General features: G+C 44.8%; 46 protein-coding genes and 1 pseudogene (1 of these 47 running past the window's edge). 18 read left to right on the top strand and 29 right to left on the bottom strand.

Annotation, left to right across the window (positions count from 1 at the left end; genetic code table 11):
* A protein-coding gene (gene malQ / locus OQJ75_RS10140) for a 4-alpha-glucanotransferase (protein ID WP_265973113.1) crosses the window boundary here: on the top strand, window positions 1-548 show its final stretch. Its footprint begins 1,633 nt before the window's first position; only the last 548 of its 2,181 coding nucleotides appear in the window; its start codon lies off the left edge, out of view; its stop codon occupies window positions 546-548.
* A gap of 174 nt (window positions 549-722) precedes the next feature.
* The gene (gene glgB / locus OQJ75_RS10135) at window positions 723-2,903 is read left to right on the top strand and encodes a 1,4-alpha-glucan branching protein GlgB (RefSeq protein WP_265973115.1); all 2,181 of its coding nucleotides are present in this window, start codon (window positions 723-725) and stop codon (window positions 2,901-2,903) included.
* Window positions 2,904-2,972: 69 nt separating this feature from the next.
* Here glgB and OQJ75_RS10130 read toward each other — a convergent pair whose 3' ends face one another.
* The 6 genes from OQJ75_RS10130 to OQJ75_RS10105 all read right to left on the bottom strand — a co-directional run bounded on the left by OQJ75_RS10130 (window position 2,973) and on the right by OQJ75_RS10105 (window position 8,574).
* Window positions 2,973-3,443 (bottom strand): TetR/AcrR family transcriptional regulator, encoded by a 471-nt coding sequence (locus OQJ75_RS10130; RefSeq protein WP_248398749.1) that lies wholly within the window; start codon window positions 3,441-3,443, stop codon window positions 2,973-2,975.
* A gap of 217 nt (window positions 3,444-3,660) precedes the next feature.
* A complete protein-coding gene (locus OQJ75_RS10125) occupies window positions 3,661-4,500 on the bottom strand; it encodes an energy-coupling factor transporter transmembrane component T family protein (RefSeq protein ID WP_265973117.1) in 840 nt (279 codons plus the stop codon).
* Entirely contained in the window at window positions 4,497-6,191 is a 1,695-nt protein-coding gene (locus tag OQJ75_RS10120) for an ABC transporter ATP-binding protein (protein WP_265973118.1), read from the bottom strand. Before OQJ75_RS10120 ends, OQJ75_RS10125 begins: the two co-directional genes overlap by 4 nt.
* A gap of 6 nt (window positions 6,192-6,197) precedes the next feature.
* Window positions 6,198-6,746, bottom strand: a complete 549-nt coding sequence (locus OQJ75_RS10115) for an ECF-type riboflavin transporter substrate-binding protein (RefSeq protein ID WP_248375055.1) — start codon at window positions 6,744-6,746, stop codon at window positions 6,198-6,200.
* Between the two features lie 302 nt (window positions 6,747-7,048).
* Entirely contained in the window at window positions 7,049-8,179 is a 1,131-nt protein-coding gene (locus OQJ75_RS10110) for an HlyD family secretion protein (RefSeq protein ID WP_248375054.1), read from the bottom strand.
* A complete protein-coding gene (locus OQJ75_RS10105) occupies window positions 8,179-8,574 on the bottom strand; it encodes a DUF3302 domain-containing protein (RefSeq protein ID WP_248391977.1) in 396 nt (131 codons plus the stop codon). Before OQJ75_RS10105 ends, OQJ75_RS10110 begins: the two co-directional genes overlap by 1 nt.
* 250 nt (window positions 8,575-8,824) lie before the next feature.
* On the opposite strand from OQJ75_RS10105, the gene OQJ75_RS10100 reads away from it, so the two are divergent.
* Complete coding sequence (locus OQJ75_RS10100) at window positions 8,825-9,733, top strand: DMT family transporter (RefSeq protein ID WP_265973122.1); 909 nt, start codon at window positions 8,825-8,827, stop codon at window positions 9,731-9,733.
* Window positions 9,734-9,744: 11 nt separating this feature from the next.
* Here OQJ75_RS10100 and OQJ75_RS10095 read toward each other — a convergent pair whose 3' ends face one another.
* From OQJ75_RS10095 to deoD, 4 genes are all read right to left on the bottom strand, one after another.
* A complete protein-coding gene (locus OQJ75_RS10095; RefSeq protein WP_017630212.1) occupies window positions 9,745-11,325 on the bottom strand; it encodes a GGDEF domain-containing protein in 1,581 nt (526 codons plus the stop codon).
* Entirely contained in the window at window positions 11,325-12,794 is a 1,470-nt protein-coding gene (locus OQJ75_RS10090; protein ID WP_265973124.1) for a hypothetical protein, read from the bottom strand. Before OQJ75_RS10090 ends, OQJ75_RS10095 begins: the two co-directional genes overlap by 1 nt.
* A 186-nt stretch (window positions 12,795-12,980) precedes the next feature.
* Entirely contained in the window at window positions 12,981-14,450 is a 1,470-nt protein-coding gene (locus OQJ75_RS10085) for a lactate dehydrogenase (RefSeq protein ID WP_265973125.1), read from the bottom strand.
* A gap of 82 nt (window positions 14,451-14,532) precedes the next feature.
* The gene (gene deoD, locus OQJ75_RS10080) at window positions 14,533-15,243 is read right to left on the bottom strand and encodes a purine-nucleoside phosphorylase (RefSeq protein ID WP_017061880.1); all 711 of its coding nucleotides are present in this window, start codon (window positions 15,241-15,243) and stop codon (window positions 14,533-14,535) included.
* Window positions 15,244-15,589: 346 nt separating this feature from the next.
* Here deoD and OQJ75_RS10075 point away from each other — a divergent pair, with 346 nt between their 5' ends.
* Window positions 15,590-16,564, top strand: coding sequence for a L,D-transpeptidase family protein (locus tag OQJ75_RS10075; protein WP_265973128.1), 975 nt, complete (start codon window positions 15,590-15,592; stop codon window positions 16,562-16,564).
* Window positions 16,565-16,720: 156 nt separating this feature from the next.
* Here OQJ75_RS10075 and OQJ75_RS10070 read toward each other — a convergent pair whose 3' ends face one another.
* Window positions 16,721-16,987, bottom strand: a complete 267-nt coding sequence (locus tag OQJ75_RS10070) for an Lpp/OprI family alanine-zipper lipoprotein (protein ID WP_017632965.1) — start codon at window positions 16,985-16,987, stop codon at window positions 16,721-16,723.
* A 360-nt stretch (window positions 16,988-17,347) separates the two neighbouring features.
* Here OQJ75_RS10070 and OQJ75_RS10065 point away from each other — a divergent pair, with 360 nt between their 5' ends.
* Window positions 17,348-18,679, top strand: a complete 1,332-nt coding sequence (locus tag OQJ75_RS10065) for a DEAD/DEAH box helicase (protein ID WP_017061883.1) — start codon at window positions 17,348-17,350, stop codon at window positions 18,677-18,679.
* 153 nt (window positions 18,680-18,832) lie between these two features.
* Here the strand turns inward: OQJ75_RS10065 and OQJ75_RS10060 are convergent, their stop codons facing one another.
* Window positions 18,833-20,080 carry an SGNH/GDSL hydrolase family protein gene (locus OQJ75_RS10060; protein WP_323054479.1) on the bottom strand — a complete coding sequence of 416 codons (1,248 nt, stop codon included), beginning with the start codon at window positions 20,078-20,080 and terminating at the stop codon, window positions 18,833-18,835.
* Between the two features lie 477 nt (window positions 20,081-20,557).
* On the opposite strand from OQJ75_RS10060, the gene OQJ75_RS10055 reads away from it, so the two are divergent.
* Both OQJ75_RS10055 and OQJ75_RS10050 read left to right on the top strand, forming a co-directional pair.
* Window positions 20,558-21,499, top strand: a complete 942-nt coding sequence (locus OQJ75_RS10055; RefSeq protein WP_265973131.1) for a lipase family alpha/beta hydrolase — start codon at window positions 20,558-20,560, stop codon at window positions 21,497-21,499.
* A 38-nt stretch (window positions 21,500-21,537) separates the two neighbouring features.
* Window positions 21,538-22,446 (top strand): lipase secretion chaperone, encoded by a 909-nt coding sequence (locus OQJ75_RS10050; RefSeq protein WP_265973133.1) that lies wholly within the window; start codon window positions 21,538-21,540, stop codon window positions 22,444-22,446.
* A gap of 133 nt (window positions 22,447-22,579) precedes the next feature.
* Here the strand turns inward: OQJ75_RS10050 and OQJ75_RS10045 are convergent, their stop codons facing one another.
* Complete coding sequence (locus OQJ75_RS10045) at window positions 22,580-24,223, bottom strand: methyl-accepting chemotaxis protein (protein ID WP_265973135.1); 1,644 nt, start codon at window positions 24,221-24,223, stop codon at window positions 22,580-22,582.
* Between the two features lie 468 nt (window positions 24,224-24,691).
* Here OQJ75_RS10045 and OQJ75_RS10040 point away from each other — a divergent pair, with 468 nt between their 5' ends.
* The 5 genes from OQJ75_RS10040 to OQJ75_RS10020 all read left to right on the top strand — a co-directional run bounded on the left by OQJ75_RS10040 (window position 24,692) and on the right by OQJ75_RS10020 (window position 30,754).
* Window positions 24,692-25,513 (top strand): phosphate ABC transporter substrate-binding protein, encoded by an 822-nt coding sequence (locus OQJ75_RS10040; protein ID WP_050652528.1) that lies wholly within the window; start codon window positions 24,692-24,694, stop codon window positions 25,511-25,513.
* 112 nt (window positions 25,514-25,625) lie between these two features.
* A complete protein-coding gene (gene pstC / locus OQJ75_RS10035; RefSeq protein WP_176679274.1) occupies window positions 25,626-26,555 on the top strand; it encodes a phosphate ABC transporter permease subunit PstC in 930 nt (309 codons plus the stop codon).
* 15 nt (window positions 26,556-26,570) lie between these two features.
* Window positions 26,571-27,434, top strand: a complete 864-nt coding sequence (gene pstA, locus OQJ75_RS10030) for a phosphate ABC transporter permease PstA (protein WP_017632259.1) — start codon at window positions 26,571-26,573, stop codon at window positions 27,432-27,434.
* A gap of 90 nt (window positions 27,435-27,524) precedes the next feature.
* Complete coding sequence (gene pstB / locus OQJ75_RS10025) at window positions 27,525-28,274, top strand: phosphate ABC transporter ATP-binding protein PstB (RefSeq protein WP_004732036.1); 750 nt, start codon at window positions 27,525-27,527, stop codon at window positions 28,272-28,274.
* A gap of 335 nt (window positions 28,275-28,609) precedes the next feature.
* Entirely contained in the window at window positions 28,610-30,754 is a 2,145-nt protein-coding gene (locus tag OQJ75_RS10020; RefSeq protein ID WP_265973145.1) for a GGDEF domain-containing protein, read from the top strand.
* A 105-nt stretch (window positions 30,755-30,859) separates the two neighbouring features.
* On the opposite strand, the gene OQJ75_RS10015 is transcribed toward OQJ75_RS10020, so the two are convergent.
* From OQJ75_RS10015 to OQJ75_RS09990, 6 genes are read right to left on the bottom strand one after another with little or no spacing between them, the layout of a single operon-like run.
* Window positions 30,860-32,539: a BatD family protein gene (locus tag OQJ75_RS10015; protein ID WP_265973147.1), complete on the bottom strand. Its 1,680-nt coding sequence runs from the start codon at window positions 32,537-32,539 to the stop codon at window positions 30,860-30,862.
* A gap of 2 nt (window positions 32,540-32,541) precedes the next feature.
* Entirely contained in the window at window positions 32,542-34,503 is a 1,962-nt protein-coding gene (locus tag OQJ75_RS10010) for a VWA domain-containing protein (protein WP_265973149.1), read from the bottom strand.
* Window positions 34,496-35,488 (bottom strand): vWA domain-containing protein, encoded by a 993-nt coding sequence (locus OQJ75_RS10005; RefSeq protein ID WP_416340677.1) that lies wholly within the window; start codon window positions 35,486-35,488, stop codon window positions 34,496-34,498. Before OQJ75_RS10005 ends, OQJ75_RS10010 begins: the two co-directional genes overlap by 8 nt.
* Window positions 35,481-35,966, bottom strand: a complete 486-nt coding sequence (locus tag OQJ75_RS10000; RefSeq protein ID WP_265973151.1) for a DUF4381 domain-containing protein — start codon at window positions 35,964-35,966, stop codon at window positions 35,481-35,483. The genes OQJ75_RS10005 and OQJ75_RS10000 overlap by 8 nt, the downstream gene beginning before the upstream one ends.
* Window positions 35,963-36,889 (bottom strand): DUF58 domain-containing protein, encoded by a 927-nt coding sequence (locus OQJ75_RS09995; protein ID WP_265973152.1) that lies wholly within the window; start codon window positions 36,887-36,889, stop codon window positions 35,963-35,965. Before OQJ75_RS09995 ends, OQJ75_RS10000 begins: the two co-directional genes overlap by 4 nt.
* A gap of 10 nt (window positions 36,890-36,899) precedes the next feature.
* Window positions 36,900-37,856 carry an AAA family ATPase gene (locus OQJ75_RS09990; RefSeq protein ID WP_265973153.1) on the bottom strand — a complete coding sequence of 319 codons (957 nt, stop codon included), beginning with the start codon at window positions 37,854-37,856 and terminating at the stop codon, window positions 36,900-36,902.
* Window positions 37,857-38,310: 454 nt separating this feature from the next.
* Here OQJ75_RS09990 and OQJ75_RS09985 point away from each other — a divergent pair, with 454 nt between their 5' ends.
* Window positions 38,311-40,227 (top strand): methyl-accepting chemotaxis protein, encoded by a 1,917-nt coding sequence (locus OQJ75_RS09985; RefSeq protein WP_265973155.1) that lies wholly within the window; start codon window positions 38,311-38,313, stop codon window positions 40,225-40,227.
* Between the two features lie 224 nt (window positions 40,228-40,451).
* Window positions 40,452-40,652: a hypothetical protein gene (locus tag OQJ75_RS09980; RefSeq protein ID WP_010431457.1), complete on the top strand. Its 201-nt coding sequence runs from the start codon at window positions 40,452-40,454 to the stop codon at window positions 40,650-40,652.
* A gap of 241 nt (window positions 40,653-40,893) precedes the next feature.
* Here the strand turns inward: OQJ75_RS09980 and malK are convergent, their stop codons facing one another.
* Window positions 40,894-42,006, bottom strand: coding sequence for a maltose/maltodextrin ABC transporter ATP-binding protein MalK (gene malK / locus OQJ75_RS09975; protein ID WP_010431455.1), 1,113 nt, complete (start codon window positions 42,004-42,006; stop codon window positions 40,894-40,896).
* 665 nt (window positions 42,007-42,671) lie between these two features.
* Here malK and malE point away from each other — a divergent pair.
* The 3 genes from malE to malG all read left to right on the top strand — a co-directional run bounded on the left by malE (window position 42,672) and on the right by malG (window position 46,411).
* The gene (malE, locus tag OQJ75_RS09970; RefSeq protein WP_248375032.1) at window positions 42,672-43,856 is read left to right on the top strand and encodes a maltose/maltodextrin ABC transporter substrate-binding protein MalE; all 1,185 of its coding nucleotides are present in this window, start codon (window positions 42,672-42,674) and stop codon (window positions 43,854-43,856) included.
* Between the two features lie 81 nt (window positions 43,857-43,937).
* Window positions 43,938-45,509 carry a maltose ABC transporter permease MalF gene (malF, locus tag OQJ75_RS09965; protein WP_260811981.1) on the top strand — a complete coding sequence of 524 codons (1,572 nt, stop codon included), beginning with the start codon at window positions 43,938-43,940 and terminating at the stop codon, window positions 45,507-45,509.
* 11 nt (window positions 45,510-45,520) lie between these two features.
* A complete protein-coding gene (gene malG / locus OQJ75_RS09960; RefSeq protein ID WP_050632832.1) occupies window positions 45,521-46,411 on the top strand; it encodes a maltose ABC transporter permease MalG in 891 nt (296 codons plus the stop codon).
* Between the two features lie 573 nt (window positions 46,412-46,984).
* Here the strand turns inward: malG and OQJ75_RS09955 are convergent.
* The 4 genes from OQJ75_RS09955 to OQJ75_RS09940 all read right to left on the bottom strand — a co-directional run bounded on the left by OQJ75_RS09955 (window position 46,985) and on the right by OQJ75_RS09940 (window position 51,108).
* On the bottom strand, window positions 46,985-47,257 hold the full coding sequence (locus OQJ75_RS09955; protein WP_409574901.1) for a hypothetical protein: 273 nt from the start codon (window positions 47,255-47,257) through the stop codon (window positions 46,985-46,987).
* A gap of 236 nt (window positions 47,258-47,493) precedes the next feature.
* Window positions 47,494-47,997 (bottom strand): acyl-CoA thioesterase, encoded by a 504-nt coding sequence (locus tag OQJ75_RS09950; RefSeq protein ID WP_019822926.1) that lies wholly within the window; start codon window positions 47,995-47,997, stop codon window positions 47,494-47,496.
* Between the two features lie 408 nt (window positions 47,998-48,405).
* A complete protein-coding gene (locus OQJ75_RS09945) occupies window positions 48,406-50,028 on the bottom strand; it encodes a peptide ABC transporter substrate-binding protein (protein WP_265973164.1) in 1,623 nt (540 codons plus the stop codon).
* A gap of 186 nt (window positions 50,029-50,214) precedes the next feature.
* Complete coding sequence (locus tag OQJ75_RS09940) at window positions 50,215-51,108, bottom strand: DMT family transporter (protein WP_248391944.1); 894 nt, start codon at window positions 51,106-51,108, stop codon at window positions 50,215-50,217.
* A 98-nt stretch (window positions 51,109-51,206) separates the two neighbouring features.
* Here OQJ75_RS09940 and OQJ75_RS09935 point away from each other — a divergent pair, with 98 nt between their 5' ends.
* Window positions 51,207-51,995: an AraC family transcriptional regulator gene (locus OQJ75_RS09935; RefSeq protein ID WP_017101015.1), complete on the top strand. Its 789-nt coding sequence runs from the start codon at window positions 51,207-51,209 to the stop codon at window positions 51,993-51,995.
* A gap of 81 nt (window positions 51,996-52,076) precedes the next feature.
* Here OQJ75_RS09935 and OQJ75_RS09930 read toward each other — a convergent pair whose 3' ends face one another.
* The 5 genes and pseudogenes from OQJ75_RS09930 to OQJ75_RS09910 all read right to left on the bottom strand — a co-directional run.
* Window positions 52,077-52,259 (bottom strand): hypothetical protein, encoded by a 183-nt coding sequence (locus OQJ75_RS09930; protein WP_265973168.1) that lies wholly within the window; start codon window positions 52,257-52,259, stop codon window positions 52,077-52,079.
* A 397-nt stretch (window positions 52,260-52,656) separates the two neighbouring features.
* On the bottom strand, window positions 52,657-53,790 hold the full coding sequence (locus OQJ75_RS09925; RefSeq protein ID WP_265973169.1) for a lipocalin-like domain-containing protein: 1,134 nt from the start codon (window positions 53,788-53,790) through the stop codon (window positions 52,657-52,659).
* Window positions 53,790-56,324 (bottom strand): annotated as a pseudogene (locus OQJ75_RS09920) (ABC transporter permease). Before OQJ75_RS09920 ends, OQJ75_RS09925 begins: the two are co-directional and overlap by 1 nt.
* A 4-nt stretch (window positions 56,325-56,328) precedes the next feature.
* Entirely contained in the window at window positions 56,329-57,030 is a 702-nt protein-coding gene (locus OQJ75_RS09915; RefSeq protein WP_265973170.1) for an ABC transporter ATP-binding protein, read from the bottom strand.
* Between the two features lie 349 nt (window positions 57,031-57,379).
* Window positions 57,380-57,671 (bottom strand): integrase core domain-containing protein (locus OQJ75_RS09910; protein ID WP_266067171.1); only part of this gene is annotated, 292 nt, incomplete at its 5' end.

Genomic DNA, 57,671 nt, shown 5'->3' with positions numbered 1-57,671 from the left:
CGGGCGTACATTCTTACAAAGTATTCTTCTTCGAAACATCGGAAGACGATGGTGGTTTCATTTCACCGAAACACTACGCCCCACAATCGATGGCAGCTTTGTGTACTCACGATATGCCAACGCTTCGCGGCTTCTGGCACTGTGATGACTTGAAAATGGGTCAAGAGATTGGCTTATACCCAGATGCAGAACAGCTAGAAACCTTATTCGATGACCGTCTGGAGTGCAAACAAGGTATCTTAGATTCAGTGGCATGGCATGGCTTCTTACCTGAGGGTGTTGGCCGCGATGCAAGCCAAGTACCGATGGACTCTTATCTTGCTGAAGCACTTCAACTGCACGTTGCGGCTGGTGGTTCAACATTATTGAGTGTTCAGTTGGAAGATTGGTTAGAGATGGACAAGCCAGTAAACATCCCTGGCACTGTAGATGAATACCCTAACTGGCGTCGTAAACTATCCATGAACTTGGACGAAATTTTCGCTCATGAAGGCGTCAATCGTATCGCTTCTAAGCTGACTGACGTTCGAGAAAAAGCAGGTAAGTAATGACGTGAGTGACTTGAAAATAAGTGGTTTTTTGCTTACGGCGTACGAAACTACAACCTCGGTCACTCAATAATGAATGCTCATCTGGTAGAATAAATTGTTGTTATATTGCCCGCACTAATAGCGGGCATTTTTGTATTATATTTTTTGGATGTTTGGTTAGGGAGAAACGTTTTGGAACTAAGTTCGATTTCAAAGCAAAAACAAATATATACCCAACTATCACAGGCTTGTTTCACTGACCCGTTTGCGTTTTTAGGGCCGTACTTACCTTCAGATCAAGGTGCATTAAGAGTATGGATTCCAGGGGCAGATAAAGTAGAGTTGATCGTTGGAAAGGAACCTCGTATTGAGTTAGCGCGAGAGGGTGAAAGTGGCTTCATCCTAAAGCAAAAAAGAGACTTACGTTTCACTCACTATAAGCTTGCGGTTGATTGGGCTGGGGTAGAGCAGATCATCGATGATCCATACCAGTACCACGATCTGTACGCGAGTTATGAAGATCTTCATACACCTAAAGATATGTATCATCACATGGGGGCTCAGTTTATTACTCTAGAGCGTGATGGACAGACGATCTCAGGTACGCGTTTCTTGGTGTACGCACCGCATGCAACTGCGGCGAGCTTGGTGGGTAACTTCAATGCTTGGGATGGTCGTCGTCACCCAATGCAACGCCTAGATTACGGTATGTGGGGTCTATTCATTCCTGAACTGGAAGAAGGTGCTCAATACAAGTTTGAATTAAAAGGACCAAATGGCGAAGGCTTACCACACAAAGCTGACCCATGGGGTTTCTACTCTGAGCAATACCCTTCGTTCTCATCTGTGACTTACGATCACGCTCGTTACGAGTGGCAAGATGCTAAGTGGCAGAATCGCCCTGTAACGCAAAAGCGTAAAGAAGCGCTTTCGTTCTACGAGCTGCACGCCGGTTCTTGGAAGCGTAACGCTGAAGGTGAATTCTTAAATTATCGTGAGCTTGCGGCTGAGCTGATCCCATACCTAACTGATCTTGGTTACACGCACGTTGAGCTAATGCCAGTTTCAGAGCACCCATTCTACGGTTCGTGGGGCTATCAACCTGTTGGTCTATTTGCACCGACTAGTCGTTTTGGTTCTCCAGATGATTTCAAATACTTTATAGACCAATGTCACCAAGCGGGTCTTGGTGTAGTACTTGATTGGGTTCCTGCTCACTTCCCAAGTGATGATCATGGCCTAGCAAACTTCGATGGTACGCCATTGTTCCATGATCCAGATCCACGTCGTGGTTGGCATCAAGATTGGAACTCGTACATTTACGATTTAGGTAAAGAGCATGTTCGTCGTTTCTTAGTTTCTAATGCACTTTACTGGTTCGAACAATTCCATATCGATGGCATCCGTGTTGATGCGGTTGCTTCGATGTTGTACCTCGATTATTCGCGTAGCCATGACCAATGGATCCCGAACGTAGACGGCGGCAACGAAAACTACGACGCTATCGCAACTCTTAAATGGATGAACGAAGAAGTGTACAAGCACTTCCCGAATGCGATGACGATTGCTGAAGAATCAACGGCTTTCCCAGGTGTTTCAGCACCGACTTTTATGGGCGGCTTAGGCTTTGGCTTTAAGTGGAACATGGGTTGGATGCACGACAGCTTGTCTTACATTCAAGAAGACCCAATCAATCGTAAATATCACCACGATACAATTACTTTCCCACTGGTTTACGCACACAGTGAGAACTACGTCTTGTCTCTCTCTCACGATGAAGTAGTTTACGGTAAGGGCTCTATCCACGACAAGATGCCTGGTGATGAATGGCAACAAACGGCCAACTTACGTGCTTATATGGGTTACATGTATGCGCAACCAGGTAAGAAGCTGAACTTCATGGGCGCTGAGTTTGGCCAGACGGCTGAATGGAATCACGATGATCAACTACAATGGTTCTTGCTGGATTACAAACGTCATCAAGGCGTTCAGTGCTTAACCAGAGATCTGAACAATCTATACCGCTCTGAAGCTGCAATGCATGATCTCGATTTTGACCCGAAAGGTTTTGAATGGCGTTTACAGGATTCTGCAGAAGCGAGCATCTTAGCGCACGAACGTATTAGTGAGTCTGGTGAGCGTGTATTAATTGTCTCTAACTTTACGCCTGTTCCTCACGAGCATTTCCGCTTAGGTGTTCCATCAAAAGGTGAGTACTCACTGCTGTTGAATACAGACTCTGTGGATTATGCAGGTAGTGGTTTTGAAGTGAAGCAGACAGCAGAGATTGAATCAGTAGAAAGCGAAGGGCTAGATACATCGATTGAGCTGCGTTTACCGCCGTTATCGACCGTTTTTTACAAGCTAAATTAGGTCGATAAACAAACTGAGAATATGAAAAAGGGAGCCTGAAGGCTCCCTTTTTGTTTCTATCTGTTTTGCTTAATGCTTGTTGAAATTCGTTAGGTAGAACATTGAACGTCCAATTACCGTTTCAAGGATTCGAACCGAGTCGGTCCCGAAGCTATTCAGCATTTTTTCACGAAACAGACCATCTGAACTGACATTGAATGCTTCTGGACTTTTGACCTGTGAGGCATGAAAAAACATCAGTTTGATAACGTATCGGAATTGTTCATTGTCTAAAGCATTTTGCCATGATTGAAGAAATACCTCTTCCGAAGCGAAATCTAGGTTCTCTATAACAATCGATAACATGTGCTTGTGAAGCACTGTTCGGATAGCACGTGTCGATGGATAATAGCCCTGAAGCGTTGTTAAACTAATGCCAATTTCTTGGGCAATCCTTGCATAAGTTAGAGCTTCATGTCCTTCAGCCAGAAAAAGGTTCAATACGATTTCATCGTAGTTTTTTTGGTTTTCTAGTTTCTGTACTTGAGTTATTCGAGCCATTATAAATCCCACATTAGGTGTGACATTCTGTATAGAAATTACGGATTGAGGATGTTAACAAAATATTCCGTAATAGACCTTAAAAAACAAAAAATCACGCATAAAAAGATATAATTAATCGATAATTTATACATAAACTACTGTTTAGTGTGAAAAAAGGCCACTTAACTAAGTGGCCTTTGATTCTTTAACAGTGTTGTCTTATGACTTTGCAAGGCTAGAAAGGGTACCAGAACAGCTGGTCTTCAAGTACTCGCTTTGTGATGGCGAGTATCACGACTAATGCGATAACGGCTAAACAAACAAAGTCGACACGTTTCAAAGGTGCATAACTGTACCAAGTACGCGCTTTGTGTCGTCCAAAACCTCGCAACGTCATTGCATTAGATATCTCGTCTGCGCGGTCCAAGCTAGAGAAAATAAGAGGGCCTAGAACCTTAGCCACATTTTTGATACGAGTAATTAAGGGCGCTTTCTTTGAGAGTTCTACACCACGAGCCTGCTGAGCATGCATGATATTGATGAAGTCTTTCTTAACTTCTGGCAAGTAACGCAGTGTTAAGCTGACCGCGTAGGCGATCTTGTAAGGAACACCTATACGGTTGAGGCTCGCTGCGAACTCAGTCGGATGCGTTGTGAAGACAAAAATCAACGCTATCGGGAACATGCTCATGTACTTGAGCGTGACAGTGATTAAGTAAAACAGAGTCTCTTGGCTCAACGAGTAGTTACCCGGCAATGTAAGCAATAAGGTTTCGCTGCCGATGAGCTCAGTACCTTGCTGTGGAGCAAGCAAATACATGAACAAAGCATTTAGGCTTAATACACTCGCCGTACCCAATAACAAAGGCTTATACACGCGTACAGGCACATTGGTAAGCTTCAGCAGGTATAAACCAGTCACAATAAGCAGCGTTATCAACCTTAGGTCAAACGTAGTCAACACCACGGTTACCCAAGCTAAGAAGAGTGCAAATTTGGTGATGCCGTTGAGTGCATGAAGCGGTGATTTTGTATCAATGTAATTGATGCCGAATTTTACTTTTGATGAGTTCATTGAGCACTTCTCTCGTAGTCGATGAAGTACTGCATGAACGCATTAGTATCGTCGATTTTCATCATAGTCGCGAGTTCATAAATGCTGGTGGTACAAAGGTTTGCACGTTCTAGAAGTGATGGCTGACTAAATACTTCCGTCATCGGGGCATTGGCAATCAGCTTGCTATCGGCAATCACGATTGAGCGTGTGGTGTACTCAAGAACGAGATGCATGTCGTGTGAAATGATCACAACGGTAATACCCAAATCACGGTTTAGTTTTTGGATGAAGGCCAGCATGGATGTGTAGTTGCGGTAATCTTGACCCGCCGTTGGTTCATCCAAGATGAGGAGTTCAGGTTCCAACACTAAGATAGAAGCGATGGTTACACGTTTTTTCTGGCCGTAGCTTAGTGCTTCGATCGGCCAGTGGCGGAACTTACTCAGCCCACACAGCTCGAGAACATGCTCTACTTTTTCTGTGATCAGTTCTTCTGCAATGTTGCGGTTACGAAGACCAAAAGCAATCTCGTCGAAAATCATATGATGCGAGATCATATGATTTGGGTTCTGCATCACGACACCGACTTTCTGACTTCTTTCAAAGATAGAAAGCTCAGATAGGTCTTCACCATTTAGATAGGAAGAGCCTGAATCGGCATCGATCACACCCATGATGAGTTTAGTGATGGTAGATTTACCCGAACCGTTTTTGCCTAGAATCGAAACGAACTCACCTTTACCAATCTTGAAGCTGACATCTTCGAGTGCGTTTTTCTCGCCGTCGTAAGAATAAGTCAGACCATGAACTTCAAGTAAAGGTGGATATTGCTTATCTGCTACTGGGGCAGAGCGCTCTGCAAACCAAGCTTGAACAGCAGGGCGGAACCTTTTGTAGTCTAAAGCTTTGAGGTTTGACAGCTTGTCTTCGCTGGTTAGTGGGGCTTTCGCCGCCTTAAGCGCCGACAAGTAAAGCGGTTCACGAATACCGTGAGTCTCAAGCAGTTCAGACGCTAAGATTTCATCGGGTGTCATGTCTGCAACGATTTCGCCACGTTCCATTAAGATCACACGATCAATATCGCGATGCAGAACATCCTCAAGGCGGTGCTCGATAATCACGATGGTCTTGTTGGTTTCTTTATGCAGTTGGTCGATGATCTCAATCGTTGCCTTACCTGTTTTAGGGTCAAGGCTTGCTAGAGGCTCATCGAACAGCAAGATATCAACGTCGTCAACTAAGATACCCGCTAACGAAACTCGTTGTTTTTGACCACCTGAAAGGTCATGAGGTGAACGTTCAAGCATGTCCGCTAGATCGACCATTTTTGCAGTCGACTTAACTAACGGGTACATGTCAATGTTCGACATCAACTGGTTTTCGAGTGCGAAAGCGATGTCTTCACCGATACTCAAACCCACAAACTGGCTGTCAGTATCTTGTAATACTGTGCCTACTTGCTCGGTGTAGTTGTGCATCGAAAACTCAGAGATATCCTTGCCGTTTATCTCTAAAGAGCCCGTTACTTCACCTTTGATTGCATGAGGTATCAGACCGTTAAGACACTGACCTAGGGTGGATTTACCACTACCACTTGGTCCAATAATGACGATTTTCTCTCCTTTCTCTATCCTTAGATTGATATTTTTTAGCGTCGGTTTATCCAGCGACTCATATCTAAAAGAGAAGTTCGAAAATGCTATAGTCATTATCGCTTATGCCTCAGTCAGGTTGCGGCTTTGTTTGTTGCGCTTAGCGACTGATTTTAGGATCAGGAAGCCTACAACAGCGATCAGAACGGTGTTACCCGCAGCGATGATAGACAGTTGAGTGAACACTTTAGTAAACGGTTCTGCATATAGGATGGTGTCTAGGAACGCAGAGCAGCCATAGCCTACAACGTTACCTGCAAGGGCGAGTATCACGAACAATACAAAATCTTTAATTGGCAGCTCGCCTTCTTGAAGACGGTTCTTAGTCATCATAGGGAACAAGCCGATAACCATGCCTACGATACCTGAGCCTAAAACCCAAGTTAACCACACGCCCCAGCCTGCGAACAGATCCGTTACCCAGTGACCGATAAAGCCAACTAAGAAGCCAACAATTGGGCCGAACAAAACAGAAAACAGTGCTAAGACTGCCATGGCTGGTTTCAATGTCGTGTTCGCAAACACTGGGACACCAAACATAGGTAAACCACCAATGCCGTACAGCGCCGCGCCAATGGCGATAACGACCACTGTTTTAGCTGAAAAGTTCATAGATAACCTCGAATACTGAAAGATAAAGCTTAATAAAGAACGAATATTCACCATTATTAATATGCGTCTCAATGAGAACGTTTTTTGGGCAAATATAAAAAATAAGGCGCGCATTATACAGTAGAACCCTTCCATAAGGGAAGGTAAGTGTCTAGATGTCTAAAATTCCATCTGAACACCTAAATATCGTGTAAAAAGCGCAATTTTACGGTTAATCAAGCAACAAAAAAGCCAGAACGGGTCTGGCTTTTTCATTCGTCTTAACAATGTGTTGAGCGGGCTCGTCACATATCTACGTCCGTTTAGTGGTCTAGGTATAGATAGTTTTGCCAACTCTTCATGCGAATAAGGACCTTACGCATGATAGATACGTGAGTGAAGCTGTCAGAATAAACGGCAACTTCAACCGCGGTACCCATAGGCAAATGGTAATCCGACAGATCATCAGTGATGCTCAATTTAACAAACACACGACCACTGGTACGCAATGCATCAGTACCTAGAAGTGCCCCTCGAGCTTGGAATTGGCTCTCACCAATAGCCGGAATTACTTCATCAATGCGCCCTTTGAATACTTCTCCTGGTAGTGCTCTAAACAAAAATTCCGCTTCGTAACCGGGTTGTAGGCGTTGTAATGAGTTTTGTCTGAACGCAGCGGTATAGAACTGCTCCTCAGTGTGCACAAACGTCATCACCGGAGCTAAAGGAAGCGGCACTGCCATTACACCTGGGCGCAATGCTAACTGCGTAACGTATCCGTCAGTTGGAGCTCGAACAACAGTTTGTTCTAAATCAAACTGAGCTTTGCGTAATTCAGCTAGTAAGCTTAAAACGGCTGTATTCTCGCCACCGATTTCAGAATCTAAGGCGATTTTTGCTTGTTCTAGATTCGCATCTGCTACTTTCACGGCGGCTTCTGATGCCTTATAAGCTTGTCTGCGAGTGTCTAATTGTTGCTCGGTAAAGGCCCCGCTGTCATAACCGCGCTTGTAACGAGAAAATTCACGCTGTGCTTTATCTCTTTCTGCAATGGCTTTGATTTTCGCAGCCTCTGCTTCAGCCACTTCAGATTCCATCCCAAGAGCACCTTGGCTTGCTTCTTTTACTTTCGCCTCTAATCGTGCGACTTCAGCTTCAAATGGGATAGGGTCGATCTTGAAAAGGATATCCCCTTGTTTGAGGGGTTTGTTTGCCTCTACAGGTACTTCGATAACTTTACCTCTTACGCCTGAAACGACCGGCGTTGTTGAGTAAACTTGGTTACCAATTTGAGTAAAAGGATGGTTATAGTTCATCAATAGGATCAATGTACCTATTATGATAACGCCACCAAGAACGGCGGTTGGCACTGTCCATTTGTTAAGCGGGATATTAAACACTTTGAAAATAGTGATGCAAAGTGCCGCGTAGGTCATTATCAGCAGTAAATCCATTACTTAACCTCCTGATCTTGGACGTTGTTTTGAACTTTATCCGTATCCACTTTTACGGACTTTTCTTGTTTGAGTTGAGCAATTTCTTCCTGAAGCGTGCTAACCTGATCGATTAAAATATCAACACGATGATGAATGTCGTGTTGCTCTTCTTCCAATTTAGCGAAGCCCCAACCACGATCTTTACGCCATAGCGTTGCCCAGATCCAAAGGAAGGGCCAAATAGCGTGTAAGGTGAATAGGCTAACCCAACCTGAGACGTGAATAGCATCTTGATGAGGGTGGTTGCGTTCTTTCGCAATTTCATAGGGAATATCGTGAATAACGATGATGCCGTAAAAGATTACTAATGCTACGAAAATCAGTAAGCCGAGTGCAAAGTAGTCTAAAAACATAACAGATCCTTGTAATGTTAGATATTAGTTATAAATATACTACGCTATCATCCAAGTAATTGTTATAAAAATGATTTACCAAGTTGAAAATAATGTGTTGTCGCTTCTAATGCGGATAAAAGCATTGATGGATATTATAAAATCTCATTGCATTTGAAGAGGCTATTTCGGCTTTATTGTTGGTGTTTCCGCTGAAACGATGACAATTACGATTCTAAATGACGTGCATAACTACAAGGGATAAATACGGATGTATATAGGTGAATTGGCCGCTATTGGCGCTGCGATTGTGTGGGCGTGTGCGACATGGATCTATGGGCAATTTGGACATCGCTTCTCTGCGATGCAATTGAACATTGTTAAGGGGGTAGTGGCGTCTGGGATGATGTTGCTGGTGATGCCTCTTATTCCAATGCCGGAGTTTGAACTGAGTGCGAATCACTTTTGGATCCTGGCCATTTCTGGTGTGATTGGCATTGCGATTGGAGATAGCGCCTATTTTGCGGCGTTGAAAAGAATTGGTGCCAATAAGACGCTGTTATTGGAATCTTTAGCACCGCCACTTTCTGGTGTATTGGCATTAACGTTTTTAGGTGCTGTATTGACGTTGCAAAGTTGGCTCGGTGTTGTCATCACGACTTTAGCCGTAACATTTGTCGTTTTTCAGCCGTCTCAGTCTGTGAATGGTGAGGACGGTTCTAAAAACAAAGCACAATGGAGTGGTATTGGATTTGGACTTGTGGCAAGTGTTTGTCAGGCTTCCGGAGTGGTGATTTCCCATTATGCTTTGGTGGCTGGTGATATTCCCCCATTGTTAGGGGCACTGATTCGGCTCACGATAGGTGTGTTTGCTGTGATGCTGATTATCCCTTTTGTTGAGAGTAAGCCTTACTCGTCTATGAAAAGAGATTTATGGGAGATGACCAAATTCGACAAGCTTTGGCTTTTAGGGGCAATATTTGTCGGAACATTTTTGGCGCTGTGGCTTCAGCAGGTTGCGTTGAAAAATGCTAACCCTGCGATTGCACAAACGTTGATAGCGACCAGTCCGGTCTTTATTTTGGTGATTTATGCACTGAATGGAGAAAAGATATCGAAGCAAAGTGTCATAGGGACACTTACTGCGTTAGGTGGAATCTCTCTTTTTTTCTATCAATAGTTTCGCTTCAATTATTCGGTACAAATCTGGTTACGACCGTTAGCTTTAGCTCGGTACAACGCTTTGTCTGCTCGGTAGAAGGTACGTTGAGTATTTTCTCCGTCACGATGCAAAGTGATACCAATACTCACGGTCAAACCGCGCTCCCCAAGTATCTCATGCCAACCGAATTGGAAGATGCGCTCTCGATAATTTTCAGAGTGCATTTCTGCTTTAGGAAGATCAGTGTTCTCAAGAATGACGAGGAACTCTTCTCCACCAAACCTGACACACGACGCGCCCCTAAACTTAAAGTATGAGCGCAGTTCTTGAGACACACTAACAATCGCTTTATCACCCACTAAGTGACTCAATTCATCGTTGATGGACTTGAAGTGGTCAATATCGATAACCATGAGTGCAAAAGAGGTATCGTGCAGCAGCATGTCTTTCAGTTTCACATCTAACCAGCGACGGTTGTGTAGCCCTGTTAATGGATCGGTGAATACGTCTTGTTGAAGCTGAGCAACCGCATTCTTGTGTTGCTCAGTCGTCTCTTTCAGCTCTTTGTTCTCTTGTTCAGAGAGAATGAGTTTGAGCTGTAATTCAAAGCGGGACAGGCGGCGTAGCTGGCTTGCACCGAGTTCACTGATCGGGATCCGCTTCATCAGATCGGTTTCAATTCGGTAGCCTTTTTTCTCATAGCTTAGTGCTTCTTGAAAGCGCCCTTGATTCATACACACATCACTTAGCGAATCGTAGAATCGTTTTGCAAGTACTGGCGACGAGTAGGCTTTCATTCGTTTGTCTGTACTCGACAAAATCATACTTGCGTAGTCTTGCTTGCCGGTTGCACTTAGGCAATGTGCTAGCTCTAGACGAGTCATGGTCGCAAGCCAGCTTGCTTGAGTGCTGTTGGCTGGGTATTGAACCTTAGACAGACAACGTAGCGCTTCATGGTATTTTTTCTTAGCGCGCAGCACCTTCGCTTGGTAAAGCAATATTTGAGTTGTGAGCAACTTGTCACTCACCAAAATACTCAGTTCTTCGCACTCATTTAGTAAATCGCTAGCCGCAGTAATACGGTTGAGCAGAAGCAAGCTGGCTACCATATGTAGCTTGAACTTGAGGCGAAGTGAGCGGCTGCTTATCGCATGGTCTATGCTGCTAATTTTTTGATAGTAGCGAAGGGCTTTGTTGTGGTCGCCATAGGAATCACATAGGTTCCCCATGCCTAAAATGGCTAACACATACTCATCGATATGGCCGTGTTCAACCGCGATTGTCGATGAACTGACGAATTCGTTGAGTGCTGACGTGTAATCACCAATTTCAACTAAGCGGTCACTTAAGCTGGTTTTGACTGTCAGTATGTCTTCGATATCGGCAGGAAGGTGGAGCAGGTCGAGTGCAAGTCTCAACTCTTCGATGCTGGTTTGATTTTGTTGTAACTCGGCGCGATATTCAGAGCTGATGATATAGCAGTGCGCTTGTTCTGTTTGCGTTGTCGACACATGCTGACGAATGTGGTTCCAGAAGATGATCGCTTCTTCACCTGACACTGATGAAGGGTCTAAACCGGCGTCTGTGATCTTGCTTAATAGAGTTTCCATTATTCTATGACCTCAGCATCGTCTTCTTCTAGTTGTTCAAGCGTGAACGGGAACGTCAAAATATCATTGAGGCTGACGGTCGGTTTGGAACCCTTTAATCCTTTTCTATGCCATGGATAGATATCGAGCATGGTGCTAAGCGTTTGGAAGGTTTGCTCTGCGGCTTCGCCTTTTTCGGAAAGCATAAGGGCCACACGTTCAGAACTTAGCCTTGCGATGAAATCATTCTGGTTACATAAAGCATGAGCAATCTCAGTACAGACATCTAAGTAATCAGTATCGACATGATGGAACATTATAATGCTATGGTTCGAGCGTTTAAGCTCTGTCTTGAACAGCACCAGTTTTTCCCACCAAAAGGTTTCAGAGACAACATAAGAGAGGTGCTTTTCAGGATCGTACTCGTGCTGACCACGAATACGGTTAATCAGTTTTCGTGCTCTCTGTTCAAGCTGGCGCTTGGAGCTACGCGCTTTATCTAACCCAACACGTGTCGTTTGCTCTTTGAGCATTCCGGTAGAATATTTACGGTACTTTTTAAAGGCGACGAGTGCGGCTTGGAAATCTTGGTTTTCTTCCGCCACTAAGGATTGTTGGTAACAGATTTGGCTCAGTAATTCGCCATTATCGAACTCGTTCGCGGATTGTTCCGCGAGCCTTAGTAACTCCGCCGCTTGTGCTGGTCTTTTTCTCATGAGCTCCAATCGCGCTCGGCTGATGTATGAGTGCGCCTTCATCCAAACTAGGTTGTGTTCAACTGCTAGATTGTGCGCTTTGGCCGTGGCTCGCTCTGCATCATCTAAGCGTTCAAGGCCAAGTAGAGCAAGGCCTCTAAAGTCCCACACCTCAGCATGCCAAGTGTTATCTTTATGGTCTTTTAATGCTTCTTCTGCACCGTCCAATACCGACAGCATTTCAACATAGTTGTTGAGCAGGTAGTAATCCCACGCGAGCAGTATTCTGGCTTTGCCCTCTAACCAACCAATGCGACTATTGTTAGCCACTTTGACGGCAAGCTGGTGGGTAGATCGTGCAAGTTTATATTCGTGGGTCATTCGCCAAATATTGCCAAGGCCAATGAGGCATTCAATTTGAATTTCGACTTCATCAACCAACGCGGACTGCTCTAGGGCATTGATCCAGAACTGTTGGGCGGAGTAATACTTGGCTTGTCCCCAAAACTGGAGCGCGTGTAAATGGAGGATTTCAGGGAGAAAAAGGTCGGTATCTAATCGGTTTTGGCGCTTGTAGGCTTCCTTGATGTACTTTAAACCTTTTTGGTAATCCATCAGGTTCCAGCTACACTTTGCCATTAACATCAATGACTGTATAGCACCCTCTTCAAACAGAATTTGCTCTGATCGGACTAGGCATTGCTGCGCAATCTCTAGGATCACCGATGGCTCAGAGTCGACACGAGTTTTGAGTTTTTCTAATTCTGTTTCAAGAAGGTACTGATTTTTGTCCAAGACTTAGATCCATGATTATCGAACATATTGATAACACAATCATTATAAGAGTGTAATTTGAGATAAGCACCAATTATCTTTCTTAGAGCGTCAAAGGAACATCGATCTTTTCTAATTATGGGTGTTACCTCATGTTGTCGCTTTAAAATCAATGAGTTCCCGAATAATTACCTAGAGACTTTGTTGCTATGAAAGTAGTTGCTTTAGAGTTAATGGTCGCTCTGCTACGCCTAAGCGTTGTGCTGCCGTGAGCCCTTGCTTATCTTGGTAGCACAGATTGTGCCAAGCTCTAAATATGTCGAGCAATGGAAGAATGCCCCCAGGACGAAGCTTACGTCTGGGCTCATTAATAAAACTATCAAATAACAGCTGAAAGCGTTGTTGATAGAACTTAGTTTGTTGAATTGAGGCCGTGTTAAGCCACTGTTTTGGTTCCGGATTGTTACCTGTTAGGTAGCAGATACCTTTCTGGTTATCACCTTGATTCGCAATAGCCCAACGATCTCGCCACCAACTCATGTGAACGATGTCGATTTTTTCAAAACTTTGATCGTCTTGCCAGCCCGAATCTTCTTCTACATACATAAGGTCAATATTTTGACTCTGAATGCGCGGTAAACATACGCTTAAAGCGGCAGATCTTAGTAATGGATCTTGTGGCATATAGATGGCGACATGCTTGTCTTCGTTACACATATCCAACACATGCAGGAAGTGAGCATAAGAGGTATAAGGTGGTCGAATTAGTGCGCCTTTTGAAGGATAGCTAAATGTGGTGAGGTTACCCATAGGGTCCTCAACGTTACCTCTCGCAAGAATCACTTGGTACTGCTGTTCAATGCGCTCTTTTAGTTTGTCAGAGGGCTGAGGCAGTTCGAGATTCGCTTCTGAAGAGTGCTCTTTGGATACAAAGCGCGCAACATCATCATAAGGGTTGTGGTCAACGTTCCCCGATGGCTCTTCATTTTGAGAGTAGTTAACGTGCTGGCAAAGGATATAGCCAGAATGCGCCTCGCCCGTCGCTATCCACACCACACCGTTGTTACTTTGCGGTTGCAGACGCTGGTAGTGAGATGCGAATTCGTAATCTTTCGCATGGTTAACCCATCGTGCATCGATCATCGCTAATTTACGACGACAACGGCTCGCGATATGGTCAACATGATCATAGAAAGTCTTTGGGTTGATCTCTAATTTTCGGCAGATTTCACGTACGGAATAGCCCATGAACAGTAAGCCCATGAGGTTCTCTTGAAATTGGAGTTTTTTATTGGATCCAGACCATTTATCAACGAAGGTTGATTGGCAGTCTTTGCATCGATAACGCTGCCTGTCGCCACTGTAGCCGAAGGCATGATAAAGATGTTTATGGGTATGAACCGATAAGCCGAAGTTATCGCAATCATCATTACGACAAGCGGGGAGCCCGTCGCTGTGAAGTTGTCTTAGGCGATGAAGTTCGCTTAACACTTCACGATTGTTAAGTAAGGGGGGGAAAGCTCCACATTCACGACAAACCATCGCTGGACGCTTAGGGTTCGCGTGTTGCAAAACATACCGTTTTGCATCGCTCAAGCCAAAGTTGTCACACGCCAATGTTTTACAAAAGTTGAGTTGCAAACCATCCGCATCTTTTGGCAGCTTGTCGTTAGACACGATCTCCCCCTCGGGATTATTTGAGCAGCCAAGCGAGCCTGGCTGCGGGGTAACGCTTTTCAATGTATCTTTTATCAAACTATTAGATGTTGATTGCTGTCTCTAGAGCAACTTTCATCATGTCGTTGAAAGACTTTTGACGCTCTTCAGAACTTAGCTTTTCACCACGGATGATGTGGTCAGATACTGTTAAGATAGTTAGCGCTTTTGCACCAAGGTCTGCAGCAACACCGTAGATACCAGCCGCTTCCATATCAACACCCAGGATGCCTAGTTTTTCCATTTTTTCGAAAAGGTCAGCTTCTGGAGTGTAGAAAAGGTCTGCAGAGAATACGTTACCAACTTTAACTGGCACTTCTTGTGCACGTGCTTGGTTTACTGCTTCTTCTAGAAGACCGAAATCAGCGATAGCAGCGAAGTCGTGGTTGTTGAAACGAATACGGTTTACTTTTGAGTCAGTAGAAGCACCCATACCGATAACAACGTCCATCAGTTTAACGTCGTCACGCACTGCGCCACAACTACCTACACGAATAACGTTTTTCACGCCGAACTCAGCGATTAGCTCGTGTACGTAGATGCAGCATGATGGGATACCCATACCGTGGCCCATTACAGAAACTTTCTTACCTTTGTAAGTGCCTGTGTAACCAAACATGTTGCGAACGTCACAAACTTGCTTCACGTCATCAAGGAATGTTTCTGCAATGTATTTTGCGCGAAGCGGGTCGCCCGGCATAAGTACTGTTTCTGCGAAATCACCAGCTTGAGCATTAATATGAGGTGTAGCCATGGTCGTTCTCCAAAGTTTAAACAGTAATTGTAGGAACAGGATTTAATCAATTACCGATTCTGTTGAATTGAATTCGTTTTGTTGCGGCAATATTAGCGAGTTAGAACGTAACTCCATGAGACTTTAGTCACAAAACAGGTCTGCCATTATAGTTTTATTAATATTGATAACCAAATCTGTTGAAAGCTTAAAGGCAATCGATTTTGTTTGGTAAGATCGTTGTATATAAAGAGAAGAACGCGCTGATTAGCTCAAAACAGGTTGGCTTTTAGTTGTAACTAACCGTTGTAGAGACATTTGATCAGCGATAATCTAAACTTTGATAAAAGACAAACCAAGGATTTGTATGTCGTATTGCGCTAACTCGACGCCTTTGCCGTCAATAAAAACACGACTACACAGGCTTGCGTCGCTTGTTGTAAGAACTACTTTGCTTGCCAGTGGGATAGCTTCATCGTGGGTGTCTGCGGCGACCTTTGAGCTGCCTCCAGCGGAAAGTCGTATTGTGGGCAGAATACAACACCATGAAGTGGCGGCGGGTGAAACCTTGGCTATCATTGCCAAGCAGTACGATATTGGCTTTCTCTCTTTAATGGCGGCCAACAAAGGGGTCGATCCTTTTCTTCCAGCTGAAGGTTATGTGCTAAGTATTCCTAGCCGTTTCATTTTGCCTGACACCCCAAGAGAAGGGATTGTCATCAATCTTGCTGAATTAAGGTTGTACTATTTTGAACCCGAGAAAAACCAGGTGCATGTATTTCCTGTCGGCATCGGTCGAGTGGGGCGCGATACTCCCGAGATGATCACTAAGATAAGCCAAAAAAGACCAAATCCAACATGGACGCCACCAAATTCAATCCGCAAAGAGTATCTTGAAAAGGGTATTGAATTACCGAGAGTAGTTCCCTCAGGGCCGGAAAATCCATTGGGTGAGTTTGCTTTGAGGCTTGCTTATGGCGCAGGTGATTATTTAATACACGGCACCAATAAGGATTTCGGAATAGGTCTGCGAGTGAGCGCTGGCTGTATCCGAATGGAACCTAAAGATATTGAGTGGCTTTTTGAGCAAGTGAATCGTGGTGAACAGGTTACCATTATCAATGAGCCGATCAAGGTGTCATTAGAACCAGATAGAAGCGTGTTTGTTGAAGCGCACGAACCATTAACCCGAAGTGATGGTTCAAAGAAATCATTACAGATTCCGGTGGAATTAAAATGGTGGCTTGAAGAGGCAGAACTGCCTAATTCAAAAGCGAAAGCGGTTATTTTTGCTCAAAATGGTGTACCTGTAGAAATTGCACCACCGATTATTGAGTTCTAATTCGATTGCCTCTTCTACAATAGGGGCGTTTTTCTCTTCTTTACTCGAATTAGTATCGCCCAAAAAAAGCACCACATCCGATAAGAAGTGGTGCTGTCTATATACTGCTTTTTGCGACTTATTTAATCTAAAGCTTAATCGCGCTTAGATCTCAAACTACTTAGTGTAAGACTCAGCGATGTTGTCGATACGTTCGTTAGCACGATCCGCTTCTTCTTTCGCTGCCATAGCGGCTGCTTCTGCTTCTTGAGCCTTCATTTCTGCGGCTGCTTTGTCACTCTTAAGAGCTTCTACTTCGCTACTTAACTCAGCAACTTGATTAGTTAGTTGATCCATTTCTGATACTGCAGCTTCTTCTGGCTCTGAAGAACAACCGGCTAGAATGAAAACTGAGGCTGCAGCTGCGATTAACGTCTTATTCATAAGAACTCCTTGCTTATTTATCATCAAAAGATGCGCTATACATTCTTTATCATATAGTCGCTTCATTAATGATTGTAGCGACTAATTTTTTAACTGCAAAAACAATAACTAAAGAAATTGCTAAATTTTTGAGGGAATTAGCTAAGCATCACGTTCTGTCTCACTTATGAGATGAAGAATTTAGATACAACTTTGATGTGTTTTTGGAGGGGCATCCTTTTACTAGAAATGCATACGATGTTCTAGCTAAAGATAGATTAAGGGATAAATTTACTGTGATCTATATCCTATAAAGTACTTTCGCGGTATCATGTCACGTTAAATTAATTTTATTCAATACCATCATGACTGGAGAGTCCTTTGCACTTTAAAGATTTAGGCTTAGATAACCGCTTACTGAAGAACTTAAAACATTACGACTTCAAGAAGGCGACAGAGATCCAATCAAAAGCGATCCCTGTTGCTATTGCTGGTAAGGATCTATTGGCTTCATCAAAAACGGGATCAGGAAAAACATTGGCGTTTGTGTTGCCAATGATACATAAGGCATTAAAAACAAAAGCGTTTTCTGCTAAAGATCCTCGTGGTGTAATTTTGGCTCCTACTCGTGAGCTAGCGAAGCAAGTTTACGGCGAACTGCGTAGCATGCTGGGCGGTCTATCTTATGAAGCGGCGCTTATCTTGGGTGGTGAAAACTTTAACGATCAAGTTAAAGCTCTGCGTAAGTACCCTCGTTTTATTGTTGCGACTCCAGGCCGTCTTGCCGATCACCTTGAGCATCGCTCACTGTTTTTAGATGGTGTTGAAACGCTAATCCTTGATGAAGCTGACCGTATGCTGGATTTAGGTTTCGCACCTGAATTGCGTCGCATTGCGAATGCAGCTAAGCACCGTCGTCGTCAGACACTAATGTTCTCTGCAACGCTGGATCACGCTGAAGTGAACGGTATTGCCAATGAAATGTTAGACGCACCTAAGCGTATCTCTGTGGGTGTTTCTAACGAGCAGCACCTTGATATCACTCAAAAATTCTACCTATGTGATCACCTAGATCACAAAGAAGCGATTTTAGATCGTGTATTAGAAGAAGCTGAATACCGTCAGGTGATGATCTTCACTGCAACTCGTGCCGATACTGACCGTTTAACGGATAAGCTGAACGAGAAGAAACTTAAAGCGGTAGCACTGAGTGGCAACCTAAACCAAACGCAGCGTAATGCGATCATGAGTCAGTTCGAGCGTGCGGTTTACAAGATTTTGGTAACAACCGATGTTGCTTCACGTGGTATCGATATTCCAAACGTAAGCCACGTTATTAACTTTGATATGCCGAAGCACACCGAAGAGTACGTTCACCGTGTTGGTCGTACTGGCCGTGCAGGTAACAAAGGTGATGCAATCTCTTTGGTTGGTCCAAAAGACTGGGATAGCTTTAAGCGTGTTGAGCTTTACCTTCAACAAGATCTTACTTTCTCAGTACTTGAAGGCCTAAAAGGTAAGTTCAAAGGTATTAAGCCTCGTAAACCTGCGTTTGCTAAAGGCGGCCCTGCGAAGAAGAAAACCAACACTCAAGCTAAGAAAACGCCGAAGAAACCAGTTAAGCGCGATAAGAGCTTCCACCAGAATGTGGCAGTAGGTGATACAGTATTTATCCCTAAGAAGAAAGTTGCGCCAAAAGTGGACGACGAGTAATCAACTTGCGTGACCTAAAAGCTTAGCTTTGAAAGGTTGATGCAAATAAAAAACCGCCGATGATGGCGGTTTTTTTGTATCTGTACTTTGTGTAAGCCTTAGCTTGCGGTATTTACAGGTAGTATTTGATGATACTCGATGAGCTCTTCCTCGCTAGAAATTGAACGTCGAGAACGAATACGCCAAGATGTGGTCGGCAATGTATTTATGAGTAGCAGTCGTTGGGTGTGTCACGCCCCAGAATACATAGCTGTCTGAACCATAGGTGGCACAGTCATTGGTTAAGCTGTGGCTTCGCAAATAATCAGCGGCTGAGCTTCTATTGAGGTCAAGACAAGCGTCATTCGCATTTCTAAAGCCATGCTGTTCAGGGTTATCGGTAATGCTGGCGAACAGCGCACTTGCATCGAACAACACCACGTTTTTCCCTATACTTTGGTAATACTCGGCTTGAGCTTTGATGAACTGGTTGAATTCTAAGATCTTGCCACGAACTTTTATGATCTCTTGTTCGGTCGAGTATTTGAATTGCGGCGCTTTGGTCGCATCGGGCAATGTGAACAGTAGGATATTACTCGCACCAGATTCTGTTAATCGGATCAGAGCGCTGCCGAAATCAGCTTTAACATCGGCGACTTCTCGGTCGTAATTCATAAAGTCATTGAGGCCAAACTCTAGAGTAAACAAAGAGTTTTCTGGGCGATAGTTTTTAGCGACTTTCATGTAGGTTAGGTAAGAGGTGACTTGATCATAGACGCCAGTCAGTGCGACGTATTGATTGGTACCTGCTGCGCCACCCACGGCCCAGTTATAAAGAGGAACGTCTTTCGCTTTTGCTAAGTACTCAGTCCAGACTAAACCATTCGAAAAGTGCCCTAAAAACCATGAATTCGCATTTGGGAAAACCCATTGAGAGCCATTAAATAGGTTGCCAGTGTCAGAGAGGCTATCACCAAAAGTGACAATGCGATTGATGGTATTGGCTTGAACAGCGTTATCGTTGGTCCAGATGGAGTGATTGTAAGAGAAGCGATTGTCTGCGGCAAAGTAGGTGATGTCTGCGACTTCATGTTGTATGTCGAGCGTCTGTTCACAACGTTGCTTGATTTCAGATTGTGGAACATCGCTGTAGAACATATTTTTGAAGGAAACAGAAGACCACCAATATCCATTGATCGTGTAGTGATCACCATTCTCTTTCTTTGCCCACTTCCAGTCGGTGGCTGGGGAGTCATGAGACGCATCGGTTCGATACCAACATCTAACATATGAATAGGTTTCTGAGCCTTGTGTACTCAGTACTTGTGCGGATGTCATCGATTCTGGTGTCGTTATTGAGTCTTCAGCGGCATAAGCGCCAAAAGGCAGGGCTAACGTGAGTATCAAAGCCGTATTTTTCATCATTGTGTTCTCTTTTTTATTCTGAGGTGAGCTAATGGAAACGTTGTTGCTTGTTGATAAGTGAATAACTAAATGACTGGCATGACCTATACAGAAAATTAATAACCAACGTCAATACATTCAGGTTTGTGGTGTATCGCTAATGGCATAAGCATCAAGTTTTCAACGAGTTTATGGCTGAAAAATACCTGTTTCTAAACGGTTATTTGTCGACAAACTTTGGATTATTGCGAATGCTGAATTGATATTTTAGTCAGAATATTGAAAGAACTATCTCATTAATCTTAACCAAACGTTATTTTAATCAATTACTTATGATTTTTTAGTTTTCTCCTGCTTCTGTTCGCCTGATGTTCATCGCAACTGTTTAATTCAAGTTCGCCATCACAAATATCAAGTCGTTACTTTCTATTTTATAAAATCATCATCTACGGTTCTTTTACTCATCAGAGGTCCAATCTGTTTAAGGAAAGAGCATTGAAAAAGATATTAATTTGCACGATAGCCTGCCTATCCAGTTTTGGCGTATATGCTGGAACGAGCGCATCGGCGTTAGAAGCCAGCGGATACACGGAAACGAAATATCCCATTATGTTGGTACATGGTTTGTTTGGTTTCGATACATTAGCGGGTGTCGACTATTTCTATGGCGTACCTGAATCCCTAACCAAAGATGGTGCGAGTGTCTATGTCGCTCAGGTATCAGCGACCAACAGCTCTGAAGTGCGTGGCGAGCAATTGCTAGCTCAAGTTGAAACACTGTTAGCCGCGACAGGGGCAAGTAAGGTGAATCTGGTCGGTCACAGCCACGGAGGACCGACAGCGCGTTATGTGGCATCAGTACGTCCTGATTTAGTTGCTTCGGTGACAAGTATTGGCGGAGTTCATAAAGGATCTAAAGTTGCTGATCTCGTGCGTGGAAGCGTATCAGAAGGTTCAGCTGCGGAAGGTATTGCGGTTAAGTTGGCTGGTGGATTGACGACGCTCATCAACCTGTTATCTGGTGGAACGGATCTTGACCAAGACGGTCTCGCATCTCTTGAAGCTTTAACGACAGAAGGCTCGCTTGCGTTCAATCAGTTTTATCCTGAAGGCGTTCCAACGTCTGAGTGCGGTGATGGTGAATGGCAAGCCAATAACGGTGTTTATTACTACTCTTGGACAGGCTCATCCACTTTTACCAATCTTCTTGATCCTACCGATGGAGCAATGACAATCCTTGGCCTAGCCTTCAATGAACCGAATGACGGGCTAGTGGGGGCGTGTAGCGCACACTTGGGCAAAGTGATTGGTGACGACTATAAAATGAATCACCTAGACGAAATTAATGGGTTACTGGGGATTCACCATCTCTTTGAGACCGATCCTGTGACGCTCTATCGTCAACACGCCAATCGATTGAAGCTGGCCGGCCTTTAGGTTGCCTACCCATTTATTAAGACCTTAAGGAGCACATAATGAAAAAGACCGCCATTTTGTCGATAACCACGATAGCCCTGATGAGTACAGCGGCGGTCTTTTTGTATCCAACCTTTTTTCCTGTTAAGACAGACGAGCTAAATTCAAACAAAAGAATAGAACACAGCGCCTCCTCTTTGAAGGCAACCTCTCAACAAGATACCGAAATCGATAATGCATCAGCTAAAGACATGATGGAATATTTCGTCTCAGGCAATACCGAGCTAACCCTCGAAGATATTCGTGACAACGTGGCAAAACATCACGATCAATCACAAGGTGCCGCTGTCGATGAAGCACTGTTTGCCAAATACCTTGAATATAAATCGGCACTAACCTCGTTGGATGTTCAGTTCGACACTACATCAATCTCAGCCGAAGACTTACAAGCACTTAATCAAGCGCTACTCGATCTCCAGGCTCAATTCTTTAGCCAGAGCGAAATAAGCATTCTGTTTACTCATGACAATCGCATGAGAGAAATCGCTTTAGAAAAGTTACTTCTGAAACAAGAAGGCTTAGGTGAGCAAGACTATCAACAAAGGATGGATGCTTTGATGTTAGAACAGCCTGATTACGTTCAAACGAGCCATCAAAATCAGGTCTTGCTTCAACAACTATCAAGCTCTGAGGGGCTTGATCAACAAGATAAATACTTACAGCGAAATGAACTTGTCGGCGAAGAAGCTGCGCAAAGGCTTGAAGCGCTCGATCAACAAAGAGCCGAATTTGAAGATGCCTTGGAAGTTTACCAAGTAGAACGAAATTACATTCTCAACGATGCTGCGCTGTCACAGATAGAACAACAAGAGACGATTGCTGATCTTAGAGTCGCACACTTTCCTTCAAAGCAGATTCGAAGAGTAGAAGCGATAGAAAGGATCTGGGACAAAGATCTTGGTGAGTAGGTTTGCTGAGCCAATAAAGTCTCTATTCAAAATAAAAAACCAGTCACGAGTGACTGGTTTTTTTGTGTATAGGGGAGTTACACCTTGGGCTTTATAGCTTAAATTCTCAGCCTTAAAGCCTAGACCTTGAAACTTATACTTTAAAATAATCCAACTGCTGCTTTTGTTGCTCAGCGAGGTTAGATAGCTCGTGGCTTGCTGCTGCGGCTTGAGTTATACCGGTTACGTTTTGGCTTACTAAGCTGTAGATGTTTGAGATATTACGGTTGATGTCTGACGTCACTTGGCTTTGCTCTTCTGCGGCTGAGGCTACCTGAGTGTTAATCTCCGTCATATCCGTTACCGAGTTAGCAATGCCTGAAAGGGCCGTGCTTACTTCCGCTGCCAGTGTTTGGTTGTGCTCTAGCATTGCTAGTGAGCTGCTCATGCTCTCGTTAGCGTTACCAGATTGAACCTGCAAACCTTCAATAATGGTTTGGATCTCTTTGGTTGAGTCTTGAGTGCGTGCTGCCAGCATACGAACTTCATCAGCAACAACCGCGAAACCACGGCCACTTTCACCCGCACGTGCCGCTTCAATTGCTGCGTTAAGCGCAAGCAGGTTGGTCTGTTCAGAGATGCTTTGAATCACCTCGATCACTTTACCAATCTGCTCTGAGTGTTCTTTTAGCGTGCCGACAACGTTAGCTGCTTCGCTGAGTTGAACCGCCATTTGCTCATTAGCTTGGTTGCTCTCATTAAACAAGCTCATGCTGTGTGTCGCCATTTCGTCCGCTTGCTTAGATGCTGAGTCGGCTTGTACTGCGTTCTCGTTCACGTTTGCTGCTGTGCTTTCTAACTGGTTCACGGCAGAAGCGACTTGTTCCACTTCTTGCTTCTCTTGGTCTGAGTTAGCGCTTGATTGTGTCATTACCGCAGCCAGTTCCGTAGATGCAGAAGCGACTTCGATGCTGATTCGAGACAATGAGCTTACCGTGTCACGCAGTTGCTCAACGGATTTGTTTACGTCTTGTGCAAGGCGTGAAATCTCGTTATCACCATACTCTTCCGCTTTAACCAGTAGGTTGCCTTTGGCTACTTCACGCATGGTTTCCTGAATATTGCTCAGCGGCTTAACAATGATACCTGCAAGCGACCAACTGATAACTAATGCGATAGAAAGAATCACTAGCAGAGCTACAGTCGCTGTATTCAGTGTACTGGTGTGTTGCTGACCATTGATGTCGATTTCTTGAGTCGCAAGTAGATTCAGCTTTTTAGACAGCGTGTTGATTGCTTGCACCATGTCATTACCTGCGTGACGGTATTGATCGATGGCTACTTGGTAGCGAGCCTCAAAATCAGAAGATAGCGCAGTATTGCCATGCTTTGCTTTTAATAGAGGAAGCATAGTGGTTCGAGAAAAGTCGACATAGTGATTCATCGCTTTGCTCATCGCGGCTACTTCATCTTGCATGCCTGGCACTGTGTCTAATGAATTCAGTAAGCGAGTATTCTGGTCACGCTTTTCATTAAGCGTTGCAACCAGTGTCTTCACATCATCTGCATTGAATAGGCTGTAGATCGCTTTGATGCGCATGCCATAGCTGTTGTCGACGATTTCGCTGAGTTCTTCTTTATGTAGGATGAGTTGATCGGTTGCTGTTGATACATCTTTAAAAGCGTTTTCCAGTTTGTCACCACCGATGATGACACCCGTCAAAAGTAGTACGACAGAAAAGAGTACTGGAATAAGAATTTGTATTTTTATCGATAAGCCACTGAGAAGTTGGCGCATGTATTGTCCCTCTTTGAATAAGTAAATGAGCAGAAGCAATTGTTATTATTGTAATTAGCAGGTGATTCTAACTTCTGAGAATGACAATTCAATCAGTAATAGATTCGATTTTGATATATGCGATAGGTATTTGATAAATATTGAATATTTATTGTACAAATAAGGCTTTGCCCTTAAATAAAGTGGGGTATTTAATACAGGTAAGAGGCTGGTAGTCAGTAATGACAAGGGGTGGTGAGATATTAAGCGTTTTGGTTTGAAGACGTTGCAATTAATATTTTTCGCCTATGAATTCATTCGTTCTATTAGCTCAATGCTATTTAGTAAGGGAAAACCAAGAAAATAAATTGCAGTTGTCATATAGGCTTCAATTTAGTGAAACACAACTGTCACATTCAGATTCTAAAGTGGGCACCGTTCAAGCAAAACACAACATTACGGCAATAACGCCACTAAAGGAAATTTGTGATGAAAAAGACAGTTATCGGTGCAATCGCACTACTAGGCGCTCTAACAGTGAATACAGCTTCAGCTAAAGAAACTATCTCTGTAGTTGGCTCTAACAGTGCTTCTCCACTGGTTGAAGTTTTTGCAGAAACCTACATGAATAAAGGCGAACCAGTGTTCATCGAAATTCAAGCACCAGGTTCTTCTGCAGGCATCAAAGCAGCAAAAAATGGAAGTGCTGACCTTGGTATCTCTTCTCGTGACCTAAAAGAAGAAGAGAAAACAGCTGACCTGAAAGAGCTAGTAATCGCTCGTGACGGTATCGCAGTTGTTGTTAACCCGAACAACGAAGTATCTGCTCTAACTGCTGAGCAAATCACTTCAATCTACAAAGGCGACATCACTAACTGGAAAGATGTTGGCGGTGCTGACAAGCCAATCGTAGCAATCACTCGTGATACTGCATCTGGTACACGTGGTGCATTCGAAGACATCATGAAGCTTAAGAAGACAATTGGCGATAAGAAAGTATCGGCTATCTCTCAACGTGCACAAGTTGCAAACGGTAACGGCGCACTTAAAGTTTCTGTAGCAAGCAACCCATACGCAATCGGTTTTATCTCTCTAGGTACTGTTGACGAATCTGTTCACGCTCTAACTATCGACGGCGCTGCTGCGACTGTAGACAACGTTAAGAACGGTTCTTACAAAGTTGCTCGTCCTTTCCTAGTTCTTTACAAAGATGGCGCTCCATCAGCTGAAACTCAACAATTCCTAGACTGGATGGTTGCAGACGAAGCTCAAGCTATCTCAGCTAAAAAAGGCTACATCACAGTTAACTAATCTTAACTGACTCACTTTTAATTATTGCTCAGCCTGTCTTTAGGCTGAGCCTTTTCTTTCAACTTTGGTTATTTCGAGCTCTTTTTGAGCCACAAAGTTTGAGATTTTATATATGACCATCGCAAATAGTGAAAAGCTTATGAATACTGAAGCGACTCAAATCAATAAGCCGAGTCTGCGCACCAAAAAGCGCGTTGACTGGAGAGAAAGAATCTTCCACGGCTTGTTCTTATCGAGTGCTGTAATCGGCATCGTATCACTAGCCGTTATCGCTTACTTTATCGTTGCAGAGAGTATCCCTGCATTCCAAGAGGCTGGTGTTTCTGGCATCGTTCTGGGTGTTGACTGGTTACCTCCAGCTCTATTCGGTGTTGCAACTATGATTGTTGCATCGATTGTTTCGACACTAGGCGCTGTAGTTGTTGGTGTACCAGTAGGTGTATTAACCGCTATTTTTATCGCTGAGATTGCTCCAAAGCGTCTTGCAGATATTATTCGACCAGCAGTTGAGCTTCTTGCGGGTATCCCGTCGGTAGTTTACGGTTTCTTCGGTCTAGTAATTATCGTTCCAATGATTCAGAACATTTTCCAAGTACCAGCGGGTAACACTATCCTGGCAGGTATCATTGTTTTGGGTATCATGATTCTTCCTACCGTTATCACGGTTTCTGAAACTTCGATTCGTGCTGTACCTCGTACGTACAAAGAAGGTTCACTTGCACTGGGTGCTTCGAAAATCTATACGATTTTTAAGCTACTCGTTCCTGCGGCACGTTCAGGCATTATGACTGGTGTGATTTTGGGTATCGGTCGCGCGCTTGGCGAAACGATGGCAATCATCATGGTTATGGGTAACGCTCCTGCAATGCCAGAAGGTATTTTGGACTCGGCTCGTACGCTAACAGCAAACATTGCTATTGAAATGTCTTACGCAAGTGGCGTTCACGCTAACGCACTGTACGCAACAGGTGTTGTACTTCTAGTGTTCATCATGATGTTAAATGGTGCTCTACTTTATCTTAACCGTGAAAAATCGAAGTAGGCGAGGATAAGTAATATGGATCTCGTAAAACTAAAACAAGCACGTCAAACCAAAGATAACATCCTGAAAGGTTTTATCTGGGCAGCAGCAGCTGTAACCGTTGGTTTCTTATTCTGGATTATTTGGTACATCCTATCGAACGGTCTGCAATACGTAGATTGGAACTTCATCACTGACGATTACACTCGTACTGGTGAAGAGCGTGGTATTTTCCCAATGATCATCGCCACGATCTACATGGTAATTGCATCGATTGCAGTCGCAGCGCCACTGGGCATCATGACGGCAATCTACCTAACAGAATATGCGAAAGTAGGTAGCCGATTGGTGAAAGTGATTCGATTCTGTACTGAGTCGCTCGCTGGTATCCCATCGATTATCTTTGGTCTGTTCGGTATGACCTTCTTTGTTTCGATTCTTGGCCTTGGCTTCTCGATTCTGTCGGGCGCATTAACGCTAAGTATCTTGATTCTTCCTGTAATCATTCGTACTACAGAAGAAGCATTGATGGCAGTACCACAAACTTACCGTGAAGGCTCATACGGCCTTGGCGCTTCAAAAATCTACACTATCTGGCGTTTGATCTTACCAAGCGCAATGCCAGGTATCTTAACTTCGGTCATTCTTAGTATTGGTCGTGTAATTGGCGAATCAGCACCTGTATTTTTAACAGCAGGTATGGTGGCACGTGTTCCTGAGTCGGTATTCGATTCTGGCCGTACACTAACGGTTCACCTATATAAGCTGACAACAGAGCTATTTACTATCGATGAGTGGAACCAAGCCTACGGCACGGCGACAGTCCTAATCGTATTGGTTCTCTTGATCAACATGGTTACAAAACTGATTGCAAGACGCTTCAACACGGCAACTTACTAAGCACATTAGCGGGCTCCACAATAAAAAGAGCCTCCGTGATAAAGAAAGCATCAAGCTAGACACGAATTTAAGAATTTAGAGATTACGAAAATGAACAAATTTGATATTGAGAACCTAGATCTGTTTTACGGCGACAACCAAGCACTTAAATCTATCAACCTGCCAATTCCAACTCGTCAGGTTACAGCACTGATTGGCCCATCTGGTTGTGGTAAGTCAACGCTACTACGTTGCTTGAACCGCATGAATGACCTAATTGAAGGCGTTACTATTAAAGGTAAGTTGGATATGGATGGCACAAACATCTACGGCAATATTGATGTGGCTGACCTGCGTATCCGCGTAGGCATGGTATTCCAAAAGCCAAACCCATTCCCAATGAGCATCTACGAGAACGTGGCTTACGGCCTGCGTGCTCAAGGTATCAAAGACAAGAAGCACATTGATGAAGTAGTAGAAAGCTCACTGCGCAGTGCGGCACTTTGGGACGAAGTAAAAGACCGTCTTAAAGCACACGCATTTGGCTTGTCTGGTGGTCAACAACAGCGTCTATGTATCGCTCGTACCATTGCAATGGAACCGGATGTAATCCTAATGGATGAACCAACATCGGCTCTAGATCCAATCGCGACACACAAGATTGAAGAATTGATGGAAGACCTGAAGAAAGACTTCACTATCGTTATCGTAACGCACTCAATGCAGCAAGCGCGTCGTATTTCAGACCGTACTGCTTTCTTCCTAATGGGAGAGCTTGTAGAGCACAACGAAACGAGTGTTATCTTCAGCGAGCCAAAAGATGATCGTACTAAAGGTTACGTAAACGGTGACTTTGGTTAATTGATTATTCAAGTGCTGTGTTTGGCCTTTTAGCAAAACCAGCACGCTAACTGATACGCAGGTTAGATAATCGAATAGATCGACAGAATTATCACTATAACTATAAGCGATGGAAGTTTGCCCCACTTTAAGTGGGGCTTTTTTATGCCTTTAAAAAAGTCCCAATGTCGATGAAATTTTGGGCAGGAAATCCCATTTTTGTAGTCCTTCTCATGCTTGTGATAATGTAAAAAGTGAAATTGCGACCCGCTTAACATCTCATTTTTAGTTACATTGATTGCATATCAAGGCTTCTGTATTTTTGCTGTATTCTCAATAGCCAATGGACGGAAGCTGTGCCTGTAAAAGCCTTTGCAAAACAAATATCTGCTACGCGCGATCACCGTTTGTTGGCAGAGTCTCTTTTCGACTACTTGGCTAAGATGCTTGAGCCTAAAGGGGTTGGGATATTTGCTGAACCAATTCCGGAAAGTGATTCGTTACCCTTGTTTTGTCATGGCGAATTAACCTCTCTTGATAATTACCCCTCTACATTTTGGCCTTGGGTTTCACAGTTCGATACTGCAGACGGCGTGTTACCTATGGCAATCAATACCTGTAATTGGGAACACATGAAAGTGCTGGGTGGGGAGTCGTTCATCATGATGCTCGACAACGCGCCTGCCTGTAGAACTTATTTAATTGTTCAAAATTGCAATGCTGAGAAGGTTAATCAAACCTTCGACCAAGATCTTGATGTTCTCCAGCTAGCGGCTGCCCGTTGGCAATGTATTCGTGCCGAAAAGAATGCAGCGCTTGAGATAAAGCACCGAGACACACGCGAAGCACAGTACCTTGATGAGATAAAGCTACGAGAGTTGTTTGTCGAGAACATGAAACTGGTTCATCAAGTCGCGTTAGAGCTTTCTAACCCAGAGTCACTGGATGCCTTGTACAAGGCTTCGGTTGAAGCTGTCCGTGACCGTTTAGGTTTTGATCGTGCGATCTTCATGTTGCTCGATATGAAAAAGCGTTGCTTCAGCGGCACCTATGGCACTGATGAAGCGGGTAAAACAAACAGCGAGCATCATACTCAATACGACTTGCATCAACTTGAAGCCGAATACATTGAGGCACTGTCTAACAATCACACCAATCTCGTCATTATAGAGAACGCGCCCCTATACACAGAAGGGAACGTCGTTGGGCAAGGCTGGAACGGTATGCTTATCTTGCGTGAAGGGGACAAACCTGTCGGCTGGATCGCCATGGATAACTACATTCATCGTTCACCCATTACTAATTATCAAAAGCAGATGCTTGAGTCTTTTGGCTCTCTGCTTTCTCAGATCTACATCCGTAAGCGTCAAGAGCAGAACATACGCATGCTGCACTCGAGTATGGTTGAGCTTTCTCGCTGCGACAGCGTCAGTGAAGTATGTAAGTCCGCCGTTAGTTTTGCTATTCAGCACTTAGGCATTGACCGATTAGCGGTGTTCCTCACTGATAAAAACTGTAGCTACATGCAAGGCACATGGGGTACTGACATTAAAGGCGATATTGTCGATGAGTCTTATTATCGCTCTGAGTTGGTGGAACGTGACATCGTAGCCGCCGCTCGTGCTTGCCCTAATCAAGTGGCGTTTGAAGAGTCTGTGCCTATTTATCACGACTTCAATATTGTCGGAGTCGGTTGGACGGCAATGACCATGCTCACTACAAACACGGGTGAGCCGATTGCATTTATCGCAGCCGATAACCTGTTAACTCGTAGCCCATTAACCTCACAGCTTCGTGAAGTAATCCGTATCTTTGCTTCAAGCCTTGCTGAGGTGCTGCAAAGAACCATGGCGCAAGAGGAGTTGAAGAAGCTCAATGAAACTCTGGAGCAGGAAGTCAGTAAGCGCACCCAAGAGTTAGAATTAGCCAATGAACAATTGGATATAATTTCTAAATTAGACCCTCTGACACGCCTTGGAAACCGTCGCATGTTGTCGCAGGTTCTAGAAGATTTGAACTGCGATGACCAAGGTGCCTTTGCCACGCAACATGAAATTACATTTGGGCTGATCCTCGTCGACTTAGATCATTTTGGTTTGTACAACAGCGTCTATGGTCATACAGAAGGGGACGCGGCACTGCGAACCATCGGAAAGATACTTAATGCACATGTTCATAGTGATAAGGAAACCTTCTGTCGTATTGGTGGAGAAGAGTTTATGTTATTGATGATCGGCACTAATCACTCTGAAACGAAGCGGCGTGCCGAGTCGATTAGAAAGTGCATTGAAGAGGCGAAGATCCTGCACTGTGAAAGTAGCACTAGCCCATATTTAACTGCATCGGTTGGGTATGCCTCGATAACTTCTGACCAGCATCAATTTGATTTTGACCTGCTTTACGGCAAGGCAGATAAAGCTCTGTATCAAGCCAAGGACTCGGGGCGAAATCGAATTGTCTCAGCCTTGAAGCGGAAAAAGGTCGCGGTTTCAATTTCTTAGTCTGGTATCTGTTTAGCCATAGCGTATAAACGAACAAAGCCGTGATGCTCACAAGGTGGTCATCACGGCTTCTTTTTTTCTACCAAATTAGACTTTTCTAATTAATTAAAGCGTTTCTAGTGAGCTTTTACGCGTTTTGCTAGAGACTCGCTTTGGCTTCTTAACTACTTTGATTGCCTCAGAAGGATCCCATGACGGGTTTGTCGAGCTAGCTTCACCATAAAGGCTTTGGTTTAGCTTGCCTAGCTCAGCTTCAACGGCTGCTAAAGTCTCATCACTCAAATCTGGGTTTTCAGCTTTCCATTGCTCAAACAAGGTTCTGGTCTTCACGCCATCTTTCGTTTTTAGAGCTTCAATAAGCGCTTCTGCTGTATCTGATTGACGTTTAATAGTGTGTGTTGGTTTTGTCGTTACACCGCGGCGTGACCAGAAGTAGAAAGCCATCGCTGAGCTAACCAACCACAAGACTGCGAACAGAGCGGTGAGGTAAGGCCAAAACCCCGGGCTATCAACAGTCACAACCGTTGGGCTTACTTGTTGGGCTGGTGGTGCTGTAATTGGTGGTGTGCTAGACGTCGCGCGCTCACTTGCCTTTACCGCTAACTCTAGTCCAAGCGCTTTACTGGTTTGCTCCGATTGTGAATCGGTGTTGAACCAAGCTTGAGATACTTCCGGAAGCGAGATATTTCCAGCTTCTTTCGGGATCAGTACCTGCTTGTAAACCACCACAGCATCGCCTGACTGTGTGGTACCAAATTGCGGCTTCTCTTCATAAACACGAACCGATTTAGGGTAGGTGATATTCAGCTTCGGCAGTTGGTGCTGGGTTAAGTTGCTAGCGGTCATAGTAATGGTACGAGTTAACGAATCACCCGCTTCCATTTCGATGGTTTGGTTGTCGCCTTCCAAACCATTGCTATTGGTTAGCTCGTGACCCTGGCTATCTGACCATTTCTGAATCAACTTGAAGTTCGATGTTGGTAACCACTCACCTTGGTAGCCTTTTGGCACCTCTTTGACGGTTACATCTAGGGTTTCAACGGGAGTGTCGAGTTGGAACAATCGCGTTGTGCTTGAGTTGTTGGTCGAGTAGACAACGGCTCCAGTCAGCTTCGGCCCATTCAGCTTAAACTGTCCCGCTTTTTGTGAAGAGATACGGAAAGACTGTTGAACGACCGTTACTTCTTGTCCATTGAGGACATCTTGAAATTGCTTCGATTCACCAATAGGTTCCACGTCTAAGCCCTGCGAGCTCGGTGGCGCTATTTTAGGATCTTGCAGCCTTCTTGGGTCAGCTTTAATGATGAGTTTTACATCAAGCTCAGCAACTTCTTGTGGATATAGCGAGTCTTTACTCAGATTAAGCTGGAACTCAGCCATATCATGTTGATTGGGTGCAGCTTTATTAACGGCAACATTGATGGTGATTGGCTTGGTTTTTGCCCCTTCAATATCGAAGCTAGGAATTTGAACCTTGCCCAAACGAAGGGGAGCAAGGCTGATGTTCCATTCACTTGACACCGAACGGCTACCATTGACGATTCGCATCGACGTGCCAAAGCTTGGTGTACTGACATAGAAATCCTGTTGGAGCGCCGTTAGATCTAAAGCATCAGAAGAGACCTTTTCATCGGTTGCGACTCTAAGTAGGAATACTTGATCTTTGGTGACACTGTTTTGTGAAACGCTCGCTACGGCAGTCGCCGCCAATGCCGAAAAGGACGAGAAAGCTACTAACAGCAGCGTTAGGAGTATGGATAAAAATGGCTTGTTAAGAAATCGCATGGTTACCACTTTTTGTTCTGGTTGTTAGGAGCACTTTTTTGTCGTGCTTGTAAAATCATTTGTGCTTTAAGCAGCTGGCTCGGGTCACGGGCGCTTTCTACTTGCTCAAGCTTTCGCATATCTGGGTCACTCGATAGCGGCTGCCCTGAGGTTTGTGCTACAGCTTGTTGAGCATCGTCTTCACCTTTTTCGCTTGAAGCTTGCTGTGCGCTCGCACCTTGAGGTTTTGATTCATCATGCTCTTGATCTTCTGACTGCTCAGCTTTACTTGGCTGTTTAGACTGTGCTGTTTGCTCGCCTTCTTGTTCACCTGCATTTTCATCCGGTTGGTTTTTGGCTTGCGCTTGGTTTGCACTGTTCGCTTGGTCGTCTGTTGGGTTCTGTGATTTTTCACCGCTTGCAGAGCTTTGTTGTTGATCCGACGAGTCTTGCGAAGAATCATTTTGCTGACCTTGCTGACCTTGCTGACCTTGCTGACCTTGCTGACCTTGCTGACCTTGCTGACCTTGCTGATTCTGCTGGTCTTGGTCTTTTTGATCTTTGGATTCAGAATCACCTTGCTGTTGCTGTTGCTGTTGCTGTTGCTGTTGCTGTTGCTGTTGCTGTTGCTGTTGCTGTTGCTGTTGCTGTTGCTGTTGGGCTTGTTTGACGATCTCTAGATTCTTCTTCGCATAGGCATGCTCAGGGTTGTTTTCTAAAATGCGTTGATACTCTTCTATTGCTTGATCGTACTTGCCTTGCTGTGCTTGTGCATTTGCAAGGTTGTAGCGAGCATCTTCGCCATTCAAACCTTGTAGTGTCTGCTCTGCAGCTTCGAAGTCTCCCGCTTTGTATTGTGCGATGCCTTTCCACTCTTGTTGTTGGAACTGCTCTGCAGCTTGTTGGAAGTCTTCATCTTGATAAAGCTGATAACCCACCTGGTCGTCGGTTTTCCAAGGATTCGCAAACGCGGTATTCGGTTGGCTTAACGACAAAACCACAGCTAATCCGCACCAAATAACACCTTTTCGGAACAACCCAAGTGCAGGGAGTAATAGGAACGGCAGAAGCCAGAAGCCATTGTTGACTCTGGTGTTGAGTGAGTTATTGGTCTTGGTTACTTCAGAGGTTGTTGCCACTCGGTCGAGATAACTCGCGATATGCTCAACATCTGAGTTATCAAATTGAACCTCAGTGAACGTGCCACCATAACTGCGAGTCAGGTCGCGCATGTTCTCTAAGTGGGTTCTCGCGACCACGGTTTGCCCTGAGTCGGTTTGCAGCATTGAGCCTGTAGGTAAAGAAATGGGTGCGCCACTTTCACTGCCTACCGCTAAAATAGATAGCGTCCAATTGCTACCAGATAGCAGCGAGTCGATCTCTTTCTTCTCTTGGTCATCGATATCATCCGCAATCAATACTAAGTCACCTTGATAGATCTTCGCGCGAGTCATCATCTCAATCGCAAGCTTTACCGCAGCAGGTGCGTTACTGCCTTGGTAAGGCATGATATCTGGAGAGAGATTCGGCACTTGGCTCTTGATGGTGTTGATGTCTGACGTAAGCGGACTGATGGTGTAAGCATCGCCAGCGTACGCGACCATTCCGGTTAGACCTTCTTTCCATAATGAGAGCAGATCCAAAGCTTTGTATCGCGCTTGAGTCAGGCGATTTGGTTTTATGTCGGTAGCGTATAGAGACATCGACATGTCCATCATCACAACTCGCGCCTGCGTTTTTTCAAAGCTCGGCTGTTCATTGTTTTGAAAGCTTGGTCCGGCTAGTGCAACAACACCGACTAACCACCAAATACCAAAGTAAGTGCTGCGGTTTTTCGATGGCTTACTTGATTCTGGGGCTAAATATCGCGCGATATGAGACGCCAATAACCCTTGCTTAGATTGCTTCTTGCTAAGCCACCAAATCGCGGGCAGCGCGGCAAGCGCCAAGAACCAATATGGGTAGATAAAAGTAAAGTTAGACATTGTTTCTCCTAATGGCTAACAGCATAAATGCGAAGAACATGGCAGCAGACAAAGGCCATACGAACCACTCTTGTTGCGGCCGCCAAACCTTGGTGGCATTTGTCACGGGTTCTAACTGGTTGATGGTGTCGTAAATGGTCGCCAGCTCTTTACTGTCACGAGCTCGGAAGTATTGACCGCCTGTGCGTTTAGCAATTTCCATTAGCGTGCGTTCATCCAAGTCTTGAGCCGTATTCACTTTGCGAGTCATGAAGAACTCTTTAACCATCATTTCGCCTGCGCCAACACCGACGGTGTAAATGGTCGCGTTGTATTTCTTGGCAATGTCTGCGGCCTCTAATGGGTCTAATACCCCAGCGGTATTGCTACCGTCACTGAGTAGCACCATCACACGTTGCGGAGCATCGCTATCAACAAAGGTTTTGGTCGCAAGGCCAATGCCATCGCCAATCGCAGTTTGATTACCGATTAGTCTCAGTACTGCTTGATTGAGTTGTTGTGACAGTGTGTCTCTGTCTAACGTCAGGGGAGTTTGCAAATATGCATGATCAGCAAAGAGCACCAACCCAACTCGGTCGCCTTTGCGGTGTTCAATAAAGTCACTCAACACATGTTTGACTGCGGATAAGCGGTCGATGTATTCGCCATTGAACTGCATGTCCTCTTGGCTCATCGAGTAGGAGAGGTCGACAACCAACATCAAGTCACGGTGCTTCGGTTGAAACTCCACCGGTTCGCCATACCAAACGGGGCGTGCGAGTGCTGTCACCAATAAAAGCCAAATAATGACGGATAACGCCTTTGGCAAGCGAGTGCTTGGCGTTTTGGTATTACTGTCCTCTGGCAGAAATGGAAGCTTAAGAGCGCTGTTTGATTCTGCCTTAGGTGAGAACAAGTAAACGAGAAACGGCAGTGGCGCGAGGAAAAACATCCACCACCAAACGAATTCAATGTTGAGTAAGCTCGTGTTTAAAAAATCAGTCATAACGACCTCGCTTTGGAGGAAGGGCTTTGCGAATCCAAGTTTCACAGTCATTAACTAATTGCTGCTGAACCTTGCGCTGATCGTCATTCATTGAAGTTGGATCTTGATAAAGCGACTGCTGCCACTGGGAGCGTTTTGCTACAAACAACGGCTTTTTTAGTTGTGCGTCTAAGAACTTTAACCAATCATCACCCGCTAGACCTGCTACTTTCTCTCGTGGGAAGTAGCTCAATGCTGCTTGGCGAAGGATGCGTTGTGCTTCGCAAGGTGATAAGCGCTTTGAAGGCTGATTATTGTTGAAGTAAGACAGCGCTTCTTGCTTCGCCTGTTGGTTGTTTTTTCTACGTTTTAGAATGAAAAACAGCAAGGCAATCAGGGCAATGGCTGTGATAATCACTGCCCACCAGCCCCACGCCAAAGGCCACCAAGTCGGTGCGTCTGGCGCAATAACCGGACTTAAATCTAAGGGCTGTTTCATGACTGAGCTCCTGATATCTGGCTCATGAGTGACTGCGCACTCGATAGCGAGCTATAAGGTATCGCGAGAGACAACCCCATCTGTTGCAGCTGCTGTTTCTTAAGCGAAAAAGCATGGTTAAGCTTTTGCTTTTCTTTATTAGAAGAGAAATTAAACCATTGAGTTTTGCTGCCATCGGTGACCTGTTTAGAACCTTTATAGGCGGTTTCACCCTGCTCTAGCGGGTCGTAGAAATGCACCAGACGTACTCTGTTGTGCCGGCGAATTTGGCTGATAAGTGGGTAGTCACTTTCTTGGTAACGCACAAAGTCACTGAGCATAATAATATCGCTGCCTTTAGGGCAAAGCTGGTGCAGAGATTTCAGCCCATGCTCTAAGGTCGTGTCATTATGATTGTGGTGACTAGTCAGTGCCGCATTATTGATTTCTATGACTTTTTGAAGAATGCGTAATGGCGCGTGATTACTCGCACTGGGCTTGATTTCAATGATCTCTTTGCCAGTATCTATTACTGCGCCAATTCGGTCTTTTTGAGCCACAGTGAGCCAGCACAGTTGACTGGCAAAGTGCGCGAGTTGAACCGACTTTAGCAATAAGGTTGAGCCGAAAATCATGCTGCTTGATAGGTCCAAGAACAAAATGACAGGCTGCTCTCTTTCTTCAGAGAACAGCTTGGTATGCGCCTTGCCCGTTCTAGCTGTCACGCGCCAATCAATGCTGCGGATGTCATCTCCGGCTTGATACTGACGAACTTCAGAGAAATTCATCCCGCGTCCTTTGCGGTTGCTCTCGTGTTGACCGTTAAGTTGCGACCAAAGGCTCTTGGCTGGAGGCAACCAGCGAACAGACTGCGCTTTGTATTGCAGAAGTTCGTCCAGATTCAACGTGACGCCGTCACTATTGTTGGGTAGTTGATTATTCATGCGCGTATCTCTATGCGCTGCCAACCAATGAAATAAGGTGTGCGATCACTTGGTTTGCAGTGACCCCTTCAGCTTGTGCGTGGTAGCTACGGAGCAGGCGGTGGCGTAATACAGGGAATGCCATCGCTTGAACGTCTTGTGGCGTTACATAATCGCGGCCAGCAAGCCATGCGTGAGCACGCGCGCAGCGATCCAAAGCAATAGTTGCGCGTGGGCTGACACCCATATCTAACCATTGATCGAGTTGTTCGCTGTATTGCTTGGGTTGGCGAGTCGCCATTACCAGTCTGATGATGTACTGCTCAATGGTATCTGCCATATGAATATTGAGTACTTCTTGGCGTGCTTCAAAGATCGTGTGCTGAGATATCTCTTGTGGCTGAACCGATTCGTTGCCTTGAGCTTCACCGCGGTTGAGTCGCAAGATTTCCAGCTCACTTTCCATGTCTGGATAAGCCACTTCTAAATGCAGCAAGAATCGGTCTAACTGGGCTTCTGGCAGAGGGTATGTCCCTTCTTGCTCAATTGGGTTCTGTGTTGCCATGACCAAAAACAGTTCGGGCAGAGCATAGGTTTTTCGACCGGCAGTCACTTGTTTCTCTGCCATCGCTTCCAGCATTGCTGCTTGAACTTTCGCCGGAGCACGGTTGATCTCATCCGCTAGAATAAGCGAGTTGAAAATCGGGCCTGATTGGAAGGTAAATTCCCCAGTTTCTGGTCGGAAAATATCGGTACCAGTCAAGTCCGCAGGCAGTAAGTCAGGCGTAAATTGAATGCGGTGGAAATCCCCCTCAACGCAATCAGCCAGTGATTTTACGGCGCGAGTTTTTGCTAAACCGGGAGGCCCTTCAACGAGGATATGACCATCCGCTAAAAGGGCGATCATCAGTTGCTTAACGAGCTCTTTTTGACCAATGATTTGAGACTCTAGATAGTTTTGAAGGACTTCGAAATTTGTTTTGTGCATTTTGGACTCTCTGGGTATCCATTTGATTCTTATTTTGAGTATTGGTCACTGATTTGTAGCAAAAAGTTCCAGTACATTTGCGTAATTTATTTTTTCAAAATTGGAAAGATTTACAAGTGGTTAGCTAAAAACATCGTTAGGTTGTGATTATTACTATATCAATTGGCCTTTATATACAAAAGCTCGGCGGTGGGGAGTTGTTTTAGTTCAGTTAGATCTAAGGGCTGATAGCTAAAGCCGACTCTCGACAGTACGATATTGCCTTAGTTGACTCATATTTAATTTGGATAATTCCGGTTGTTACATCATATTTGCAGCTTTTTGAGAGAAAAGTCTCTAGTTTTATTGGTTTTGGCCGATACATCACTCAGATTGTGCATTGCTTGTTGGAGTGCACTAGAAAAGTCCTGTCCAGGGTATACCGATAACGAGCGATTCTTTTAAAGGTCCAAATATGTTTAAAACTAACTCTCTGAGTATCAAACAAAAAGTTGTACTTGGCATTACCTTTGCGGTTCTTGCATCGACAGTGATTGTCGGCGCGATGGCACAACAGCAAGCAAGAGATGTATTGAGCCACCGTTTGGTTGATATTGAGCTTCCCGGTATGTTGGAGCGAATCAATGGTGAAATTGATCGTGAAGTGTCTCAGTTATTGTTAGCTGCGGAGCAAATTGCTTCAAATGAATTCATTTCTGATGCTATCGAATCGACCGAGCGCGATGCTGAGCTAGAAAATAAACTGGTTAAACAACTGAACAATGTTCGTAACCAATATCAGCTGAATGATGCCTCGGTAGCTAACCGTCAAACAGCTTACTACTGGAACCAAGATGGTTTCTTACGCCAACTAAACCAACAACAAGATGGTTGGTTCTTTGGCTTTACGCAATCTGGACAGCCAACCATGGTGAGCATGTTCCAAGAAGCCAATGGTGAAGTGAAGATGTTTGCTAACTACCAACAACCTTCTGGTTTGGCGATGTCAGGTTTATCAAAATCGATGGATGACATGGTTAACCTGCTGAACGGTTTCAAGATTGAAAATACAGGCTTTGTATTTTTGACCGATAGCCAAGGTGATGTACAGATTCACCGTGAGCGTTCTCGCAGTGATTCTTCACTTCAACAACTTTACGGCCCTCAATCAAGCCAACTATTGAACAAGTCGGGTTTCAATCTGATTACCACTGAAAGCCAAGGACAAGAACTGTTTGTGGCGAGTTTGTATGTGTCGTCCATGGACTGGTTCGTTATTGGTGTGGTACCAACAGGTGAAGTGTTTGCTGAGCTCGATGCGACTGCGCAGAAGATGCTGATCATGACTGCTATCGTGGCTTTAGTCTTTATCCTTATGGGCGTAGTGCTAGCAAACAGCATCACTCAACCGATTAAACTTCTGGCTAAGCGATTCGGTGACCTTGGCGAAGGTGATGGCGATCTGGCGCAGCGTATCGAAGTGAAGGGCAACGATGAAATTGCACAGCTTTCAAAGGGCTTTAATGGATTCATTGAAAAGATTCACGAGTCTATGAAAGAAGTATGCTCGACAAGCCAAGCGCTTCAAGTGGCTGCAGAGAGTGTTTCTAACAAAGCACACATCACCCACGATAATAGCCAAGAGCAACGTGATCAAACCCTTCAAGTAGTTGCTGCCATTAACCAAATGGGCATGACCATCAGCGAGATTGCATCAAATGCGGCAACGGCTGCGGAAACGGCCACTCAAGCTTCGGGCAATACTGAAGTGGGCCGCTCTGTGGTAAACAAAGCAAAAGACGCGATCAGCCGTTTAGCTCAAGATATCGAAAGTACGAGTCAAGTGGTTGAACAACTTGCTTCAACAACACAAGATATCGGCTCCATTCTGGGTGTTATCCGCGATATTTCAGAGCAAACCAATTTACTTGCATTGAATGCAGCGATTGAAGCAGCGCGTGCCGGTGAGCAAGGTCGTGGCTTTGCCGTGGTAGCAGATGAAGTTCGTAACCTCGCAAGTCGTACAGCAGATTCAACGGAAGAGATTCAGAAGATGATCAACCAACTGCAAAGCGATGCTAAAGATGCAGTAACAGCAATGAGTACAGGTAAAGTCATTACCCTTGAAGGTGTAGCTGCATCGGATGAAGCCGTAGATGTACTGGGTGGCATTTCGGACCGCATCGTAGACATCACCGATCGTAACACGCAAGTAGCAACGGCAACGGAAGAGCAATCAACCGTAGTTCACACCATCAACCAGAACATTGAAGAGATTAACGCAATCAATGAAGTGACAACGGGTACCGCTGAGCAGCTTGCTGAAGCGAGCCAAGAGCTTCGCGACCTTTCTTCTCGCCTAGATAAGATGGTTGGCTCGTTTAAGCTGTAATTTCTTTAAGCTTTAATTCCTTTAAGCTGTAGCATGGCTTAGAAAGAGACATAGACGAAGAGCTGGATTCATTTAATCGTGAATCCAGCTCTTTTTATTTACGGGGTTGTTTTCTTCTAACTGGCCTTAGCTTGATCTGGTTTCGGGCTTTGCACTTAATCGCTCTAGCATCACAGAGCGTAAATGAGTAAAATCTTGTTAGGTTTAATATTTAGGTAAGTATCATGAGCGATTTTGAAAAAGAACTAGAGCAGATGACTCAAGAGATGGGCGATGAGCCTGAAGTGAAACTTCCATCACTTGAAGAGCAAAAAGCAATTGTTGCTGAGTTCAAACGACTAGAAGCGGAAGGCAAACTGACACCTGAAGTGTTAGAGAAGCATTTTGGCCAGTTCAACAAACAGAATGATACGCCAATTCACTAAGTTGATTTAGACAGGTTGCATGTCTAAAAGAAGTGATATTAGCAGTTGGGTTTATAGCCTGACTCATAGATAAAGGTCTAGCGCTTGCTAGGCCTTTTTTATTGTCGCTAGCGAAAGTTCGAATTGCTGACTCATGAACATCTTCGATGTAAGTTAAACTTCTCTCTCTCACATAAAAAATCCCCCTTACTGAGTAAGAGGGATTTGATATGGGCAAGTTACACCCTAAAAGGCTAAGCGATTAGTCTGTGCCGTATTCTTTGTATAGGCGACGACATGCGCGACCGTCACTGTGGAACAAGTGACAACGGTGTGCAGGAATACCAATCGCTAGCTTGTCACCAGATTCGATTGTCAACGTATCTGGCTGGCGATAGATAACGTCAGCATCGGCACTTTCAAGGTTTAGGTAAACCTGAGTTTCGTTACCTAGCTTCTCTACCATCATCACTTCAGCTTCAATCGTCGCATCACCTGTTTCAGCAGACAATAAATGCTCAGGACGAACGCCCAGAGACATACGGTCACCTGCATTGACAGTGGTACCATCGACTGGGATCCAGAAAGTCATGCCGTTAGAAAGTTGTACCAATACGCGTTCCGCTTCAGCTTGCTCGATGTGAACCGACATAAAGTTCATCTTCGGCGAGCCAATAAAGCCAGCAACGAAACGGTTCTGAGGGTAGTGGTAAAGATCAAGCGGCTTACCGACTTGAGATACGTAACCGCCATCAAGAACAACAATTTTATCTGCCATTGTCATCGCTTCCACCTGGTCGTGGGTAACGTAGATCATGGTGCAGCCAAGTTGACGCTGTAGCTTAGTGATTTGCGAACGCATTTGAACACGCAAAGCAGCATCAAGGTTAGATAGAGGCTCATCAAGTAGGAATACATTTGGTTGAGAAACCAGAGTACGACCGATAGCAACACGCTGACGTTGACCACCCGATAGGGCTTTAGGCTGACGCTCAAGAAGGTGACCAAGCTGAAGGATTTCTGCAGCATGTTCAACACGCTTATCAATTTCAGCTTTGTTAGCGTTCGCTAGCTTCAGGCCGAAAGACATGTTGTCGTAAAGGTTAAGGTGAGGGTAAAGCGCGTAAGATTGGAATACCATACCTACGCCACGCTTTGAAGGCTCAACGTCATTCATGCGTTGGTCGCCAATGTACAAATCACCAGACGTAATGTCTTCTAGACCTGCGATACAGCGTAATAGCGTCGATTTACCACAACCTGATGGTCCAACGAATACTACGAACTCACCTTCGTTGATGTCTAAGGTTACGTCCTTAGAAATCTGTACATCACCATATGATTTATAAACGTTTTTTAACGTGACACTCGCCATCTAGCTAGTCCTCGATCGATCAAATTTTAAGTTTTACTGCTTATCATTATAAGAAATTTTTGGGTCAGCAGTAACTGTAGGAATTGGTAAGTATTGAATGAGTAAGAAAAAAAGTGGGTGAGACTTGGATTCTTTAACCAAGCCCACCCGTCATAGCCAAACTGATGCCCATTTCCCCCACATCCAGCTAAACCTCCCCCGTGATTCAATCACAGATTTAGCTCGATGCTAATATAAGACACCAGCGGGCAGTGAAGCCAACTAAATGAATAATGCGTCAACACATAACACTTGCCGGTAAAGGGTTCTTACTATCCACTCTTGGATGAATGCAGTTTCGGTGAATTGGCGTAAGGGTACATCCTCCTAACGCAAAATTAACTAGGGGGAGTAGGAGGGGAGGAGTAGATATAGGGGGTTAATAATAATTGGCGATCCAGTTCAAATAAATCCACCACGTAACGGTGATGTTGATCACGATGAGTATGTGTTTTGTGATTGTAGTCTCTAATCTGACCGGATGGCGATCACGAATTTAAGCCATAATAGCTAGGGCGTAGTGGCTAGGATGATGAGCTAGGGTCTGTTTTCTCAGATCATAACCTCCGAAAACTGGCTCGTCTTGGTAGATGTGCCCTACGTATAAATATAAAAAGGATATTCACATGAAAAACGCTCTAAGCGCTGTAGCTCTAGGTACAATAGTTGCTCTGGGTTCTTTTGGTGCAAATGCTGCTATCGAAGAAGGACAACTAACAATCTGGGTAGGTGGTGACAAAGCTTATGAAGGCATGGCTGAAGTAGGTAAACGCTTCGAAGAAGATACTGGTGTTAAAGTAACAGTCGCTTTCCCTGACAAGCTAGAAGAGAAATTCCCTCAAGTAGCAGCAGCTGGTGATGGCCCAGACATGATCTTCTACGCACACGACCGTTTTGGTGGCTATGCAGAAGCAGGGCTTCTTGTTGATATCAAACCTTCTAAAGAAACTAAAGAAGGTATCGTAGACTTCGCATGGGACGCTGTTTCTTACGAAGGTAAAACAATCGCATACCCAGTAGCGGTTGAGTCAGTATCTCTAATTTACAACAAAGCACTTGTGCCTAACCCACCTAAGTCTTGGGAAGAAATCCCAGCACTTAACGCTGAACTTCAAAAAGACGGTAAGAAAGCAATCATGTGGCCTCTACGTGGCGGCGCTTACTTCACATGGCCTCTACTTGCAGCTGATGGCGGTTACGCATTCAAACAGACTGCTGAAGGTTACGACATTAAAGATGCGGGTGTAGCGACTGAAGGTGTTCAGAAGTCTCTAGGTTTCATCGAGAAGATGGTACAAGACAAAGTTATCTCTGCAGACATGGATTACTCAGTAGCTGAGTCTGAATTCGTTGCAGGTAACGTTGCAATGACAATCAACGGCCCTTGGGGTTGGGAAAACATCAAGAAAGCTGGCGTAGACTACGGCGTAACAACTTTACCTAAGTTCAACGGTAAAGCGTCTAAACCTTTCGTTGGTGTATGGGCAGGTGGTATCAGCACTGCGTCTCCAAACCGCGACCTAGCTGTTGAGTTCATGGAAAACTACCTACTAACAGATGAAGGTATGAAGAGCCTGAACGACGACAAGCCACTAGGCGCTGTTGCTCTTAACTCTTTCCAACGTCAACTAGACAGCGATACTCGTATTGCAGCAACAATGGACAACGCGATGAATGGCGAAATCATGCCTAACATCCCTCAGTTCACAACATTCTGGTACAGCATGGAAGAAGCGATCGGCAACGTAGTTGACGGCCGTCAATCAGTAGACCAAGCACTAAAAGCTGCTGAAGGTCGAATGACTAAGTAACAACCAAGCACTACCTTTTAAGGAGAGGGCAACCTCTCCTTACTTTTCTATTTTTTATCTATATCGCTAGCAGGTTCCTCTATGCAGTCAGTTCAAGGTACAGATGCTATCCCAGCACCATCAAGCCTTCCAGGCAGTAAAAGCGTCTTCATCAAATGGGGGTTGCTTGGTAGCGTTGGCTTAATAAACGGCTACGCTACAATTCTAATGTATTCTCGCGGTGAGCTCGCTTTTGCGCTGCTTACAGTGATCTTAACGGCTTTGGCACTTTACATTTTTGGTAGTAAAAAAACTTACGCCCACCGTTATATTTACCCAGGTATTGCCGGAATGATCTTGTTCATTCTTTTCCCATTGGCATACACCGTAGGGCTTGCGTTTACTAACTACAGCGCAAAAAATCAGCTTTCTCTAGAGCGCACTCAAACCGTTCTTTTAGACCGTTCTTTCCAAAGCGGTGAGAGCTACCCATTTACTTTGTACAAGACAGATGACGGTCACCAAATCGTCGTAAAAGATGGCGATCAACTGTTAGCGACTGACGTATTTTCTCTAGACAATATGACAGAAACGGAGATGGACCTATCTGTCATTGAGTCTGCGCAAGGTGAAAAAGAGAAGATCAAAGCGATCATCCAAAACCGAGCTGCGATCAATGGTGTTGATTTCAATCTACCGGACGGTGGTGACATCCGCATGAGTGGCTTACGTAAGTTTGCTTCTGTTGCTCCGCTTTACACGCTACAAGACGATGAAGAAACGTTAATCAACAATGAAACGGGTGAAGTCCTCAAGCCAAATATGGATGTGGGTTTCTACCAACCTGTTGATGCCAATGGTGAATTTACCGGTAACACAATTTCTCCGGGCTTTGTTGTTAGCATAGGGACACATAACTTTGAACGTGTGTGGAAAGATGACGGCATTAAAGAACCGTTCATCAGCATCTTTATTTGGACGGTAATCTTCTCTGTATGTACCGTAGTGTTCACTCTTGTCATCGGTCTTGTACTGGCAAACATTGTGCAATGGGAAGAGTTGAAAGGCCGCTCTATTTATCGTGTTCTACTGATTCTGCCTTACGCCGTACCAGCGTTTATCTCGATTCTTATCTTTAAGGGTCTATTCAACCAGAGCTTTGGTGAGATCAACATGGTGCTTGAGAATATCTTCGGCTTAAGCCCGAACTGGTTCTCAGACCCTATCTTAGCGAAAACCATGGTGCTGATGGTTAACACGTGGCTAGGTTTCCCTTACATGATGATTCTATGTATGGGTCTGCTTAAAGCGATTCCTGATGATTTATACGAAGCGTCAGCGATTGATGGTGCGAACTTCCTTGATAACTTCAAGCGCATTACGTTCCCATTGATGATTAAACCGCTTACACCGCTATTGATTGCAGCGTTTGCCTTTAACTTCAATAACTTCGTAATGATTCAACTATTGACGAACGGTGGCCCGAACATGATTGGTACTTCTGAGCCAGCGGGTTACACAGACTTGCTTGTAAGCTACACGTACCGAATTGCATTCGAAGGCGGCGGCGGTCAAGACTTCGGTCTAGCAAGTGCTATCGCAACGCTTATCTTCCTATTGGTTGGTGCACTAGCGTTACTAAACCTTCGTTTCACTAAACTGTCTCAAGATTAAGGAGCACGACAATGGCTATGGTACAAGGTAAAGGCCTTAAATACCGAGTGTGGGCAACGCATGCAGTGTTGTGGTGCTTCTTGGCAATGATAATCTTCCCACTACTGATGATCATCGCGATCTCGTTCCGTGAAGGTAACTTCGCAACCGGTAGTTTGATTCCAGACAATCCATCACTGGAGCACTGGAAACTGGCTCTTGGTATGTCGGTAACGAATGCTGACGGCTCGGTGACGGCACCTCCGTTCCCAGTACTGACTTGGTTGTGGAACTCGATTAAAGTGGCAGGTGTTACATCGATTTTAATCGTGGCACTGTCAACGACATCGGCTTACGCATTTGCTCGTATGCGCTTCAAAGGTAAAGAAACTATCCTTAAAGCGATGATGATTTTCCAAATGTTCCCAGCAGTACTGGCTCTTGTGGCTATCTACGCGCTGTTTGACAAACTTGGTCAATACATCCCGTTCTTAGGCTTGAACACACACGGTGGTCTGATCTTCTCTTACCTAGGTGGTATTGCACTGCATGTTTGGACGATTAAGGGCTACTTTGAGACGATTGATAACTCATTGGAAGAAGCGGCTGCACTTGATGGTGCAACGCCTTGGCAAGCATTCAGACTGGTTCTACTGCCATTGTCTGTGCCAATTCTAGCGGTTGTGTTTATTCTTTCGTTCATCGCAACAGTAGGTGAAGTACCAGTAGCGTCTATCCTGCTTACTGATGTGAACTCTTACACGCTAGCAGTAGGTATGCAGCAATACCTATATCCGCAAAACTACCTATGGGGTGACTTTGCGGCAGCTGCTGTACTTTCGGCACTTCCGATTACGATCGTGTTCTTACTTGCTCAACGTTGGTTAGTTGGCGGTTTGACGGCAGGTGGTGTAAAAGGATAAGCTGTATCTCATAAGAAAGAAAAAGAGCGACCTTCGTGGTCGCTCTATATTGGCATTTTTATTACATCATTTGGTTTGGCCGCCGATCAGTAATAAAAATAACCCTCAGGTTACGCATAGCTGGCTACTAATCAGGTTCCTTACGCTATTAATGATTAGTGGTTTTTGTAACTCTAACCCAGGTATTTACTTGGGTTTTTTTATGCCTGCTACTTTTTGCTTTCTACTTTGTCCGGATATTCGTTTTACCTGTCAGTTTTTGTGCTCATAGCTGCTTTAGCCATTAAAGTTTCGAGTCACTTCTCTTCTACACCTTTCTTGACTCATTCCTCTTACTTGAAGGCATGAACGAGTCTCACAAATCAGACACTCAGTATAAGTGGCTGTTGTACTATTGATATATTGCTAATATTCCAATGCGTGATACTTCAATGATTTGTATGCAACAAAACCTGAAATTGCACTGAAAATGTATAGGGAAGCCAGAGGTGGTTACAGAGTTTTTAAGTAGTATCTGTAAGGGGTATGTAAGTGGCTTTATTTATATGCCTGATTTTTGGTGGGAGTTAGAAGTTAGAACTCTTTGCTTGAAGGTGCACAACCTAAATGTTGCAGTAACACGTAGATGCTCTCTTGATCGAGTGCGACACGACGAAACAGATCCGCAAACGTTGGGTCGCCGCCGAAGCACGTCTGGATGTAGTGATTAATTTCATTACTATCGTAGCCCTCGACGTACAAGGTTCTAACCCATTGATACTCAACAGCCTTCAAATTGTTCAGTGTAGATTCGCTAAGAGTGGGGCGTGTAACGCTCAAGTGTGGCTCCAGGAAATTCAAATACATCCATTATGATTGGCGGTATTTAATCAGAGCAAAATGACGACTTTATTACAGTCAAAATAAATCAGTGAACAAGTGCCGATTCATTTCAACCTTTGGCTGGGTATCACGCTCTTATCGGACGTATTGGGTGTGCAGTGGATTTGGCGGTGTAGAACACGAAGGTATCAAATAAATCAATGCCAAGCAGGTGCTTGGCATTGTAATAAGGTTTTGTAGGGTAGCGTTGCTGGTTAACCTTACTTTAGGTACTTCACGTGAGCTTCCATCTCTTCACCAATCTGTTTTCGCATGTTCATTAGGCGAATAGCTGAGTCTCGTAATTCGATGTCTTCTGGTGTCTCTGGTATCCACTCTGGCACTTTAGTTGGGTTACCATTTTCATCGACAGCGACCATAATAACGATACAGTGAGTTGTTAGGCGGTTATTGAGCTCTTTAGGGTCGCTTGCTTGCACGTCGATAGCGATATGCATTGAAGATGAACCTGTGTAGATGACCTTTGCACTTACCTCCACAAGGTTGCCTACATGAATTGGGGCAACGAATCGAATTCCTCCTGCATAGGCTGTTATACAGTATTTACCGCTCCAACCTGCAGAACAAGCGTAGGCTGCTAAATCGATCCACTTCATTGCTGCACCACCATGAACTTTACCACCAAAGTTCACATCCCCGGGTTCAGCTAAAAAACGCAGAGTAACGTCTCGTTTACCATCTTGTCGGCTATTGCTACTGCTCATCAATCTTCCTTCATTATTATTTTGCTGCATAACATGCTTGTTACTTGCTAGTAACAATATACTTAAGATGACATAAGTTAAAGCGGATAATCTCACGGTTAAGACTATTTTTTTCAAACAGATGTTCAGTTGATGAATATTGGTGCTTAAAGGCGTATGAGGCGAATGGCAAACATGGGTGAAGTGATATCAAGCAAGCGATTAGAAATACTGATTAAGTCACTAGATAGGTCGATTGCAAAAAAAAACACCTAGCGTAATGCTAGGTGTTTCTAAGCCGTGTGGTACTCATGTCGGTACCTTTTTTGTGTTAGCCAACTAACCGCTGTTGATTTGGTTTAGTTAAAGTGACTGTATCTCAGTTACCACTAAAGTGGTAGTGGTTATTGTTTTCTTATCAGCTCACTTTTACTGTTTTACAAAGTATAGATCCTTCGCGTAGATATTTCCTTTCGGATTATTGTTAGGGAAGCCTTTTAGTGTATTTCGCACTAATCGTGTGTGATTGTAATGATACAGAGGCATAACTGCTGCAGAATCGTTGAGTAACGACTCAGCATGCTGATATAAAGTAAAGCGTTTAGACTGATCTTCCGTTTTACTCGCTTGCTGTAAGAGCTCATCATAATCTGGATTACAGTAGCCACTCTCATTTGCTGTGTGATCACAAGTGAAGGCTTCTAACAGTGCAGAAGGCTCTGGATAGTCACCAAATGCCCATGATCGAGCCAGCTGATAGTCGCCACTCCCTTTCGCTGCAACATAGGCTTTCCATTCCATGTTCTCTAACTCGACTTTTACGCCAAGTGGCTTCCACATCGAGGCAATCGCAATAGCGATCTTTTTATGATTCTCACTGGTGTTGTACGTAAGGGTAAACTTGAGCGGCTTGTTTTCGTTGTATCCCGCTTCTTCAATTAACGCTTTAGCTTTTGTTAAACGCTGAGCGCTGTCCAAAGCACTAAATTCGGATAAAGGCGCTGTGTAGTCAGGAATATTATTCGGTGTCACGCTGTAGGCTTCTGGTTCACCTTGCCCTGTTACCTTATCTACTAGTATCCCACGGTCGACGGTCATGCTTAGTGCTTGACGTACTCTGACATCATCAAATGGTGCCTGACGAGTGTTGAACGAGTAGACATAAGAACCAAGCAAAGCTTGTGCTTTAATTTGCTCAGGGCTCTCTTTGACAAGTTTTTGGTAGTACTCAAGTTGGACACGATTGGTCATATCAATCTCACCAGCTTGGTAACGAATCAGCTCGGCATTTTGAGAAGATAAGCCCAAATAGGTCACCTTGTTGATGATTGTAGATGTGTCATCCCAATAATTTGGATTCCTCTCGACTTCAACGTATTCGTTGGGCACCCATTTACTCAAAGTGTAAGCACCGTTGGTCGCGATATTTTCTGCGCGAGTCCATTGGTCGCCTTTCTCTTGAACCAACTCAGCAGGCAAAGGGAAAAAGGTCTTGATGCTCATTAAACTCATAAAGTAGGGCGTAGGTTTTGAAAGTGAAATTTCAACCGTGCGCTCATCTAATGCTTTGATGCCAAGCTCAGAGGGATCTTTGTCTCCTGATAGAATCTCGCTAGCGTTCACGATGTTAGCCGTCGAAAAAACAAAACCCGTGTTGTTACTTGTTTTCGGAGACACTGCGCGCTGCCAACCAAACACAAAATCAGACGCTGTGACTGGATCGCCATTCGACCATTTTACGTTCTCTTTCAATACAAACGTCACGGTTTTACCGTCTTTGCTGAACGTCCAACTTTCAGCTTGTCCTGGAATAATCTGTCCATCACTGTTCTCGATCACGAAGCCTTCAAACATGTCATTGACGATGATGTCTCCGGGCATACCTGAATTGACGAAACTAGGATCTAGTGTGTTGGGCTCTGCGCCGTTGCCACGCACAAAATGTTGTTCTTCAGCGAGTGAAGTGCCAGAGGGCACAGAAGCGGCAATAGCTGAAGTTGAAGAGAGAGCGATCAGCGATGAGATAAGCAGAGGTAGCTTTGGTTGAGTCATTGTAATTCCTTTTACAATTTAAACAGTACTCAATGCATTAAACATGAGTCGGCCACAGGTTGCAACACAGCAATTGTGCATTAACGAAATTTGAAAGCGGTGTGAACAAAACGAAAATGCCTGCGGAGTAACGCAGGCATTCTTAAATGGAACTTGTATGTAGGCAGCTTAATGTAAGGGACTGACCTAACTTTGTTGAGGTAGTGGCGCTTCCAGCCTTGGTTTTCTTTTGATTTGTGCAAGGATCACGCCTGAAATTACCATCACACCACCAATGATGTGGAACTGATTAATCTCTTCGCCTAGCCAAGTGGAAGCTAATACAATTGCGATAACTGGCATCAAGTTCATAAACATCGCACTTGAATCCGCACCAATGGTATCAATCGCTTTCACCCACATCCAAGGTGCTAAAATTGAAGCGGCAACCGCGGCGTAAGCTATCAATGGGATCGCTTGTTGCGGTGGTAAAAGCTGTTCGCTGGTAAGCCAAAGTGGCGTAAGCATCGCGACAGCAAACAGCCCCTGAATGTAAATCACCACCCAGCTACTGATTGGCATTTTCCAGCGTTTCAGTAGCACACAGTACGAAGCATAAACAAAGGCCGCAATTAGCATATAGCCATCGCCTTGAGTCAATTCTTGATGCATGAAGAACAAAGGATCGCCTTTACCCAACATCAGAGCTAAGCCTGACAGTGACAACACGCCACCCACAATACTCAAACTAGAAATGGACTTGTGTAACAAAGGAACGCTTAGAAACACACTGATCAATGGTACTAAAGACGTGATCAATGCCATGTTGGAAGCGGTTGTGGTTAAGCCTGCGTAGTAACCTAGAGATTGGTTCAACACCATGCCCAAAAAGCCGAGGAACGCTAATTTAGATAAGTTTGGCTTAATGACAGCCCACTGCTTCATCACTGGGCGAATACAGAAAGGCGTGAGAATTAACATCGCAAAAAACCAGCGGTAAAAACTCATCGCACTAGGTTCTATGGTGCTTGCAGCAAGCTTGTTGACGATTGCATTGGCGCCCCAGATACAGACTGTAAAAAATGGTAAGAGGTAATGCATGTAAATTCCGTCGCAAATGAGTTGATGCGGCTAGTTTGACAGGTCGTTATACTTACAAGTATCTTTAGAAAGACATCAGGCGCGATAGGAAGACAAGTTTGAAAAAACACTCCAGAAATCTTCACCCATCCTTATCAATTGATAAGGCACCATCCAACGTATTTATGAATTTTGAAGCATTTCTTTCGAACACTGAGACCCGAGTTCATAGCCACTCATGGGGACAGGTTCAATTGATCAGTGGCGGTATATTAGAGATGGAAGCGGAAAGTACCCGATTTCTAGCGCCACCACATTTAGCGATTTGGGTACCGGCCGGGGTGATGCATTGCAGTTATAACCGTAAGCCTTTGGACTACTGTTCGCTAAATATCGCCCCAGAGCTCACGCAACATCTGCCAGATAAAACCAGCCTTATAAAGATCACGCCGATTGTGTCTTCTATTATCGATGACTTTCGCGAGCGTGGAATCAATGTTGCGGAAACAGAACAAGATCAAAGGCTCGTTCAGGTACTGCTTGACCAACTTGCGCAGCGTGAGGTTGAACACCACTTCTTGCCTTCGACCGACAATAAGTACCTCGCGCCTATATTGGCTTCTGTTGAAGAAAACCCGACCGATGAAGTGACACTGAAAGATTGGGCTGAACGTGTTCACACCACGGAAAGAACCCTTTCTCGTCACTGCCAGACGGAGCTTGGAATGAGCTTTACAGAGTGGCGACTGCGAGTGCGCTACCTCTACTCAATGGACTTGTTGAGGAATGGCCAATCGGTAAAAGAGGTCGCTCTAACATTGGGTTATAACCAAGCGAGTCCATTTATTACCATGTTCAAACGTTATGCGAACCAAACGCCAGAACAGTATAAGAACCGTTTGTTGTAGCCTGCTCGTGTTGCCAAAAGAACGGATGTTTTCACTAGTTAGTGAATAGATAGACCATAAGTGAATACGTGCAGTATTAGCTTATGGAATCACACCTAATAGCCCATATATTTCGTTCTGTTGTTCGGTGACATCCTCATAGTGTTGGTTCAATAGAGTACTGTTGCTGCCCACCTTGAACAGTATGTACGTTTCTCCATCGACCTCGAACCAATTGAATATGCCATGCTGGTTATACGTGGTCATTGTTTTGTTTGTCTTCATGAAATATACATCAGCAGCGCAAGACATGCAGACGTACATAAGCCAAAGAAAGAAAAGAAAAACCACGAGCCTAAAACTGTTTTTTCTTTTCCTACCCCTCCATTGCTTTGCTGCCAACCAAGTTCACGAACCTGAGCCTTAGTAAGGTTTAAGTCTAGTTTCTCTATGTATCTATTGAGTTCGTCATTGTGTACTGAGCTAATCATGTTCTATCTCTCCTAACCATTTGATTGGTATTTTAGGGGAGCTCAGCGTTTGGTTAAATTAGATATTATTCAACAGGCGTTAAGGTAAATAGAACATTACGGATGGCAAAAAAGCCTCCGTGGTGGAGGCTTTGGAAGAAGGTGGTTTATCGATGGTTGTCGCTATGTCTTTGTTGTTAGTAATGCACGCTCTAATACCCCGTCAATTCCATATAGCCAGACCCAGAATGAGAACCTTCAATTGAGATAGGCCCCTCCCAATAAGGAACCGACAGTGGCATTTTCGCATTTGGATTAAGCGCCGAGACGGTCAGTTTAATTTGTTGCGTCGGAATCGTAATTTTCCACTCTGTTGGATAGTCACGCCCATCGAACTCGGTTTTTTTGGTGGCGGTTAAGCTGATATCTTGTTGTTTAATCGCGATGCCAGAGCCATCTTGCTGCATTAACCTTGCATGGGAATAACTGGCTTCACCTGTTGCTGAGTTTCGCAGTTGGAACACGACCAAACTGGTTTCATCACTCAGCCTTAGCGCAAACCAATCCCAACCTTGTTGCGAGTCGAGTAAAAACTGAGAGCTCCATTCTCGGTCTATCCAACCTGTACCAGAAACCAGATGGGTTACTCCATCAATAGTTACCTCGCCCGATACATTAATGAATGGTTGGCTGTAGTAGTAGGAAGCCACTTTGTCATCGCTACTTTTAGTGCTGTAGCCTTGTTCGCCTTGCTTTTGATAAGGCGCGTTGCTGGTTAACTTAAGCGAGTAGCCAAACTGATCTGAATTAGCGTTCAAGGTTGCGGGGAATAGATCATCGCTTGAAGAGTTCCATTGCCAGTCATCAAGATAGACCCGAAACGGTGAAGTGCTGACACCCGCCAGTTCAGCTTGGTCACGTGACCACTTTTCATCGGCGTAGTGCTTATCTTTAGTGGTGACGGCGCTGTGTGCCATGTAGATTTGCTGACTTTGCCACGTAGTTCCCTTAGTGCCATTGCCACTTTCCTGTGGTGCAGCCGCGAAGCGGAATTGTGTCCATTGCACACCTAACATATTGCCTTCTTCATCAATTAAGTTTGCGGTTAAGTACCACCATTCATGACGAAAACTAGGGTGTGCTTGATGATCGGCAGGGAAGGTGATGTCGATACCTTTTACTACCGGAGAAAATTGCGCTTGATCGATTGCCGTTTCATTCTCGGTTTGTGTTTCAGTACCGAGTATTGAACCCATATTTTGAGCTGATGGTTGAGTGGACTCGTCGCACCCTAAAAGGAGCAAGATGCCAAGTGTGAGAACGAAAACGCTTATTGCTCGATTCATCACAACACCTCGCTCTGTAAACTGGATACCACGGGTTTGCTGACCAAACGCCACAGTGGAATCAAGGTCGCAATCACAGCCACTAAAATAGTGATGGCTGAGATGCTGAGTGCATCACTCCAATTCCATACGTAATTTAGGCTCCAACCAAAGGCGCGCAGGGTAACGATGTCCGTCAACACATAACCGACCATAGCGCCGAGTGGTAAAGCGATAACCAGAGTGAAGGCGACCAGAACAACGATTTGCCCGACCACCATCGCCATCAATTTTTTCTGACTCACACCTAGCGCATACAACCTTGCAATAGCGGCTTTGCGTGCATCGAGCAACATGAAACAGGCGCAGAACAACCCAATCACCGCCACCATTAAAGTGACGCCATTAAGCGCCCGAGTGATGGCAAAGGTTTGTGAGAAGATATCTAAAGCGATCGATTTGATCTGTGCTTGATCGTAAAGCTGACTTGGGTGCAGATTGAGTTGTTGGCGTAGCTGTTCAGAAACCACTTGTGGATCACCAGATACTTTGATTCCCAAGCTGGTGGGTAAGTCAGTAAATCCGCTTTCGAGCCATAAATCAGGTGCAAGTAACACTTCGCCATTCGGTGAGCCGTAATCATGAAAAATCGCGCCGACGATGAGTGTTTTGTCTTGGAACGCATCAAGTTCAAGTTTGCTATTCAATGATAATCCGAGCTTCACCGCGGTAGGCTCGCTGATCGCCACTAATTCACCTTGGTAAAAGCGTGACCAGAAGTCATCAACGTGAGATTGGAACACCATGGTTTGCTCAAGTGTGTCTTTGTCTTTGGTTCCGAGCAAAGTCGGTAAGCCCTGCAAGTTATCGTCGACATAATATTGCTTATAAACGGTTTCAACATTTTCAAACTACTCTAACGCACGTTCCACATTGGCAATTTCACCTTGGGCAGGGCTAACGTAAATATCGGCATGTAAGCGCTGCTCAAGCCATTGCTTTAACGTGGATTCAAAGCTGCCGACTAAGGTGTTCATTCCCACATTGGCGGTGACAGCGAGAAGCAACGCCATCATGGCAAGGGACAGAGGGGAGATAAGTTCACGCAGCTCAGCAAATAGGTATTGTATTAACCCCGATTGGGTGCGTTTTTCGCTCCAGTTCGCTAGCACGCTGAGTGTTTTGGGCAAATACAAAGGAATCGACACCACTAACACACCGAGCCATGCCATGGTAAAGCGATGATGTTCGCTCAGCCATAACCCTGCTAACGCGACAATGGTTAATACTGCCCCGATAACAAACAGCTGATTTTCGTTAGACGCTTCCGGCGCTTGATAGAAACCGCCATGGGAAGAGAGGGGTTGTCGCACCCGCTGTTTAAAGTGCTGCCAACACGCGACAAGCGTTGCGGCCAGCGTGAGTAGCAGTGCCTGCACTAACCATTTCAACTGCCATGTGCCGGGAAGCAGCGTTGCACCATAAAGTTGCTCAAGCGTTATCGCGACGGTGGGATGTAGCCAGTGGCTGAGTTGAATGCCGAGAATGAAACCAAGCGACGCGCCCAGTGTGACTAAAAGAGTCAGCTCGACTAACAGAGCTGAAAACACGATGCTTGGCGCAATGCCGGCTTGTTGAATTTGCACCAATAGCCGATTACGCTTCAGCAAACTGTACTTCACACCATTGTAAGCGATGAATAGGCCAACCAAAAACGCCAACAAACTCATGGCGGTGAGGTTAAGGTGAAAGCTATCGGTAATTGAACCGAGATCCGTGCTTTGGTTGTTGGATATCCATTGCCCTTGCTCGCCAATAAGGCTTTGCCATTTATCCTGAGCATTGCTGTTAGTGTCGCTCTTAGTGTCAAAAATAGCGATATAGCTCAGTTCCCCTTGCTTGTTAAGCAGTTGCTGAGCGAACCCAATATCCATCAACATTCGGCTACCGAGCTGCCATTCATCTGGTAGCACTACCACTTGAGTGAGCACTTCATCCAAAGTGAGTGCGTCTATTCCTCCCAAGTTCTGGTGTTGCGATTGGCTCATCATCACAATGGGTTCACCCGCTAAGAGTTGCGGCAAAGGTAAGGCATTGTCGAACAGGGAAATGTTTGGTTCTTTGGTTTGAGTATTGCTTTTTTCGTCGACGCGAGCGTGACGAGATCTTGAAGTGAGAGCGGCGATCAACTCACTGCCTTGAACTGACCAGCGTCGGCCTTGTTCATCTCTTATTCGCCCTTCAATCACAGGCAGCGTAGCGCTTAATCCACTTTGTCTTAAGTTAAAGTAAAGCGATTCCGGCAAATAGTTTTGCCCTGCTGGTGGAATGATAAGGTTCTGCGCCTGGGCGCTAAGTTGCTCGGTCGATTCAGCGTAGCTGCGCTTGGCATTAAGGTTAATGGCCTGCACGGCAACAAACAAGGTGACCGCTAGCACAATACCAATCAGGATTGCTGCAGCTTGCAGTGGCGATTGGCGATAGTGTGCCGCGAATAGACTCAACGTCAGTTTAGTATGGGTAAGCTGGTTTTGTGCGAAGCCAGTTTGCTTCATTGGATTACTCACAACGCTGTGCTCTTGGGGTCAGATTTGCGTTCCTTAAACAACCATCATCTAACACCAATTTTGTCTGCATAAAGCTGGCGCATTCTGGGCTGTGGGTAACCAAAAGCACCGCAGTGTTGCCTTGTGTGGTGATTTCACTCAGCAGCTTCATTACCTCAATGCCAGCCTTGTGGTCGAGGTTGCCTGTGGGTTCGTCGGCAAGCAGCAGTTTCGGTTTGTGGGCTAGCGCGCGAGCAATCGCAACTCGTTGTTGTTGACCGCCAGAGAGTGAGGATACATGCCTTTCGAGTAGCTCGCTGATGCCCAATGCGTCAACTAAATAATCGCACCAGTCGCTCCACTTCTGTTGATTTAAATGGAGAGGAAACGCGATGTTTTGTTTTACGTTGAGTGGGGTTAACAAGTTGAACTGTTGAAAGACAACGCCCAAATTTTGATGGCGGAATTGGCTCCATTGTGGATCTTTCCAATTTGATGTGTTCTCGCCATCGAGCCACAACTCGCCACCGGAAAGAGGTTCGAAGCCCGCAATTACGTTCAGCAAAGTACTTTTTCCGCTGCCACTCGCCCCTGTCAAAGCCACGCTTGCCCCTGTTGCCAAAGCGAAGTCGACACCTTCCAATACGTGATGGGTATCTTTGCCATCAACAAAGCTTTTGCTGGCATGTGTGAGTGTGACAATTGGGCTTTCCATTTCCTTTCCTTATAACCAAAACTTACCATCAAAAGGTGTCGTTACTTGTGGCAACTACCGAAGCGACAAGCTCTATAAAACTGTAGACAACAATTTCAAACAATAGAGCGATTTATATCGAATTATTAATAACTTGTACTGCGAAAAGAGGGAAATAGATCAGTGTGAGGGAGAATGCAGTTGGTGGTGGGAGCTTAGAGTCACTATGGAGGCTTTTGGATTTATCGTTAGATGGTTCGTGATCTCGTTTAAGTGCAATAAATCATGGCTTAACGTGTTAAAGGTTTTCTTTATGAAAGTGGGGTGGGTTAGTGCTGTTTCTCTAACTTGTTTATGCCCCATGTAGTGGTCAACAAATTCCGGACACTGACTTAAGCCGATTTTCGGCATTTACTGGCGACAGCCCATCATTTGCTTGATGAGGCCGTTGCCGATTATAGTAACTCATCAGGTAATGGCTGATGTCTTTCTTAGCTTGAGCTTGTGTCAGGTAACCTGTTGCTGGTATCCACTCGGTTTTCAAGCTTCTAAATAGCCGCTCCATGGGAGCGTTGTCCCAACAATTACCACGACGACTCATGCTTTGAGTTATACGATATCGCCAAAGTCTTTGGCGATATTTACGGCTGCTATATTGGCAG

It is taken from the genome of Vibrio sp. 14G-20, assembly GCF_026241515.1.
GTDB lineage: Bacteria > Pseudomonadota > Gammaproteobacteria > Enterobacterales > Vibrionaceae > Vibrio.
This window is presented reverse-complemented; position numbering and strand designations above follow the sequence as displayed.

What these genes read in the sequence shown, in the direction of transcription:
- OQJ75_RS09930 (WP_265973168.1), bottom strand. Translation starts at nt 52,259, where the DNA reads ATGAAGACAAACAAAACAATGACCACGTATAACCAGCATGGCATATTC.
- OQJ75_RS10125 (WP_265973117.1), bottom strand. Translation starts at nt 4,500, where the DNA reads ATGAACTCATCAAAAGTAAAATTCGGCATCAATTACATTGATACAAAA.
- OQJ75_RS10040 (WP_050652528.1), top strand. Translation starts at nt 24,692, where the DNA reads ATGAAAAAGACAGTTATCGGTGCAATCGCACTACTAGGCGCTCTAACA.
- OQJ75_RS09945 (WP_265973164.1), bottom strand. Translation starts at nt 50,028, where the DNA reads ATGACTCAACCAAAGCTACCTCTGCTTATCTCATCGCTGATCGCTCTC.
- OQJ75_RS10015 (WP_265973147.1), bottom strand. Translation starts at nt 32,539, where the DNA reads ATGCGATTTCTTAACAAGCCATTTTTATCCATACTCCTAACGCTGCTG.
- malK (WP_010431455.1), bottom strand. Translation starts at nt 42,006, where the DNA reads ATGGCGAGTGTCACGTTAAAAAACGTTTATAAATCATATGGTGATGTA.
- OQJ75_RS10050 (WP_265973133.1), top strand. Translation starts at nt 21,538, where the DNA reads ATGAAAAAGACCGCCATTTTGTCGATAACCACGATAGCCCTGATGAGT.
- OQJ75_RS10000 (WP_265973151.1), bottom strand. Translation starts at nt 35,966, where the DNA reads ATGAAACAGCCCTTAGATTTAAGTCCGGTTATTGCGCCAGACGCACCG.
- OQJ75_RS10095 (WP_017630212.1), bottom strand. Translation starts at nt 11,325, where the DNA reads ATGGAAACTCTATTAAGCAAGATCACAGACGCCGGTTTAGACCCTTCA.
- malE (WP_248375032.1), top strand. Translation starts at nt 42,672, where the DNA reads ATGAAAAACGCTCTAAGCGCTGTAGCTCTAGGTACAATAGTTGCTCTG.
- OQJ75_RS10110 (WP_248375054.1), bottom strand. Translation starts at nt 8,179, where the DNA reads ATGGATTTACTGCTGATAATGACCTACGCGGCACTTTGCATCACTATT.
- OQJ75_RS10075 (WP_265973128.1), top strand. Translation starts at nt 15,590, where the DNA reads ATGTCGTATTGCGCTAACTCGACGCCTTTGCCGTCAATAAAAACACGA.
- OQJ75_RS09950 (WP_019822926.1), bottom strand. Translation starts at nt 47,997, where the DNA reads ATGAGCAGTAGCAATAGCCGACAAGATGGTAAACGAGACGTTACTCTG.
- OQJ75_RS10010 (WP_265973149.1), bottom strand. Translation starts at nt 34,503, where the DNA reads ATGTCTAACTTTACTTTTATCTACCCATATTGGTTCTTGGCGCTTGCC.
- malF (WP_260811981.1), top strand. Translation starts at nt 43,938, where the DNA reads ATGCAGTCAGTTCAAGGTACAGATGCTATCCCAGCACCATCAAGCCTT.
- OQJ75_RS09985 (WP_265973155.1), top strand. Translation starts at nt 38,311, where the DNA reads ATGTTTAAAACTAACTCTCTGAGTATCAAACAAAAAGTTGTACTTGGC.
- OQJ75_RS10045 (WP_265973135.1), bottom strand. Translation starts at nt 24,223, where the DNA reads ATGCGCCAACTTCTCAGTGGCTTATCGATAAAAATACAAATTCTTATT.
- deoD (WP_017061880.1), bottom strand. Translation starts at nt 15,243, where the DNA reads ATGGCTACACCTCATATTAATGCTCAAGCTGGTGATTTCGCAGAAACA.
- OQJ75_RS09995 (WP_265973152.1), bottom strand. Translation starts at nt 36,889, where the DNA reads ATGAATAATCAACTACCCAACAATAGTGACGGCGTCACGTTGAATCTG.
- OQJ75_RS10005 (WP_416340677.1), bottom strand. Translation starts at nt 35,488, where the DNA reads ATGACTGATTTTTTAAACACGAGCTTACTCAACATTGAATTCGTTTGG.
- OQJ75_RS10120 (WP_265973118.1), bottom strand. Translation starts at nt 6,191, where the DNA reads ATGACTATAGCATTTTCGAACTTCTCTTTTAGATATGAGTCGCTGGAT.
- OQJ75_RS09915 (WP_265973170.1), bottom strand. Translation starts at nt 57,030, where the DNA reads ATGGAAAGCCCAATTGTCACACTCACACATGCCAGCAAAAGCTTTGTT.
- OQJ75_RS10105 (WP_248391977.1), bottom strand. Translation starts at nt 8,574, where the DNA reads ATGTTTTTAGACTACTTTGCACTCGGCTTACTGATTTTCGTAGCATTA.
- OQJ75_RS09925 (WP_265973169.1), bottom strand. Translation starts at nt 53,790, where the DNA reads ATGAATCGAGCAATAAGCGTTTTCGTTCTCACACTTGGCATCTTGCTC.
- OQJ75_RS10070 (WP_017632965.1), bottom strand. Translation starts at nt 16,987, where the DNA reads ATGAATAAGACGTTAATCGCAGCTGCAGCCTCAGTTTTCATTCTAGCC.
- OQJ75_RS09955 (WP_409574901.1), bottom strand. Translation starts at nt 47,257, where the DNA reads ATGTATTTGAATTTCCTGGAGCCACACTTGAGCGTTACACGCCCCACT.
- OQJ75_RS10100 (WP_265973122.1), top strand. Translation starts at nt 8,825, where the DNA reads ATGTATATAGGTGAATTGGCCGCTATTGGCGCTGCGATTGTGTGGGCG.
- pstB (WP_004732036.1), top strand. Translation starts at nt 27,525, where the DNA reads ATGAACAAATTTGATATTGAGAACCTAGATCTGTTTTACGGCGACAAC.
- OQJ75_RS09990 (WP_265973153.1), bottom strand. Translation starts at nt 37,856, where the DNA reads ATGCACAAAACAAATTTCGAAGTCCTTCAAAACTATCTAGAGTCTCAA.
- pstA (WP_017632259.1), top strand. Translation starts at nt 26,571, where the DNA reads ATGGATCTCGTAAAACTAAAACAAGCACGTCAAACCAAAGATAACATC.
- malG (WP_050632832.1), top strand. Translation starts at nt 45,521, where the DNA reads ATGGCTATGGTACAAGGTAAAGGCCTTAAATACCGAGTGTGGGCAACG.
- pstC (WP_176679274.1), top strand. Translation starts at nt 25,626, where the DNA reads ATGACCATCGCAAATAGTGAAAAGCTTATGAATACTGAAGCGACTCAA.
- OQJ75_RS10060 (WP_323054479.1), bottom strand. Translation starts at nt 20,080, where the DNA reads ATGAAAAATACGGCTTTGATACTCACGTTAGCCCTGCCTTTTGGCGCT.
- OQJ75_RS10115 (WP_248375055.1), bottom strand. Translation starts at nt 6,746, where the DNA reads ATGAACTTTTCAGCTAAAACAGTGGTCGTTATCGCCATTGGCGCGGCG.
- OQJ75_RS09980 (WP_010431457.1), top strand. Translation starts at nt 40,452, where the DNA reads ATGAGCGATTTTGAAAAAGAACTAGAGCAGATGACTCAAGAGATGGGC.
- OQJ75_RS09940 (WP_248391944.1), bottom strand. Translation starts at nt 51,108, where the DNA reads ATGCATTACCTCTTACCATTTTTTACAGTCTGTATCTGGGGCGCCAAT.
- OQJ75_RS10130 (WP_248398749.1), bottom strand. Translation starts at nt 3,443, where the DNA reads ATGGCTCGAATAACTCAAGTACAGAAACTAGAAAACCAAAAAAACTAC.